Genomic DNA, 57,578 nt, shown 5'->3' with positions numbered 1-57,578 from the left:
CAGAAGTGAAACGCCGTAGCGCCGATGGTAGTGTGGGGTCTCCCCATGTGAGAGTAGGGAACTGCCAGGCATCAAACAAGTGAAGAGGCCATCCGGAAGGATGGCCTTTTTGCGTTTGTACGTCGAAAAACGGCAGGCCGGGCAAGGCGAAGCCGCCACCCGGCAGATCTCAGACTGCACACCACGCCAAAATAAACGCTGCAATCCCCTCCACATTATTCAAATCCAGAACCGGTACTTCCAGCGACAATGCAACGTCACTGGCCACGGCAATCACATGCTCATCCAGCATTAGTTCGCTAACATCATGCCCGGCGCCGTTTCTGAACAGCAAGATCTTAGGCACGGCCTCATGCTTAAATCCCTCAACCAGCACCAGATCCAGCGTGGAGTGATCCATCCGGCTGACAAGATAAGCGAGATCCAGCGGTGCTTCATCCGGTGTTTCTGTCATTAACGCCCAGCGCTGGTTACTCGCCACCATCGTTTGTGCAGCGCCAGCCTTACGCAGCTCGTAGCTATCTTTCCCCGGCTTATCGACATCCATGTTATGGTGCGTATGCTTAATCAATCCGGGACGAATGCCTTTGGCGCAAAGTGCAGGTATTAGTTTTTTTAGCAGCGTAGTCTTCCCGGTGCCACTCCAGGCAGAGATCGCTAATACGGGTATCATTTCTTCTCCTGCATTATCTGCAAATCTTCCGTCGTGTTTACATTCACAAACGCCGATTTCATGTCGCTGAAATCAACGGAATGCCCTCCGGACTGACGCATAAATACCATAACGCGTCGCTCTCCTGCGGCCAGGTAATCTTCCAGCGCGGATATTAACGAGCGATTAATCAATGCGATCGTTGGATGGTCGCGTTCACCGTCGTGTACCCAGACGACGGGAGCACCACCGCGCCGCTGCACCAGACGTTCAACCAGGCAGGACGGGATGAAGGGCGTATCACATGAACAAAAGAGAAACCACTCTCCATGCGACTGCTGCATAACGGAAAGCATTCCCGCCAGCGGACCGGGGTAGTCCACCAGGTTATCCTGATAAACCGGATACCCGCTGCGCTGATAAATATCAACATGTCGGTTAGCGCTGATCGCCATCGAGGACACCTGATCTGCAAGCGTATCAGCAACATGCTGCCATAATGGTGTGTTGTTCAGGAGCTGAAGCCCCTTATCCTTTCCGCCCATTCGCGTTGCCCTGCCCCCGGCCAGAACAACTCCGATGATTTCCTGGCATTGATTCACGAATATCGCCTCTTTTATTGTGGGATTGACCCTGCTAACGTGTCTCTCTAAATGAAAGGAGCACTACCATGAAATGTAAACGTCTTAATGAAGTCATTGAGCTTCTCCAGCCGGCCTGGCAAAAAGAGCCAGAGCTGAATCTGATGCAATTTTTACAGAAACTGGCGAAAGAGTCAGGTTTTGATGGTGAACTGGCAGACCTTTCTGACGACATCCTGATCTATCACCTGAAAATGCGTGACTCGGCTAAAGATGCTGTTATTCCTGGCATTCAGAAAGATTATGAAGAGGATTTTAAAACCGCATTACTGCGTGCCCGAGGCGTAATTAAAGAGTAAAAGCTTGTAAGCGGAGCCACCGAAATCTCCACAAGATGATATCCTGAATCATTCGTATAATTTCCGGATGATCGGATGAACGACCAGGCTTTTACTTTCCAGACATTACACCCGGATACCATTATGGATGCGCTGTTCGAACAGGGTATTCGGGTGGATTCCGGGTTAACCCCTTTAAACAGCTACGAAAACCGTGTCTACCAATTTCAGGACGAAGAGCGCCAGCGCTTTGTCGTAAAGTTTTACCGTCCACAGCGCTGGTCCGCAGAACAAATTCAGGAAGAGCATCAGTTTGCCCACGATCTGCTGGATGACGATGTTCCCGTTGCGGCACCCATTAAATTCAATAACCAAACGCTGCTGACCCATCAGGGCTTTTACTACGCGGTATTTCCGAGCCTGGGCGGAAGACAGTTTGAGGCAGATAATATCGATCAGATGGAATGGGTTGCCCGCTATCTGGGGCGCATTCATCAGACGGGACGTAAAAAACCGTTTGTTGCCCGTCCGACGATTGGTGTTCAGGAATATCTTATTGAGCCGCGACAGGTATTCGAAACATCGGCGCTGATCCCGAATGCGCTAAAGGATAATTTCCTCACGGCGACCGATAAGCTTATTGATGCTGTAAAAGCCTGCTGGCTGGATGATATTACTACTCTGCGCCTGCACGGTGACTGCCACGCCGGGAATATTCTCTGGCGCGATGGCCCACTATTTGTCGATCTTGATGACGCACGTATGGGACCCGCGGTGCAGGATCTGTGGATGCTGCTCAACGGTGATAAAGCCGAGCAGCGCATGCAGCTTGAGACCATAATTGAAGCTTATGAAGAATTTAGCCCCTTTAATTCAGACGAAATTGCCTTGATAGAACCTTTACGTGCGATGCGATTTGTTTATTATCTCGCGTGGTTAATCAGGCGTTGGGAAGACCCGGCTTTTCCCCGAAATTTCCCCTGGCTTACCGGGGAGGATTACTGGCGCAACCAGATATCCACATTTACCGCGCAGGTTAAGGTTCTACAGGAACCCCCTTTGCAATTAACGCCGATGTATTAATTGGACACACCCAGGAGAGAGTTAATCATGAAAAAAATTTGGCTGGCGCTGGCTGGTATGATTCTGGCATTTAGCGCAACTGCTGCGCAGTTTACCGACGGCAAGCAGTACATTACGCTGGACAAGCCTGTTGCTGGCGAGCCTCAGGTGTTGGAGTTCTTCTCCTTCTACTGCCCGCACTGCTACGAGTTTGAGCAGGTACTTCATGTTTCTGACAACGTGAAGAAAAAGCTGCCGGAAAGCACCAAAATGACGAAATACCACGTTGAGTTCCTTGGCCCACTGGGTAAAGATCTGACTCAGGCATGGGCGGTCGCGATTGCGCTGGGTGTGGAAGATAAGATCACCGCGCCTATGTTTGAAGCCGTACAGAAAACCCAGACCGTACAAACTACGGCAGATATCCGTAAAGTGTTCGTGGATGCCGGTGTTAAAGGTGAAGACTACGACGCTGCCTGGAACAGTTTCGTGGTGAAATCTCTCGTGGCACAGCAGGAAAAAGCTGCCGCTGACTTCCAGTTGCAGGGCGTGCCGGCGATGTATGTTAACGGCAAATACCAGGTGAATATGCGTGGTATGGACACGACCAGCATGGATATCTTCGTACAACAGTACGCTGATACCGTGAAATACCTGGTTGAGAAAAAGTAACAAACATAAAGAAAACCGCCGGTCACTGACCGGCGTTTTTGTATGAAGATTTAATCTTAGCTATCTGCTCGTCTTTCTCTTTCCAGAGTGTATTAAGCCAAAGCTGGAAACGACGTTTGAAGTTTTTATCGTTGACATAATCCCCGTGCAGTTCAGTGTTGACGGACATCAGATCAACGCGGACAACGATACGCGTCAGCCTGCCGCTGAGCATATCGTAGAACGGCGTCCTGTCATTTTCCGGATAGCAGAGCGTTACGTTCAACAATTTATCGAACTGCTCACCCAGTACGTTGAGCGCCATTGCGATGCCCGCAGCCTTTGGCGGCAACAGGTTCTGATAAGGAGAACGAGTCTGCTGGCGCTTCTCTTCGGTAAAGCGTGATCCTTCGACGAAGTTAACAATGGTGGTGGGATGCGCGCGAAACTTTTCGCAAGAACGGCGCGTGGTTTCCACGTCCTTACCGCGGCGTTCCGGATGACGAATTAAATAGCTGCGTGAATAGCGTTTCATAAACGGCATATCCAGCGCCCAGCAGGCCAGTCCAATGAAAGGCACCCAGGCCAGCTGCTGTTTCAGAAAGTATTTGTTCATCGGAATGTGTTTGCGAAACAGTACGCACAATACAACGATGTCGGCCCAGCTGTGGTGATTGCAGATCAGCAGATACCAGTTCTTTTTGTTCAGCTTCTCCAGCCCCTGAACATCCCACTTCAGCCAGGGGTTCAGATGCAGCAGGATCGCCAGCCCTTCACACCAGCAGTACATCATAAAATTACAAAAAGCAGACACCGCGCGCCATACCGGAGGGACAGGCAGCAGAAGTTTAATTATTCCGGCAACGATGATTGGCACAGAACAGGCGATGGTAACCAGAATAGTTAAAATGACGCTTAACCATAATGTTATCGCTGCGAGTATTCTCGACATAATGAATTTATTCAGATAGTTAGCTGTAATTGAGCAGCCGGCTATCCGGTGCTGGGCGCCGATCTTATCAGAAATTCGCTCAGACCAGGGCGGTTTCACACCAGGAGGCTGCGGCTTTTCCTGCCAGGCAGCGAATTTTTGCATATAGACAGAGTGCTTAAGTCTTATATCCACATAGACTAAATAAACATCAGTGAAGCGCGATCTTAAGTGATCTTATAGCAATGCTTTGATTTTATTATATAAATAAGTTTTCAGTATCACTTTTATAAAGCTGTTATTCACCTGTATTAAAAATATGCACAAACTTATCCACAGTTTTGTTTTGCGAGCGATCTTCCCGATCGCAAAATCTTTTTCTGTATAAAGCGCTAAAACCTGATGTTTTCATCCTTCTGTGGCATCCTTTACCCATAAATTCATAAAAGGCACGGACATTATGGTTCAGATCCCAGAAAACCCACTTATACTCGTCGATGGCTCTTCTTACCTGTATCGGGCGTATCATGCGTTTCCTCCTCTGACCAACAGCGCAGGGGAACCTACCGGCGCAATGTACGGCGTGCTGAATATGCTTCGCAGCCTGATTCTGCAATACCACCCAACCCATGCGGCCGTGGTGTTTGATGCGAAGGGTAAAACCTTCCGCGATGAATTATTTGAGCATTACAAATCTCACCGTCCCCCTATGCCTGACGATCTGCGTGCGCAAATTGAACCGTTGCACGCTATGGTGAAAGCGATGGGGCTGCCACTGCTGGCGGTCTCAGGCGTTGAAGCTGATGACGTAATTGGTACCCTGGCGCGCGAAGCGGAAAAAGCAGGCCGCCCGGTTCTGATCAGTACCGGTGATAAAGACATGGCGCAGCTGGTAACGCCCGGGATCACGCTGATCAACACCATGACAAACACCATTCTTGGCCCGGAAGAAGTGGTCGCCAAATATGGCGTGCCGCCAGAGCTCATTATTGATTTCCTCGCCCTGATGGGCGATTCCTCGGATAACATTCCTGGCGTACCGGGCGTAGGCGAAAAAACAGCTCAGGCGCTGCTGCAAGGGCTGGGCGGGCTGGATACGCTGTATGCAGAACCCGACAAAATTGCCGGTCTTACCTTCCGTGGCGCAAAAACCATGGCCGGAAAGCTCGCCGATAACAAAGAGGTGGCTTATCTCTCCTATCAGTTGGCCACCATCAAAACTGACGTAGAGCTGGAGCTTACCTGCGAGCAGCTGGAAGTGCAGGAACCCGCCGCCGACGAACTGCTTGGCCTGTTCAGAAAATACGAATTTAAACGCTGGACCGCGGATGTTGAAGCCGGGAAATGGCTTCAGGCGAAAGGGGCTAAACCTGCGGCGAAGCCGAAAGAGACCATCGTTGTCAATGCCGAAGAGCAGGCAGAAGAAGAGGCGGTAGCGCTCTCCTTCGACAACTATGAAACCATCCTTGAAGAGTCACGGCTCATCGCCTGGATTGAAAAGCTGAAAAAAGCGCCAGTATTTGCTTTCGATACCGAAACGGACAGCCTCGATAACATTACGGCCAATATGGTGGGCCTGTCATTCGCAACGGAGCCGGGTATTGCAGCCTATGTTCCGGTGGCTCACGACTATCTGGATGCGCCGGAGCAAATCTCCCGCGAGCGCGCCTTAGAACTGCTGAAGCCGATTCTGGAAGACGAGAAAGCGCTGAAGGTCGGGCAAAACCTGAAGTACGACCGCGGTATTCTGCGAAACTACGGCATTGAGCTGCGTGGTATCGCTTTTGACACCATGCTGGAATCTTACATTCTGGACAGCGTGGCGGGCCGCCATGATATGGATTCCTTATCCGATCGTTGGCTGAAACACAAAACCATCACCTTTGAAGAAATTGCCGGTAAGGGCAAAAATCAGCTGACCTTTAACCAGATCGCGCTGGAAGAAGCAGGCCGCTACGCCGCGGAAGACGCTGACGTCACGCTACAGCTGCATCTCAAAATGTGGCCGAAATTGCAGAAGCACGAAGGGCCGCTGAATGTGTTCCAGAACATTGAGATGCCGCTGGTGCCTGTGCTGTCCCGCATTGAGCGCAATGGCGTTAAAATCGACCCAACGGTGCTGCATAACCACTCTGGTGAGCTGGCGCAGCGCCTGACCGAGCTTGAACAGAAAGCGCATGAGCTTGCTGGCGAGGCATTTAACCTGTCTTCACCGAAACAGCTGCAAACCATCCTGTTTGAAAAACAGGGTATCAAGCCGCTGAAGAAAACCCCGGGTGGCGCCCCTTCAACGTCTGAAGAGGTGCTGGAAGAGCTGGCGCTGGACTATCCGCTGCCAAAAGTTATTCTGCAATACCGTGGTCTGGCTAAGCTGAAATCGACCTATACCGACAAACTGCCGTTGATGATCAACCCGAAAACGGGCCGCGTGCACACCTCCTATCACCAGGCTGTGGCGGCGACCGGGCGACTTTCGTCAACCGATCCTAACCTTCAGAACATTCCGGTGCGTAATGAAGAGGGCCGCCGTATTCGCCAGGCTTTCATTGCGCCAGAGGATTATCTGATTGTCTCCGCGGACTACTCGCAAATCGAACTGCGTATTATGGCGCACCTGTCACGCGACAAAGGCCTGCTGACGGCCTTTGCCGAAGGGAAGGACATCCACCGGGCAACCGCTGCCGAAGTGTTTGGGCTGCCGCTGGAGAGCGTGACAAACGAGCAGCGTCGTAGTGCAAAAGCGATCAACTTCGGTCTGATTTACGGCATGAGTGCCTTTGGTCTTTCACGCCAGCTCAATATCCCGCGTAAAGAGTCGCAGAAGTATATGGATCTCTACTTCGAGCGGTATCCGGGCGTGCTGGAATATATGGAACGTACCCGCGCACAGGCGAAAGAGAAAGGCTACGTTGAAACGCTGGATGGCCGTCGTCTCTACCTTCCGGATATCAAATCCAGCAACGCCGCGCGCCGGGCTGGTGCTGAACGTGCTGCGATCAACGCCCCTATGCAGGGCACTGCGGCGGACATCATTAAACGCGCAATGATTGCCGTCGATGCCTGGCTCGAAAAAGAGAAACCGCGTGTGAAAATGATCATGCAGGTACACGATGAACTGGTCTTTGAAGTTCATAAAGACGATCTGGAGACGGTCTCTAAGAAGATCCATGAACTGATGGAAAACAGCATGAAGCTGGACGTACCATTGCTGGTGGAAGTGGGTAGCGGCGAAAACTGGGATCAGGCTCACTAAGGGTTATCGGAATAACGCGCGTTTTATGTAAGTAAGCAACATAAGTACGCGCGTTTTGTGACGATCATTAGAATTCCCTATGTAAAGAATGAAAAAAAACTACAAAAAGTGCTTTGTCCAGCGATAAAAAAAGAGTAGAGTTAACGACGTAGGGTACAGAGGTAAGATGTTCTATCTTTCAGACCTTTTACTTCACGTAATCGGATTTGGCTGAATATTTTAGCCGCCCCAGTCAGTAATGACTGGGGCGTTTTTTATTGCGGCAAAGAAAGTTTCAGGCGAAAAAAAGCGCGGTCATCGCCGCGCCTGTTGTTACTCTGCTTCCGCTTCAGTCGCCGGTTCCAGATCGTTAAACCAGCTGTCGAGCTTCTGTCGCAGTTTATCCACGCCCTGCTTTTTCAGCGAGGAGAACGGTTCAACCTGTACATCACCGTTGAATGCCAGCACCGCTTCACGAACCTTGTTCACCTGCGCCTTGCGCGCGCCGCTTGCCAGCTTATCCGCTTTTGTCAGCAGCACCAGCACCGCAATATCGCTTGCCACCGCCCAGTCAATCATCTGCTGGTCGAGATCTTTTAGCGGATGACGAATATCCATTAGCACCACCAGACCTTTCAGACACATGCGTTTTTCCAGGTATTCGCCCAGCGCACGCTGCCATTTGATCTTCATCTCTTCCGGTACCTGCGCGTAACCGTAGCCCGGTAAATCGACCAGGCGTTTGCCTTCAGCCACTTCAAACAGGTTAATCAGCTGAGTACGGCCAGGTGTTTTCGAGGTACGCGCCAGGTTTTTCTGATTGGTGAGCGTATTCAGGGCACTGGATTTTCCCGCATTGGAGCGGCCAGCAAATGCCACTTCAATCCCTGTGTCTGAGGGCAGGTGGCGAATATCGGGCGCACTGGTGACAAAATGCGTCTGTTGGTAGTTCCAGGTAGTCACGTGGTCGTCTCCAAAAATCGTAATCTGCGGGGATTATACCTGAATGCGGGCAAAAGGCTTTTCCCTTCGTCATTGACATGTAAGTGAAAGCCCTACGGAATGTAAGAGATCTGCCCTTAAGCGTATGAGAAATTTAAGAGAAATCGCAGGCGCTAAAAAACTCAAAATATTAAAATTCAAAGAGTTATTAATGAGTAATTATCTGAAAATCCGGTTTTGTACCTTTTCATAGCTTGTTAGTTTAAGGGAACAAGGTAAAGTGTGTGCCAGGGCGAGGATGCCAACAGGATAACGACTTAAGGATAAGGGTCAGGAGCGCCAGGAGGCGAAGACTCAGGATTGTCAGGACGACCGGCGCCTGGAGGCGTTTTTAACAGGAAACGGAACCGTATCACGGACGGTAGTAGCCAAGGGATAAACAGGGTTTGTTGCAGGCAAACAGGGAATGTCTGACCCGTTAAGGGTTGTGAGTCAGGAAAAAAGGCGACAGATTGCTCTGTCGCCTTTTTTCTTTGCTTGCTTTCTGCTAGATTTCGCCGCAATTCTATACTGAAGAAAACGACTTAAAGATAAAACATCATGAAAAAACCGACCTCCGCTGCGGGCGTGAAACGCCCTGCAAAAGCACGCCGCAAAACGCGCGAAGAACTGAATCAGGAAGCGCGCGATCGCAAACGCGATAAAAAACATCGTGGCCATGCTGCGGGTAGCCGTGCTAACGGTGGCGGTGCCGCAGGCGCTTCTGCAAAAGGCAAACAGCAGAAAGATCCTCGTATCGGCAGTAAAACTCCCATTCCACTGGGCGTGACAGACACGCCGGTCACTAAGCAGCACAAACCAAAGAGCGAGAAACCTATGCTTTCACCGCAGGCTGAGCTGGATATGCTGGAGAACGATGAGCGCCTGGATGCGCTGCTGGAACGTCTTGAAGAGGGTGAAACCCTGACCGCTGAAGAGCAGTCCTGGGTGGACGCCAAACTGGACCGCATTGATGAACTGATGCAGAAGCTGGGTCTGTCCTACGATGATGAAGAAGACGAAGAGGAAGATGAAAAGCAGGAAGATATGATGCGTCTGCTGAAAGGTGGAAACTAACATTTGCACCCGGCAGGTACACTCGTCCTGCTTATAACCCTTCCGGTTATATGTTATCTGGTGTGGTTATTCGTTAAACTACGGCGGTTGTCGCGGCGACAGAAGTGGCTGCGCACCCGAATGATGTCCCGCAACGGGACCAGAACGGGCCGCCGTATACGAACGCGACACCAACGGAAGGAGTGAGCATGTCTGTACCATCTATCGACTGGGATTTGGCCCTGATCCAGAAATATAACTATTCCGGGCCGCGTTATACCTCATACCCCACCGCGCTGGAGTTTTCTGACGCTTTCGGCGAGGCGGATTTTCAGCAAGCTGTGGCGCGCTATCCCGAGCGCCCGCTGTCGCTCTACGTCCATATTCCGTTCTGCCATAAGCTCTGCTACTTCTGCGGCTGCAATAAAATCGTTACCCGCCAGCAGCACAAAGCCGATCAATACCTCGATGCGCTCGAACAGGAAATTCTGCACCGCGCACCGCTGTTTAAAGGGCGTCACGTCAGCCAACTTCACTGGGGCGGTGGTACGCCAACTTATCTGAATAAAGCGCAGATCAGCCGCCTGATGGCGCTGCTGCGCGGCAATTTTAGTTTTAACGACGACGCCGAAATTTCGATCGAGGTCGATCCGCGTGAAATCGAGCTGGATGTGCTGGATCATTTACGCGCCGAAGGTTTCAACCGCCTGAGTATGGGCGTACAGGACTTCAACAAAGAAGTACAGCGCCTGGTAAACCGCGAGCAGGACGAAGCGTTTATCTTTGCCTTACTCAACCATGCGCGTGAAATCGGCTTTACCTCAACGAATATAGACCTGATTTACGGCCTGCCGAAGCAGACGCCGGAGAGCTTCGCCTACACGCTTAAACGCGTGGCTGAGCTTAACCCGGACCGTCTGAGCGTCTTTAACTATGCGCACCTGCCGACGCTGTTCGCCGCTCAGCGCAAAATCAAAGATGCGGATCTGCCTTCCGCCCAGCAGAAGCTGGACATTTTGCAGGAGACCATCGCCTCGCTGACCGAAACCGGCTATCAGTTTATCGGCATGGATCACTTTGCCCGCCCTGACGATGAGCTGGCGATTGCCCAGCGCGAAGGTGTTCTCCACCGTAACTTCCAGGGCTACACCACCCAGGGCGATACCGATCTGCTCGGAATGGGCGTCTCCGCCATCAGCATGATTGGCGACTGCTACGCCCAGAATCAGAAAGAGCTGAAGCTGTACTATCAGCAGATAGACGAAACCGGCAACGCGCTGTGGCGCGGCATTGCGCTAACGCGCGACGACTGCATCCGTCGGGACGTGATTAAGGCGCTTATCTGCAACTTCCGTCTCGAATTTCGCGAGGTGGAGTCGCAATGGGATCTGCAATTCAGCGATTACTTTGCCGAAGACCTGAAGCTTCTGGCGCCGCTGGCGAAAGACGGGCTGGTGGATGTGTCGGAGAGTGCGGTTGTCGTCACGCCGAAAGGACGTCTGTTGATTCGTAATATCTGCATGTGCTTCGATGCCTATCTGCGTCAGAAGGCGCGTTTACAGCAGTTCTCGCGGGTGATTTGAGCTGTAATGCCGGGTGGCGGCTTTGCCTTACCCGGCCTACTTAAGTGCGAGATGTAGGCCGGGTAAGCGAAGCGCCACCCGGCTTTTCATCGACAGCTCGTTAGCTAAACAGCCCAACCAGTGCCGCACACAGCACCGCCGCAACGGCAGTTTGTGGCGTGTGGCTTTCTGCTGCTCCGCTCGAAAGTAAAGTCACTAATGATTCCAGCATGATGCTCCCCCCTGTTTCCGGGCACGATCATACAAAACTCATCGGAACAGTAAAGCGCAAAATAACGGCACTTTGCGCTCAATTAGTAACCTTTACACAGCGGAGTAAGATCACTCCATTCCCAGCTCTTTCAGCTTGCGCGTCAGGGTGTTTCGACCCCATCCCAACAGGCGAGCCGCTTCCTGTTTGTGGCCCTGGGTATGACGAAGCGCGGTAGTCAACAGCGTGCGCTCCATCTCAGGCTGCGCTTCGGAGAGCAGATTTTGATGACCGGAACGCAGCGCGCGATCTGCCCACTGCGCCAGCAGCGTCGCCCAGCTGTCCGGCAGCGCATGTCCGGCGGTGCTTTCGGGCACAGTGGCTTCAAACAGCTCGGCGGGGAGATCCTGAATCAACACTTCCTGTCCGGCGGCCATTACGGTCAGCCAGCGACAGGTGTTTTCCAGCTGACGCACGTTGCCCGGCCACGCCAGACGGGTGAGGGCGGCATCCGTTTCCGGATGAAGCTGCTTGGCTTCCACGCCCAGCTCGCGGGCCGCCACTTGCAGGAAATGGCGCGCCAGACGCGGGATATCTTCCCGACGCTCGCGCAGCGGCGGGAGGTGGACGCGGATCACGTTCAGACGATGGAATAAATCCTCACGGAATTTCCCCTCCTGCACGCGCAGCTCCAGGTTCTGGTGCGTCGCGGCAATAATACGCACGTCCACCTTCACCGGCGCATAGCCGCCCACGCGGTAAAACTGGCCATCTGCCAGCACGCGCAGCAGTCGGGTCTGAACATCCAGCGGCATATCGCCGATTTCATCCAGGAATAGCGTTCCGCCGTCAGCCTGTTCAAAGCGTCCCTGACGAATGGTATTTGCCCCGGTAAACGCCCCTTTTTCGTGGCCGAACAGCTCAGATTCAATCAAATCTTTAGGGATCGCCGCCATGTTCAGGGCGATGAAAGGCGCTTTCGCCCGCGGGCTGTGGCGATGCAGGGCGTGTGCGACCAGCTCTTTACCGGTCCCTGATTCACCGTTAATCAAGACGCTGATAGACGAGCGCGACAGACGCCCGATGATGCGAAACACGTCCTGCATGGCTGGCGCTTCACCGATGATGTCCGTCGTAGGCCCGAAATCCGGCGCGTGGCGGGGCTGCTGTTGCTCCTGATAGTGGCTGATGGCGCGTTCGACCAGGGCAACGGCTTCGTCGATATCAAACGGTTTTGGCAGGTAATCAAACGCCCCCTGCTGGTAGGCGCTAACGGCGGCATCCAGGTCGGAGTGGGCGGTCATTATGATGACCGGAAGCATGGGGTGGCGCTGTTTGATCTGCTTTAAGAGCGCCAGTCCGTCCATGCCCGGCATGCGAATATCCGAGAGCAGAACGTCCGGCGTTTTGGTGGTGAGTGCGTCGAGCACCTCGCTGCCGCTCTCAAACGTCGTGCAGCTTAATCCCGCTCCTGTGAGCGCGCGTTCAAGCACCCAACGGATGGAGCTATCGTCATCGACTACCCAGACTATCCCTCGTTGCATAAACGTCACCTTTATTTTTTAATCGGCAGGAAAACCGAAAACTCGGTATGTCCCGGCCAACTGGTAAATTCAATTTTGCCGGAGTGTTGGTCAATCAAATTACGGGCTATGGATAACCCCAGCCCGGTGCCGCCTTCGCGACCGCTGACCATCGGGTAGAACAGGGTGTCCTGGAGATGCGGCGGGATCCCCGGCCCGTTATCTTCCACATCAATACGTGCCGCCAGACGATAACGCACGCCGTGCAGCGTCAGCTGGAACGCGGTGCGGGTACGCAGAATAATTTCGCCACCCTCCGGGCCCAGCGCCTGCAACGCGTTACGCACAATGTTCAACAGCACCTGTTCAATCTGGTCCGGATCGTGCGCCAGCTCCGGCAGGCTTGGGTCGTAATCACGCACCAGCGTGACGTTATCCGGCAGCTCCATAGAGACGAGTTTCACCACCCGCTCCGCGACCTTGTGAATGCTTTCTGAAACATGCATCCCCGGCTGCTGCGGCCCGAGCAGGCGATCGACCAGATTACGCAGACGGTCCGCCTGCTCGATAATGACGTTGGTATACTCCGCCAGGGCAGGGTCAGGCAGCGCTTTGGTCAAAAGCTGTGCCGCACCGCGTAAGCCACCCAGCGGGTTTTTAATTTCATGAGCCAGCCCGCGTACCAGGTCGCGCGCCGCAATCTGCTGAGCATGCTGTAGCTGCTCCTGGCTGAGACGACGCTGGTTATCCATCGGCGCCATTTCCAGCAGAATCATGCCATCTGGCAGGCGCTGTGCGGTGAGGGACAAAATATGCGAGCGTCCGTCAATCACCAGCGTCACTTCGTTATCGGTGAAGCCCTGACCCGCCTGCAAACTCTCCTGCATCAGACCAATATTCAGCGAGAAATAGCTCAGCAGTTCAGGCAGCGGCGTGCCAAACAGTTTACGGGCGCTTTGAGCGAGCAGCTGCTGCGCCGCCGGGTTGGCGTAATGCACCGCCAGCTCGTCGTCGACCAGCAAGATACTGTTAATCAAAGAATTGAGGATCTGCCCAGCATCGGGCAGCGTGCCAGTTGCCATTCAGCAGTCTCCTGGAGTCGTTGCACTATTTTAGTGCAGTATAGCGTTTTAGAGGTAAAAAGCGCGTGAGATCAGGTTGTTGGTGGAGAAAAAAGCCCATCCGAAGATGGGCTAAAGTTTCCACGGCAACTACTCCCGACGCGTATGCGCCGGGTAAAACAAATCAATTAAACGCTGTAGTACAGTTCGAACTCAACCGGGTGCGGCGTCATGCGAACGCGGTCGTTTTCTTCGGTACGCAGCGCGATGTAAGCGTCGATCGCTTCATCGGTGAACACGCCGCCAGCGGTCAGGAACTCACGGTCTGCGTCCAGCGCTTGCAGGGCTTCTTCCAGAGAGCCGGCAACCTGTGGGATCTCTTTCGCTTCTTCTGGCGGCAGGTCGTACAGGTTTTTGTCCATGGCTTCGCCCGGGTGGATCTTGTTCTTGATACCGTCCAGACCGGCCATCAGCAGTGCTGCGAAGCACAGGTATGGGTTAGCCGCCGGGTCCGGGAAGCGCACTTCGATACGACGCGCTTTCGGAGACGCCACCACCGGGATACGGATAGAAGCAGAACGGTTACGGGCAGAGTACGCCAGCATCACGGGTGCTTCGTAGCCTGGGACCAGACGCTTGTAGGAGTTGGTGGTCGGGTTCGCCAGGGCGTTGATCGCTTTAGCGTGTTTGATAACACCGCCGATGTAGTGCAGCGCCTGCTCAGACAGACCCGCGTATTTGTCGCCAGAGAACAGGTTGGTGCCGTTCTTGGACAGGGACATGTGGCAGTGCATGCCGGAACCGTTGTCGCCGAACATGGGTTTTGGCATGAAGGTCGCGGTTTTACCGAAACGGTGCGCAACGTTGTGCACAACGTATTTGTAGATCTGAATCTCATCCGCTTTCTTAGTCATGGTGTTGAAGCGGGTTGCGATTTCGTTCTGGCCAGCCGTTGCCACTTCGTGGTGGTGCGCTTCAACAACCAGGCCCATCTCTTCCATGATCAGACACATGGTAGAACGGATGTCCTGTGAAGAATCGACCGGAGGAACCGGGAAGTAACCGCCTTTCACGCCCGGACGGTGACCTTTGTTACCACCTTCGTATTTGGTGGAAGAGTTCCATGCGCCTTCGATGTCATCGATAGCGACGTGGGAACCAGAAATGGAAGCACCAAAACGGATGTCATCGAACAGGAAGAACTCTGGCTCTGGCCCGAACAGAACGGTGTCTGCGATACCGGTAGAACGCAGGTACTCTTCAGCGCGTTTTGCGATGGAGCGTGGGTCACGGTCATAGCCTTGCAGCGTGCCAGGTTCCAGGATATCGCAGCGGATGATCAGCGTAGGTTCTTCGTAGAACGGGTCAATGAGCGCAGTGGTTGCATCTGGCATCAGAACCATGTCGGATTCGTTAATGCCTTTCCAGCCGCCAATGGAGGAGCCGTCAAACATTTTGCCTTCTTCAAAGAATTCGGCGTTCACCTGATGAGCAGGGATCGTGACGTGCTGTTCTTTACCTTTGGTATCGGTGAAGCGCAGATCAACAAACTTCACTTCATGTTCGTTCAGCATCGTCAAAACGTGTTCAGCGGACATACTTAACTCTCCAGATTGGTCATTGTCGTCGTGGTAACGAGGTCTTCAAATCGGCTGGGCTGCCATATTTTTACTGTATTTCTGTAAAGCGAAATCTGTGCCAACTTTTAAAACACCCCAAAAAGGCGTTATCATGCGCACCATAGTGCAGAAGGGCTGCACCACATTGGATTTGTTGCACCATTATAGTGCTTCTGTGTGAACATCGAGCACCATATTGGTGCAATTTACGTTAAAGTGCCCTTTTACCGCTCCGTGAAAGCGATCACAAAGCATCTCTGCAATACTTGTTTGCGGGGGATGTTTGTGATCCTGTTTTGTAGTGCGATTAATCCGTGTACAATAACGCGCTATTTCTAAATGCCTGAGGCAAAGTTGTGATCGAAAAATTGCGTAATATCGCCATCATCGCGCACGTCGACCATGGTAAAACTACCCTGGTTGATAAGCTGCTACAGCAGTCCGGTACGTTTGATGCTCGTGCCGAAACTCAAGAGCGTGTGATGGACTCCAACGATTTGGAGAAAGAGCGTGGGATTACCATCCTCGCCAAAAACACCGCTATCAAATGGAATGACTACCGTATCAACATCGTTGATACCCCAGGGCACGCCGACTTCGGTGGTGAAGTTGAGCGCGTGATGTCCATGGTGGATTCCGTGCTGCTGGTGGTTGACGCATTTGATGGCCCTATGCCGCAAACGCGCTTCGTGACCAAAAAAGCATTTGCCCACGGCCTGAAACCTATCGTTGTGATCAACAAGGTTGACCGTCCTGGCGCGCGTCCTGACTGGGTTGTTGACCAGGTATTCGACCTGTTCGTTAACCTCGACGCGACCGACGAACAGCTGGACTTCCCTATCGTTTATGCGTCTGCGCTGAACGGTATCGCCGGTCTGGATCACGAAGACATGGCGGAAGACATGACTCCGCTGTACCAGACGATTGTTGACCGCGTTCCTGCGCCAAACGTTGACCTGGAAGGCACCCTGCAAATGCAGATCTCTCAGCTCGACTACAACAACTACGTTGGCGTAATCGGCATTGGTCGTATCAAGCGCGGTAAAGTGAAGCCTAACCAGCAGGTCACTATCATCGATAGCGAAGGCAAAACCCGTAACGGTAAAGTCGGTAAAGTTCTGACTCACCTGGGTCTTGAGCGTATCGAGAGCGACATCGCTGAAGCGGGCGACATCATCGCCATCACCGGTCTGGGTGAACTGAACATCTCCGACACCATCTGCGATCCGCAGAACGTCGAAGCGCTGCCAGCCCTGTCCGTTGATGAACCAACCGTATCCATGTTCTTCAACGTCAACACCTCTCCGTTCTGTGGTAAAGAGGGTAAGTTTGTTACCTCTCGTCAGATCCTTGACCGCCTGAACAAAGAGCTGGTGCACAACGTTGCGCTGCGCGTTGAAGAAACCGAAGACGCTGATGCATTCCGCGTTTCGGGTCGTGGTGAGCTCCACCTGTCTGTTCTGATCGAGAACATGCGTCGTGAAGGTTTCGAGATGGCGGTTTCCCGTCCGAAAGTTATCTTCCGCGAAATCGATGGCCGTAAACAAGAGCCATTCGAAAACGTAACGCTGGACGTTGAAGAGCAGCACCAGGGTTCTGTGATGCAGGCACTGGGTGAGCGTAAAGGCGACCTGAAAAACATGAATCCAGATGGCAAAGGCCGCGTACGTCTCGACTACGTGATCCCAAGCCGTGGCCTGATCGGCTTCCGTTCTGAGTTCATGACCATGACTTCCGGTACTGGTCTGCTGTACTCCACCTTCAGCCACTACGACGACGTTCGTCCGGGCGAAGTGGGCCAGCGTAACAACGGCGTGCTGATCTCCAACGGTCAGGGTAAAGCGGTTGCGTTTGCGCTGTTCGGTTTGCAGGATCGCGGTAAGCTGTTCCTGGGCCACGGTGCTGAAGTTTACGAAGGCCAGATCATCGGTATTCACAGCCGTTCTAACGACCTGACGGTAAACTGCCTGACCGGTAAGAAACTGACCAACATGCGTGCGTCCGGTACTGACGAAGCAACGGTTCTGGTTCCACCGATCAAGATGACGCTGGAGCAGGCTCTGGAATTCATCGATGATGACGAACTGGTCGAAGTGACGCCTCAGTCAATTCGTATCCGTAAACGTCACCTGACCGAGAACGATCGTAAACGTGCAATGCGCGGTGCGAAAGAAGAGTAATTCGGTTATGCCGTAGGCCGGGTAAGCGCATGCGCCACCCGGCAACGAAAAAGCCGCTGAGCGATCAGCGGCTTTTTTTATTAGAACGAATACCGCAACCCTAAACGGATCCGGTACTGCTCGCGGTTGTAATCATTCCATCGGTCCAGCCACTGTAGCTCAAGATACGGCAGCCAGTTTCTGTCGATCTTATAGCTGAATTTATTGGTAATTTCCCAGTGATGATCTTTGCCATTTTTGCTGTGGTAATCATTCACCCGCTGGAAAAAGTGCGGCTCAAAGGTGTAGAAAAACGCATCCGTCACTTTAAAATTCCAGTAGTTGGCCAATTCCTGTGTGTCGTTCTTATCCATCTGCCCGTTATAGTCCGGCGTATCGTAATTGTTATGGTTATAGCGATAGCGGAACGTCAGATTAAACCAGTCCGTAAATTTATAGTTAGTATCTAAATAAACCGCGCCACCTGATCCTGCGCTGCTGTCATTAATCAAGCCGCCGGGCTGGAAGGTCAGTTTGTCGGTCGGTTTGAAGAGTGGATACCACCCCTCAATTTCGTTATAGCTGTGCTTCAGTTCGTCCCATTTCCCCACGTTATAAGCGTTGGTGAACATCAGTCCCGCGCCCATATCGAAGTTATAGCCCGCACGCAGGATCACTTCGTGCAGCTCAGAGGCGGTGTTGTAGGCTTCGCGCGTTTCGACATAGGCCCCGGCAAAAACCGGGCAGGACACAGACGACACGATCAGTACGGTGATGATTCTTTTCATAATTTGTCCATGTATCAGGTACAGAAAGGCCTCCCTCCTGATAAACAGGAAGGACATACTGGCCGGATTTATTGTTATAAAGTGACTGCTGACGCTTTATTGTTGGTGGTTATCTCAGGGGTATTTGCTGTCTGTTTTTTCCGTTTTCCAATCTCCTCGATAATAAAGGCGAAGCGCGCTTCGTTGAGTTTATAAAACAGCCCCATGGTCACGGCGGCAACGATCGCCAGGCCGCACGGCCAGAGGAAAATAAGCTGGCGCAACCCCAGCAGCGTGCCCGCGCTCTGCACGGCATGCGGGATGTAGCCAATCTGGGTCAGCATGATACCGGGCAGAAAACCGGCCAGCGCCGCGGAGATTTTGCGCGAGAAGGTATAGCCGGTATACACCGACCCTTCGGCGCGGATCCCGGTTTTCCACTCGCCGTAATCAACCGTATCCGGCACCAGCGCCCAGTTCAGGCTGTTCACAAACGCGGTGCCGAAAAAGGCCATGCAGGAAAAGAGCACGAACAGCAGGGAACTGGTTCCCCAGACGAAGTTCAGCACGTCGCCCACCGCCCACAGCGTCAGCCCGCCCAGATAGACCGGCTTCTTGCCAAAGCGCTTCACCGCGCCAGGCACCAGAAACACGCCAATCAGAATGCAACCCATGCTGAAAAAGCCCATCCACGACAGGAGATGCAGATCGTTCAGCACGTACTGGGTGTAATAGACCTGAATCGCCAGCTTGATGTTAAACGCGGCGAGGGTACACAGGTTGGCGATGCACAGCACCAGCAGCGGCGGATTGCGGAAAATCGCGCAGAACGATTTCAGAATGCCGGGCTTATGGTGATCGGGCGTAAGCTCGACGTAGCGCTCTTTCACCCCGCTGTAGCACCACCACATGCAGAACAGTCCCCCGGTGACGAACACCAGCGCGGCCACCAGATAGCCGAGTGAGGGCTGGCTGACGAACAGCGCCTGAATCGGCATAAAGCCGACAGTACAGAGCAACAGTCCTACCGTTGCGCCGCCCTGACGCCACGCCGCAAGCTGCGCGCGCTCGTTCGGGTTTTTGGTGATGGCCGGAACCATTGCACCGTAGGCGCAGTTCATCAGGCTGTAGCAGAGGCCAAACATCATGAAGAGCACGGTGGCGAGGGCCGTTTTCACCGTCAGGCTAAAGTCGTTGGCCATAAACTGCGCCGTGGCCACCAGCGCCACCGGAACGGAGGCGTAGAGAATGAATGGCCGGAATTTGCCCCGCGCGCCGATATTACGCCGGGAGTCCAGCAGCACCCCGGTCAGCATGTCGGTAAACGCGGTAAAGAACTTGGCGACCAGAAAAATGATGCCGCCGTAGAACGCGGGCATGCCCAGCTCGTCCGTGTAAAACTTCAGCAGATACAGCGTGCCAATACACAGCATCAGGTTCGAGCCAAAATCACCCATCCCGTAGGCGCACTTCTCTCGCAGGCTCAATTTCAGGGTTAACGGATCAGTATTATGTGTCATGGTCGATCCTCAAAGCGCCCCGCAGGGCGCTCAATCACGTCATTTATGCCGTACGTTTGCGCAGCTCAATTTCTTCCACGATGCGCACATACATCTTCTCGTTAAGGTTGTAGAAGCAGCCCATCGCCACGATGGTGATGACTGCCAGCAGACTCGGATAGATAAATATCAGCTGCCGTAGCCCTTCAACCGTGCCGGCGGATTGCACCACGTTGGGCACATAGCCGATCTGCGTGAGCATGATCCCCGGGAAGAAGCCCGCCAGCGCCTGCGATACCTTACGGAAGAAGGTAAAGCCGGTGTAGACCGTCCCCTCGGAGCGTACGCCGGTGCGCCACTCGCCGTATTCCACGGTATCGGACACCAGCGCCCAGTTCAGGCTGTTCACGAACGCGGAGCCGAAGAACGCCAGGCAGGAGAACGCCACGAAGCTCACCGAGCCGCCGCCGAAGAAGTAGTTAAGCAGATCGCCCGCCACCCAAATCATCAGCCCGCTGATGTAGACCTTTTTCTTACCGAAGCGCCGCACCGCGCCGGGCATCATAAAGACGCCGATAAAAATACAGCCCATGCTGAAGAAGCCCATGTACGACAGCAGGATCGGGTCGTTCAGTACGTACTGCGTGTAGTAGACCTGAATGGCGAGCTTAACGTTAAAGGCGCCCAGCGTGCACAGGTTAGCGATGCACAGGATAAACAGCGGACGGTTCCCGGCGATGGCGCGAAACGACTGCAACAGCCCCGGTTTCTGCGCCGGGTTAGCAGGCTGCGTCTCGACGTAACGCTCGGTTACGCCCTTATAGCACCACCACATAAAGAACAACCCGAACAGCGAGAAGAGGGTGGCGGCAAAGATGTAGCCAAGCTGGTCGTTGCCCTCAATCAGGTTCATCACCGGGACAAAGCCCACCGTACAGAGCAGCAGACCCAGCGTGGCGCCGCCCTGGCGCCAGGCGGCCAGCGAAGCACGCTCGTCCGGGTTTTTGGTAATGGCGGGCACCATCGCGCCGTAGGAGCAGTTCATCATGCTGAAGAACAGGCCGTACAGCATGAACAGCACCGTCGCCATCACCGTTTTACCGGTAATTTCAAACGGTGTGCCGACGAAGTTAGCTATCGCCAGCAACGTTACCGGGAAGGCTGCATACAGCACGAACGGGCGGAATTTCCCTTTCGGGCCGATCTTGCGCCGGGAATCGAGCATGATCCCGGTGCCCATGTCGGTGAAGGCGGTAAAAAACTTCGCAATCAGGAAGATAATCCCGCCGTAGGTGCCAGGCAGCCCCAGGACGTCGGTGTAGAACTTCAGCAGATACAGCGTGCCGATATCAAGCAGGATGTTAGAGCCGAGATCGCCCATCCCGTAGGCGAGTTTTTCTTTAAACGGCAGGCGCAGGGTTGCCGGATCAGAAGTATGTTGACTCATTATTGTTCTCCGTCTGCCCGCAGGTTTCCCCGCGGGCGAGCCTTATCAGATATGACGTAAGGTGCTAAACAGATCTGCCCATTCGCTGTGCTGGCGATAGAAGACCGGCGGTTTGCCGAGCGGGGCATCAACGGTGATGTCACCGCCCTGGCAGGTTTCCCCGGTCCACGCATTGACCCAGATGTCCTGCGGCAGATAGAGCGACCAGTCGCGGCGTCCCTCTTCATGAACCGGCGCCACCAGCAGATCGCGGCCAAACAGGTACTGGTATTTCAGCGTGTAGGCGCGCGCGTCGTCCTCGTAGTGCAGGAACAGCGGACGCATCACCGGCAGGCCGCTCTTCGCGTTCTGCGCTACCGCAGCTTTGATGTACGGCTTCAGGGTGGTGAAGACGGTGGTCATGCGCGCGAAGTGGGCGATAGTTTCCGCGTCGCCGTCGAACTGCCAGTTATCGCCAGGGCGGTTGCCCTCGTGGGTACGCATCATCGGCGTAAAGGCGCTGAAGTCGCACCAGCGCAGCAGCAGCTCTTTGCTGCGCTTCATCTCGAAGAGGGTCGTATAGCCGCCAATGTCGCTGTGGTGCAGCCCGTGCCCGGTCATCGCCAGCGACAGCGCCGCCGGTACGACGGACGCCAGACCATCGTCCAGGCTCCAGTCGACGTTCTGATCCCCCGCCCACATCATCACAGAGTGCTTCTGGCTGCCGGTGTAGCCCGCGCGCATGAAGAACAGGATCTCCCCGAGCTTGCCGGTCTCCTCCAGCGCTTCGTAGTTACATTTCGCCCACAGGGCAGGCCAGGCGTTATGCATGATCTCCGCGCTCACGCCGTTGTGCAGGAAGGTATCGGTCGGCAGATATTCCCCGAAATCGGCCATCCAGCCGCCGCAGCCCAGTTCGATCAGGTTCTTTTTGATCACCTCTTTGTACCAGCTGTAGGCTTCCGGGTTAGTCAGGTCGATAACGCCCGCGTAGAACTCGCCGAACTCAACGTGGTAATCCTTGCCGTCGGCATCTTTGGTCAGATAGCCGCGCTTCGACGCCTCTTCGCAGAGATCTTTATCGCTGGCGACGTACGGGTTGATATAGGAGAGGAACTGCACGCCTTCCTCTTTCCACTGCGCAATCCGCTCATCAAGCTGCGGATAGAGCGCGCTGTTCCACTTCCAGTTCCACATTACGCGTTTGCCAAAGGAGGTCATCCGGATGCCGGACCAGTCCTGCGCCCAGATGCCGTTTACCTTCACGCCGCCCTCGCGCATGGCGTCGAGCTTCTGCTGACACACCTCGGTGCCGCCCTGAATACCCAGCGTCACGCCGTCGTAAACCCAGTCCGGCAGTTCAGGCTGACGCCCCAGCAGGCCGGTCAGTTTTTCCAGCAGATCGACGTAGGTTTCTGCGCATTCGAAGCGCAGCGTGGCGTTATCTTCCCAGAATGCCAGCTCGTGGAAGTCCGGCGCGCTGAAGTCGAAGTTCATATAACAGCTGTTATCCACGTGGCAGTAGTACTTCTGGGTGCTCACGAAGGTCGGCTGTGGGAAGAAGGTCCAGTAGTAATCGCCGCCCGCGTTCTCTTTGCAGTCGGCCTGCCAGGTGACGTAGGTCTGCTTGTTGCGGCCCACGCCCTGCTCGCTGGTCCACAGCGGGAACGGCTTGCCGCGCAGATCGAAATACGAGAACTGCTCGCCGCAGCCGTAGATATGATCGTCAGGCTGAGCCGCCAGCCGCAGCCAGATGCGGTTATGGCTGGCGGCGTCATTTTTCAGCTTCAGCTCCAGACGGCCTTCGCCATCCACGCCCACCAGCAGCGTCGCGCTCACCGCGTCGCCGCGGGTAAAGCGGATTGCCCAGCCCGCGCTTTGCTGTGTGACGGTCGCGTTCGTCAGGGCAATCTTTTCGTTAAGCTTGTCTTTGATGCTGAAATTGCCGCGAAACATCTCGATATCCGCTTCGCCTGCACCGATCCACAGGCAGGGGGCATCCGCAGAGTGGGATAAAATCAGACGGTCCTGCCAGCGCAGGGTGAAACCACTTTCGTTATTTTTCAGGTCAATATTGTGTAGGGTACGCATAGAAACTCCGTCTTTATTATTTGGCCAGGCTATCCAGTAATCCGGCGGCTACGGCAGGGGCTAAGCCCGGCGCCAGCGGCAGGCGGGGGATCACCAGGCAGTGCAGCAGGTGGTAAATATCCTGCTTGCCGTCCCAGACTTTGGTGGTCACTTCGTTATTGGTGTCCAGCTCCTGCCACCATGAACCGTTTTCGTAATCCATCAGGTACTTGATGCAGTAATCCCACCATTTCTGATACCAGGCTTCGTACTGCGCCTCGCCGGTCACGGTATAGAGGGCATAGGCCGTGCCCATCGCCTCGACGATTGGCCAGCGCACGCGTTCGCGCACGATAGGCTTGCCGTCCCAGCCCACGGAGTAGACAAAGCCGTCCGCCCCGTCGGGTGCCCAGGCGTCGCGAATAGTGGCGTGAAACAGGCCTTTCGCATCTTCCAGCAGCCACTCCGGCGGGGTTTCAAAGCGGGCTTCCAGCGCGGCGCGCAGGTGCAGCATCAGGCGGCCCCACTCGATCCAGTGCCCCGGCGTGCCGCCGTAGGCGCGGAAGCGGTGGGCAGGGTTATCGATGTTGTAATCGCGGATTGGGTTCCAGCTGGTGTCGAAATGCTCGTTAACGCGGTACTCCCCTTTGCGCGCCACGTCGTGAATAATCACCGAGGCGATGCGCAGGGCGCGGTCGAGCCATTTCCGGTCGTGGGTCACGTCATAGACGATGAGGAAGGCTTCCACGGCGTGCATATTGGCGTTACCGCCGCGGTAATCTTCCGTTTTGCTGAAGGCTTCGTCCCAGGACTCCAGGCACATCTGCTCCTGTTCGCTCCAGAAGTAGCGCTCAATCACCTCGATGGCATCGTCCAGCAGCTTGCGTGCCTCGGGGTGGCCGGTGGTCACGGCGCTCGCCGCGCCCAGCAGGACGAAGAAGTGCTGATAGCCCTGCTTGGACGCATCAATCACGCCTTCATCGTTTACGCAGGCGTACCAGCCGCCGTGCTGTTTATCGCGCAGCGGACCGTTCAGGGCATTAATGCCGTGCTCAACCAGGGCGTACGCGCCGGGGCGCCCCATGTTCGCCGCCACCGCGTAAACGTGCAGCATGCGGGCGGTGATCCACAGATGGGTGCCCATATCGCTGCGCACCTGCCCGTTATTGCCCAGCCAGCCAAAGCCGGTCGGTACGGCGGCGTTTTTACCGAAATCGAGAATGCGGTCGGTCTCTTGTTCGAGCCAGCGGTTATGGCTCAGGGTGTTAAACCATTTCATGTTCGGGTCCTTTCTTAACGGCGAGCCATCATTTCGTCGACGATCTCACCCAGACGCTGAAGTTTTGGCACGGAAATATCACGCAGCATCATCTCGGTGTCCGGCAGGCCAATCACCGATGACCAGACGGCGCGACCGGCTAAAAAGCCCGATGCCCCCGCCTGCATGGCGACGCTTACGGCACGCGGGAATAACTTATCGTCCACGCCGGAGGAGAGGATCACCCACGGCATGGCGATGTTCTCGTTCAGCTTCTGCGAGGCCGTCAGTAGCTCGTGCTGCGTGCCCTTACCAAACAGCGGCATTTCCACTTTGTAGAGGTCGGCACCGCTGTCGCCCAGCTCTTTGGCCGCATCGATAATCGCCTGCTCGCGGTCAAACGCGGCGGCGCGGCGCGGGGGACGCACCACCGGCTCGATAATGCTCAACAGCCCGTTGTCGTGGCACAGCGTATTGAACGCTTTCACCATTTCCAGGCGCTGCTGCGGATCTTCATCGCTGCGCCACAGCACCAGCAGCTTCAGCGCCTTACCGCCATCGCGTTTGACCGCCTGCGCGTCGACGTTCTTGTCGATCACCACGCTGTCGACCGGAATGCCGTTCCCCGGAATAAACTCGTCGGCGGCGACAATCATTGCGCAGCTTTTGGCCACGGCCTGCTGCTCGACAATCTGGCGGTAGCAGAACTGCTGGTCGACGAGGATCGCAGAGGCGTACGGCGACAGAATTTTCGCCGCATTGACCTTGAAATCCGTCAGGTGCTGGTCGGTTACCGGCACCGGCGCGCCTGCGGCAGCAAACATCAGGCGCATCGCTTCGCGCTGATCCACGGCCAGCATCGCAAAACCGCCGGAAGGTCGGGTGATATCTTTCAGGGTGTACATCGTCATTCCTCAGTCCTTTCGTATCAGTGTGTTTTCTTCAGCCCGGCAGATGCGCGAACCTGTTCAAGAATGGCTGTCCAGTCTTCGCGCCCGCGCCCGGCGGCGCGTGCCTGGTTGTAAACTTCGCGGGAAGCCGCGCCCAGCGGCATCGGAACGTGGAGCTGGTTGGCTACGTCCAGGGCGATCCCCAGATCTTTATGTGCAAGGTCGATCATGAAGGCGGGAGAAAGATCCCCTTTCAGCACCTTGTTCGGCCATGACGTGGTGAAGTGGCCTTTACCCGCCGGCGTGCCGCTCATCACCTTGAGCGCCACGTCAAAGGAGAGGCCAAGCGCTTCGCACAGTACGGCGGCTTCGGCGGAAAGGGCGTTCAGGGCGATGCTCATGTAGTTATTGATGAGCTTCACGCGGATGCCCATTCCCGGCCCGCCGGCGTTAATCAGTTCATTGCCCATCGCCATTAAAACGGGGGTGGCGCGCTCAACCTGCTGCGCCGTACCACCCGCCAGCAGAAGCAGCGTACCGGCGATGGCATGATCAGAGGTGCGTCCGACGGGCACGTCCATCAGGCTGAAGCCTTGCTCAGCCATGTCGCGGATCAGTGCGTCGGTTTGCAGCGGGTGAATGGTGGACATATCAATGACCAGCGCGTCGCGGGATAACCCTTCGCACACGCCGTGCTCGCCGAAAAGAACGCTGCGCACCAGGTCGCCGTTTGGCAGCATAGTGATCACGAATTCGGCATCCGTTGCTGCCTGTGCGGGCGTAGCCGCCGCCCGGGCGCCGCTCTCTACCAGCGCCTGAACCGCCTGCGGGTTCACATCAAAAACGTTAAGCTGGTGGCCCTGTTTCAACAGATTCTTCGCCATGGGCGCGCCCATCTGTCCTAAGCCAATAAATGCGATTGCTGACATGCCTCTCTCCTGTCACATCGTGTCAATTTTTGCGCGTTTGTGGTGTCTGTTTTTGATCGTATTTGTAATTTATAGTCAAAAAATTGACACGGGTCACTTTTTAAACATTTGGTGAAATTAAAATGAAGGCATCAGAAATCGCAGAAGGAATCACCATGACTCGCATCGTTTGTGTCGGCATTACCGTGCTGGATCGCATCTGGTATCTCGATGATTTACCGAAAGAAGGTGGGAAATATGTCGCAAAAGACTATACGGAAGTGGGCGGCGGCCCGGCGGCAACGGCGGCAGTGGCAGCCGCGAAACTGGGGGCGGAAGTGGATTTTATTGGTCGGGTGGGAGACGACGATACCGGCAGACGGCTGCTCGCGGAGCTGGAATCCCTGGGGGTGAACACCCGCTATACGCGCATAGTTAAGGGAGCCCGATCGTCGCAATCGGCGGTGCTGGTGGACGCAAGCGGAGAGCGCGTTATTGCCAACTACCCCAGCCCCGATCTCCCTGCGGCGGCAGACTGGCTGCATGAAATCGACTTCTCTCAGTGGGACATTGTCTTAGCCGACGTGCGCTGGCATGACGGGGCAAAACAGGCATTTACCCTGGCCCGCCAGCAGGGCGTACCGACGCTGCTGGATGCGGATGTCACCCCGCAGGACATCGCGGATCTGATTGCCTTAAGCGACCACGCGGCCTTCTCCGCGCCAGGACTGCGGCGTTTAACGCAGCTGGATGAAACCGAAAACGCGCTGAAGAAAGCACAAACGCTCACAAATGGACATGTGTATGTTACGCAGGGGCGAGACGGCTGTTTCTGGCTGGAAAACGACACGCTATGTCATCAGCCTGGTTTTGAAGTGAACGTCATTGATACCACCGGGGCGGGCGACGTGTTCCACGGTGCGCTGGCGGTCAGCCTGGGGCAGAAATTACCCGCCGCAGACGCCGTGCGTTTTGCCAGCGCCGTCGCAGCACTGAAATGTACAAAGCCCGGCGGGCGCGCGGGTATACCCGACTGTGATCAAACCCGCTCTTTTTTGTCACTTTTTGTATAAAATGCGGGGCGTGATGGTTTTCAGAGGACAGCCCATGAGCCTTACCGAACTGACCGGCAACCCGCGTCACGATCAGCTGCTGACGCTGATTGCCGATCGCGGCTATATGAACATTGATGAACTGGCGCAGCTGCTGGATGTCTCCACGCAAACCGTGCGCCGGGATATCCGTAAGCTCAGCGAGCAGGGGCTGATCACCCGTCATCACGGCGGCGCGGGCAGGGCATCCAGCGTGGTCAACACGGCGTTCGAACAGCGTGAAGTCTCGCTTACCGAAGAGAAACGGGCGATTGCCGAAGCGATTGCGGACTATATTCCCGACGGTTCGACCATTTTTATCACCATCGGGACGACCGTGGAGCACGTTGCCCGGGCACTGCTTAACCATAATCATCTGCGCATTATCACTAACAGCCTGAGGGTGGCACACATTCTTTATAAGAATCCGCGCTTTGAGGTGATGGTGCCCGGCGGTACGCTGCGCCCGCATAACGGCGGCATTATCGGTCCTGCGGCAACGGCGTTCGTGTCAGGATTTCGCGCAGATTACCTGGTCACCAGCGTCGGGGCGATAGAGCACGATGGCGCGATGATGGAATTTGACGTTAACGAAGCCAGCGTGGTGAAAACCATGATCGCTCACTCCCGTCACATTTTACTGGCGGCCGATCATACGAAATACCACGCCTCCGCGGCGGTTGAAATTGGCAACGTGGCGCAGGCGACGGCGCTGTTCACCGATGAGCTGCCCGGCCCGGCGCTGCAAAATCACCTCAAATCCAGCAAGGTTGAGGTTGTCGAAGTCAATTCCGGAGAAGAGCAGCAGGCTGGCTGAAAATCCTATGGCCCGATATTGCGATTCGGGCCTTTCCTTTCTCTAAGCTGAATCTGGCGCATAGCTAAAGTTTCTCTTTCCCGCTACAGTTACTTTTCCACGGCGAAAGGAGATAAACATGCTTTATATCTTTGACTTAGGAAATGTAATCGTCGATATCGATTTTAACCGGGTGCTGGGCGCATGGAGCGATTTTAGCCGTGTTCCGCTGGCGACGTTAAAGCAGAATTTCGCGATGGGTGAGACTTTCCATCTGCACGAGCGCGGTGAGATCAGCGATGAAGCGTTCGCAGAGCGTTTCTGTCAGGAAATGGGTCTCTCGTTAAGCTACGAGCAGTTTTCCCACGGCTGGCAGGCCATATTTGTCGCGATCCGCCCCGAAGTGATCGACATCATGCACAAGCTGCGCGAGCAGGGGCATCGTGTCGTCGTCCTGTCGAATACCAACCGCCTGCATACCACCTTCTGGCCGGATGAATACCCGGAAATCCACGCGGCGGCAGATAAGGTGTATCTCTCCCAGGAGATGGGGATGCGTAAACCTGAGGCGCGCATCTATCAGGCGGTATTGCAGGAAGAAGGATTCACGGCGGCGGATGCGGTCTTTTTTGACGACAACGCCGATAATATAGAAGGGGCTAATCAGTTAGGTATCACCTCCATTCTGGTGACCGGAAAAGAGACGATACCGAACTACTTTGCGAAGCAGTTATGCTAAAAACCGTTCATCAAAAAGCCAATCACCACACGCGCCCGCTGAGGGCGTGGCTGAAACTCCTCTGGCATCGCATTGACGAGGACAACATGACCACGCTGGCGGGCAATCTCGCTTACGTGTCCTTGCTCTCGCTGGTGCCGCTGGTGGCGGTGATTTTTGCGCTTTTTTCGGCGTTTCCGATGTTTGCCGATGTGAGCATGCAGCTACGCCATTTTGTTTTCGCGAACTTTATTCCTGCCACCGGCGATGTGATCCAGAACTACATTGAACAGTTTGTCGCTAACTCCAGCAAGATGACGGCGGTGGGGGCATGTGGGCTTATTGTTACCGCGCTGCTGCTGATGTACTCCATCGACAGTGCGCTCAACACCATCTGGCGGAGCAAAAAAGTCCGCCCGAAGGTTTACTCCTTTGCCGTCTACTGGATGATTTTAACCCTTGGCCCATTGCTGGCGGGGGCAAGCCTGGCGATCAGTTCCTACCTTCTTTCGCTGCGCTGGGCGACCGACTTAAACAGCGTGATCGATAACGTGCTGCGTATCTTCCCGCTGATTTTATCGTGGCTTTCGTTCTGGCTGCTCTACAGCGTGGTACCAACCACGCGCGTACCCAACCGGGATGCCGTGGTGGGTGCGCTGGTCGCGGCGTTGCTCTTTGAGCTGGGCAAGAAAGGATTCGCGCTTTATATCACCATGTTCCCCTCTTATCAGCTGATTTACGGCGTGCTGGCGGTGATCCCCATTTTGTTTGTCTGGGTCTACTGGACGTGGTGTATCGTCTTGCTTGGCGCCGAAATAACTGTCACTCTCGGGGTCTACCGCGAACTCAAAAAAGCAGCAGAAGCTGAAAAACAACAAGAAGCAGACCAACCATGATTGCATTGATTCAGCGCGTAACCCGTGCCAGCGTCACCGTGGCGGATGAGGTGACGGGTGAAATTGGCCCAGGACTTTTGGTGCTCCTGGGTGTCGAAAAGGATGACGACGAACAAAAAGCCAACCGCTTGTGTGAGCGCGTACTGGGCTACCGCATTTTCAGCGATGCAGAAGGCAAGATGAACCTGAACGTTCAGCAGGCGGGCGGCAGCGTGCTGGTGGTCTCCCAGTTTACGCTGGCCGCGGATACCGAACGCGGCATGCGCCCGAGTTTTTCGAAGGGCGCGGCACCGGATCGCGCAGAAGCCCTTTACGAGTACTTTGTTGAGCGCTGTCGCCAACAGGACATGAATACACAAACCGGACGATTCGCTGCGGATATGCAGGTTTCGCTGGTGAACGATGGCCCCGTCACATTCTGGCTCCAGGTATGAGCCAACTGGCGGCATGGCCGCGGGTAACAAGAGAGAGTACAGCTATGTATCACCTTCGAGTACCGCAAACGGAAGAAGAATTAGACGCTTATTACCATTTCCGCTGGGAAATGCTGCGCAAGCCACTGCATCAACCTAAAGGCTCTGAACGCGACGCCTGGGACGCGATGGCGCACCACCAGATGGTGGTTGATGAAGAGGGCAACCTCGTTGCCGTGGGACGTCTGTATATCAATGCCGACAACGAAGCTTCAATCCGCTTTATGGCCGTTCATCCCTCCGTGCAGGACAAAGGCCTTGGAACGCTGATGGCTATGACGCTGGAATCCGTTGCCCGTCAGGAAGGGGTCAAGCGTGTCACCTGTAGCGCCCGCGAAGATGCCGTTGAGTTCTTTGCCAAGCTTGGTTTCGTGAATCAGGGGGAAATCACCGCCCCGCAAACTACGCCGATTCGTCACTTTTTGATGATCAAACCCATCGCCACGCTGGACGATATTCTCCATCGCGCCGACTGGTGCGGGCAGCTCCAGCAGGCGTGGTATCAGCACATTCCGCTCAGTGAAAAAATGGGTGTGCGTATTCAGCAATATACCGGGCAAAAATTTATTACCACCATGCCGGAAACCGGCAACCAGAACCCGCACCATACCCTGTTTGCCGGCAGCCTGTTTTCACTCGCCACGCTCACCGGCTGGGGACTGATCTGGCTGATGCTGCGCGAACGTCATCTCGGCGGCACCATTATTCTGGCCGATGCCCATATCCGCTACAGCGCCCCGATCAGCGGCAAGCCGAGCGCGGTTGCTGACCTGGGCGCACTGGGCGGCGATCTCGACCGTCTGGCGCGTGGACGTAAAGCACGCGTACAGATGCAGGTGGAGCTGTTCGGCGATGAAACGCCAGGCGCGGTGTTTGAAGGCACCTATATCGTTCTGCCTGCGAAGCCGTATGGCGCGTATGAAGAGGGCGGGAACGAGGAGGAGTAGTCTCCTTTTCACTCTCGCCCGGCATGGTTAATGCGCCAGGCAATATCTCGCATAACGTCTCGCGCTGACTGGCTAATTCCACCCAACTGGAAGAAGCCGTGTATTACACCCCGCCATCGTTGAGCGGTACACTTCACGCCTTGCTCCGTGAGGCGCTGATAAAGCGCCTCGCCTTCGTCGCGTAACGGATCATACTCCGCGGTAACAATATGGACCTTCGGCAGACCGCTAAAGTCGTTGCGCCACAGTGGGCTGACTTCAGGATGTTGACGGTCGGCTCCAGCCAGATACATTTCATAGCCGCTCAAAAGGGTATCGCGAGTAATCACGTAATCCATGCCATTGAGGGTATAGCTTTCAAAACTGGCCGTAGCGTCGAGCATGGGGTAGATAAGAATGAGCTGCGCGGGATCCCAGAGACCTTTGGCCTTAAGCCGCAATGACGTTACCAGCGCAAGATGACCTCCTGCGCTGTCTCCACAAAGTGTAATCCGGTTTTTATCCACACCTAATTGTTCTGCATTTTGCCAGACAAGATCTGCCGCTCTCTCTGCATCGTCATGCGCAGCGGGGAAAGTATGCTCGGGTGCGAGTCTGTACTGAACCGCAATGACCCGGCAGTTACCGTAAAACGCCAGTTGGCGAAGCTGATTATCATGGGTTTCAAACCCACCGCTGACAAAACAACCGCCATGATAGTAGAGGGCACAAGATAACGTTTCAGGGGCATTGAAAGGCGAAAATACCCGAAAGGTCATATCCTCAAGAACAAGCGTTTCAACCTGGACACGCGTTTCTGTTTCCCCGGCTAGCGCTGTGCTGGCGACATATCCGCTTCTCCGGTCATCAATACTTTGCTTTCGCGAGGAAGGTCGTCCTGCGGCAATAAACTCCTGTACCAGCTTATCAATACCCTTTTCCAGTGCCATGATTACGTCCTTTTACTGTGTTTTTATACAGTTTATAGCCTGGTTTACAGCAGATGAAAACAGAGAAATGTTGAGAGGTGCATATTGTGGAAAGCGGCTCGCAAAATCGATCATTCCCTAAAAAACGTCCTTTCACCCTAAATTGATAAAGAGTATTTTGCCTGAAAATTAACCAAAGATGATATACTAAGGTGATATATGAGCGTTTTGGCGGAACTTGATATGGGCAGAATACTTATCGATTTGTCTGATGACGTGATTCAACGTTTGGATAATCTCAAGCAATTGCGAAATCAACCACGTGCTGAACTGCTTCGGGAAGCGATAGAACTGTATCTCGACCAGCAGAGTTCTTCTGTTATCCGAAATGCGCTTGGTCTGTGGGGAGACAGAAAAGAGGACGGGCTTGAGTATGAACGCAAGCTGCGTGAGGAGTGGTAATCATGGAGCACATGGCAGTGTTTGATACCAATATTCTCATTGATCTCTTCAACAACCGTGTTGAAGCTGCGGATGCGATTGAGCATACCGCGTCGCATCGTGCCATCAGCTTAATTACCTGGATGGAAGTAATGGTGGGCGCTCGCAGGCATGGTCATGAAGCGAAAACGGCAGCCGTTATGGGCGCTTTTGAAATTATTGATGTGTCTCGGGATATTGCGGAAAGAAGCGTTTTACTACGTGAGAAGCATGGAATGAAACTGCCTGATGCTATCATTCTGGCCACAGCGCAGAGCAGAAAATGTCCGTTGATTTCTCGCAACACGAAAGATTTTGCGGGTATTGACGAGGTCCTTACGCCTTACCAGGTGTAGGCCGGGCAAGCTCGCGCCGCCCGGCACTCTCACAGGAGATTACTCCCCTTCACCCGGGAACAGGAACGGGTTGATCGAGCTGCGGGCAAAGCCCTCCTGCTCCATCTTCGCGTCCAGAATCAGCGAGGCGAGATCGTCGGCCACGGCTTCGACTTTCGGGTCTTTTTCCTGATACAGAATCTTCAGGTAGGTCCCGCAGTCGCCGCAGCTCTCCGCTTTCACCGCCGCGTCTTCATTTTCCAGCGACCAGTAGTTCAGATCGCGGGTCTGTTCGCAGTTGCTGCACTTGATGCGCACCACGTGCCACTCGGTTTCACACAGGTTGCAGTGCAGGTAGCGCAGCCCCTGAGTGGTGCCGATTTGCACCATGCTGGAGACCGGCATTGAACCACACACCGGGCAGAACTGGCGCGCTTCGCCGTATTCGGCGCGGGCTTTACCTGGAATCAGGCTCGCCATTTGCGCCCAGTAGAGCGACAGCGCAGCCCAGATGAACGGCGCTTTATCGCTGCTCACCAGTGAGAAGTCGGAAGCAAACAGCGCGCTCGCCATCTCTTCCAGCTCCTGATCGGAGGCTTTTTCCAGGTTCTCAATGACTGCCAGCGCCGTGCCGCTCATCTCGGGCTTCAGCTCGGCGATCAGGGAATGCAGCAGCTTATGCCAGTGCTTGTCGCGCGGCAGGACGTGAATATCCAGCGGCGGTTTGCCCTGCTCATTGGCTTCCTTGATGCGTGCGGTCAGGTCCATTTGCAGCGGATGGTCGTACAGCACCACTTCCTGCGCATGGGCGACCAGCGCGGCAAAACGCAGAAAATCGCCCAGCGGGTTGTTCTCTGCCAGCTCGCGCAGACGCTCTGCGCGGCGGTTGTAGAGGTTCTTGAGTCTGGGGAATAACAACGGCGGAATATACTCCGCCGTACGTTTCTCGCTCGACCCCAGCTCATCTTGCGGGATTATGCGAATACTCATTCAGATGACTTTTCCTGTTTCTGGCGGACTTCTCGGTACCAGCGCGGGTGATGTTTCTTCGCCCACGTTTTGGTGACCCAGCCTTCCACCATCGCGGTAATGGTGCCTTTCACCCAGAGGGCGGCGTAAATATGCACCATGATAACCACAATTAACGCCACTGCGGCAAATGAATGCAGCATCAGCGCGAATCGGATCACCGGGATTGAGAAAGCAGGCGCAAAGTACGGACGCCAGATGATCACGCCGCTCACCAGCAACAGGACCAGGAAGATAATCGCCGCCCAGAATACGCATTTCTGGCCGAAGTTATAACGCCCGGTATCACCCACTTCCTCGTTGACGACGATCTTACGAATATTCTTCGCCCAAAAGATATCATCCCGATTGATTAGGTTATGGTGCCAGTAACGGAAAAACATGATGATGAACGACGCGAACATGATGACGCCCACAAACGGGTGCAGTATACGCGCCAGCTGTGGTGTCCCCATGATCTGCATCAGCCAGTTGAAGGACGGGAAGAAGAACCCCAGCCCGCTTATCGCCGCCAGCATGAAGCAGAAGGCGGTGACCCAGTGGTTGATGCGTTCCGGCGCGGTGTAGCGCACGATGGTGTCACGTTTTCTCATTTGCGCACCTCGTCTTTCTCTTCATGCAGGTTGTCGTCTTCCTCTTCCGCACGGTTCGGACCAACGCCGACGTAGTGGAAGATGCTCGCTGCGAAGGTGGCCGCAAAACCGACCGCGGCCAGCGGTTTCCAGATGCCTTTCCAGAACTTCACGGTCGCGCTGATTTCCGGGTTCTCCGGCAGGCCGTGATACAGGTTCGGCTTGTCGGCGTGGTGCAGCACGTACATCACGTGCGTACCGCCAACCCCGGCCGGATCGTACAGGCCCGCGTTATCGTAACCACGAGTTTTCAGCTCGCCCACGCGCTCTGCCGCCAGCGTTTTCATATCCTCTTTGGAGCCAAAGTGGATAGCGCCAGTTGGACAGGTCTTCACGCACGCTGGCTCCTGGCCGACATTTACGCGGTCAACGCACAGCGTACATTTGTAGACGCGGTTGTCTTCCGGGTTCAGGCGCGGCACGTCAAACGGACAACCCGCGATGCAATAGCCGCAGCCAATACACTGCTCGGACTGGAAGTCGACGATGCCGTTGGCATACTGAATGATAGCCCCTTCTGACGGACACGCCTTCAGGCAGCCCGGATCCGCACAGTGCATACAGCCATCTTTGCGGATAAGCCATTCCAGTTTGTCGTTCTGCTCCACTTCCGAGAAACGCATTACCGTCCAGGACTTGGCGGTCAGGTCCGCCGGGTTGTCGTACACCCCGACGTTGTGACCCACTTCGTCACGGATGTCGTTCCACTCTGAACAGGCCACCTGACAGGCTTTACAGCCGATACAGGTGGTCACGTCGATAAGCTTCGCCACTTCCTGCTGGTGGTCCCGCGCCTGAGGCGCGGGCGTGAAACCGTTAGTCGCGGAACGACGGATAATGTCTTGAGATTGATAAGCCATAAGTCGTCTCCGTTACACCTTTTCCACGTTCACGAGGAAGGCCTTAAACTCCGGCGTCTGCGTGTTCGCATCACCGACGAACGGCGTCAGGGTGTTCGCAATGAACCCTTTCTTCGCCACGCCCTCATAACCCCAGTGAATTGGGATGCCGATGGTATCCACCTGCTGACCGTGAACGTTCAGCGTGCGAATACGCTTGGTCACCACCGCCTTGGCTTTGATGTAGCCGCGGTTAGAGGAGACCTTCACGGTATCGCCATGGGCAATGCCGAGTTTGTTCGCCAGCTTCTCGCCGATCTCCACAAACTGCTCCGGCTGCGCGATGGCATTCAGCAGCGCGTGCTTGGTCCAGTAGTGGAAGTGCTCGGTCAGACGGTAAGTGGTGCCGACATAAGGGAACTTGTCCTTTTTACCCAGCGCTTCAAAATCGCCTTTGAAGATGCGGGCTGCCGGGTTAGAGACCACGTTCGGGTGCAGCGGGTTAGTACCCAGCGGCGTCTCAAACGGCTCGTAGTGTTCCGGGAACGGACCTTCCGCCATCTTATCGATAGCAAACAGGCGCCCCATCCCTTCAGGCTGCATGATAAACGGCCCGACATCGCTGCCCGGTGCGGCAGTGCTGTAGTCCGGAATATCCACGCCGCCCCATTTCGCGCCGTCCCACTTCAGTAGCTGACGCTTCGGATCCCACGGGTTGCCTTGCGGGTCAGCAGAGGCGCGGTTATAGAGGATGCGGCGGTTAAGCGGCCACGCCCATGCCCAGCCCAGCGTATTGCCGAGGCCCGACGGGTCGGCGTTATCGCGGTTGGCCATCTGGTTGCCTTTCGGCGTCCAGCTACCGGCAAAGATCCAGCAGCCGCTGGAGGTCGTACCGTCATCGCGCAGGTGCGCAAAGGTACTGAGCTGATCGCCTTTCTTCGCCAGCACCGCACCGGTCGCCGGGTCGATAACGTCCGCCAGCGCCTTACCGTTGCTCTCCATCGCCACTTCTTCCGGAGACGGATTCTCTGGCGTCGAGTAGTTCCAGGTCATGTTCAGCACCGGCTCAGGCGTTGCGCCGCCTTCAGCCGCGTACATTTTACGCAGACGTAAGAAGATACCGGCCAGGATCTCGCCGTCGTTCAAGGCGATGCCCGGGGCATCCGCGCCTTTCCAGTGCCACTGCAACCAGCGGCCGGAGTTGACGATAGACCCGTTCTCTTCCGCGAAGCAGGTAGACGGCAGACGGAACACTTCGGTCTGAATCTTCGACGGATCGACATCGTTCGACTCACCGTGGTTCTGCCAGAACGTCGACGTTTCGGTATTGAGCGGGTCAATCGTCACCAGGAACTTCAGCTTCGACAGAGACTCGACAACCTTGTTCTTGTTCGGGAACGACGCCACCGGGTTAAAGCCCTGGCAGATATAGCCGTTGACCTGGCCCTGGTGCATCATTTCGAAGTACTGAAGTACGTCGTAACCTTTGTCCCACTTCGGCAGCCAGTCAAAGCCCCAGCTGTTTTCCGCCGTCGCCTTGTCGCCGTAGAAGGCTTTCATCAGCGAGACGAAGAACTTCGGATAGTTGCCCCAGTAGTTCACCTGGCCTTCGAGCAGCGGTTTTGGCGTGCTGGCCGTCAGGTAGGTTTGCAGATCGGTCTGTTTCTCGCTCGGCAGGTTCATGTAACCCGTCAGGCTCTGAGACAGCAGGCCGAGGTCGGTCAGACCCTGAATGTTGGAGTGACCGCGCAGGGCGTTCACGCCGCCGCCTGCCATCCCCATGTTGCCGAGGAGCAGCTGAACCATCGCCATGGTGCGGATGTTCTGCGCGCCGATGGAGTGCTGCGTCCAGCCGAGCGCATACAGGAACGACGCGGTTTTATCTTTCGCGCTGGTTTCCGCTATCAGCTCGCACACCTTCAGGAAGTCCGCCTTCGGCGTCCCACAGATGTTTTCGACAACCTCCGGCGTATAGCGGGACACGTGCTCTTTCAGCAGGTTCCACACGCAGCGCGGGTGTTGCAGGGTGGTGTCGCGCTTCGCAAAGCCGTTTTCGTCCAGCTCGTAGTTCCAGCTGGTTTTGTCATATTTACGTTTTTCGGCGTCATAACCGCTGAACAGGCCATCTTCGAAGTGGTAATCCTCACGCACGATCAGGCTGGCGTTGGTATAGGCTTCGGTGTACTCGCGGTTATATTTTTCGTTGGTCATCAGGTACAGCAATACGCCTGACAGGAAAGTGATGTCAGTACCTGAACGAATAGGGGTGTAGAAATCCGCCACTGACGCTGTACGCGTAAAGCGGGGATCGATCACAATCAGCTTCGCGCCGTTGTGGATTTTGGCTTCCATCGCCCAGCGGAACCCGACAGGGTGCGCTTCAGCGGCGTTACCGCCCATCACCACAATGAGGTTGGCGTTTTTGATGTCGACCCAGTGGTTGGTCATCGCACCGCGACCAAATGTTGGAGCAAGACTTGCTACCGTTGGTCCGTGTCAGACACGCGCCTGGTTGTCGACCGCGAGCATACCGAGTGCGCGCGTAAATTTCTGGGTTAAATAGCCGGTTTCGTTACTGGACGCTGAAGCACACAGCATGCCGGTGGAGAGCCAGCGGTTAACGGTGGTGCCTTCGGCATTCTTCGCGATAAAGTTGGCATCGCGGTCTTCTTTCATCAGCTTAGCGATGCGATCGAACGCTTCCTCCCAGCTGATTTGCTGCCATTTGTCAGAGCCGGGAGCGCGATACTCAGGAAACTTCAGGCGGCTTTCGGAGTGGATAAAATCTACCAGACCGGCCCCTTTCGGACACAGCGCACCACGGTTGACCGGGTGGTCCGGATCGCCTTCGATGTGGAAAATGGATGCTTTGGCGTTTTTCGCACCGTCGCCGAGGCTATACATTAACAGCCCACAGCCGACGGAGCAGTACGTACAGGTGTTACGGGTTTCGCGGGTGCGCAGCAGTTTATACTGCCGTGTTTCCGCCAGCGCTACACCGGGCGCAAAGCCCAGTGCCGCCGCCGTGGTGCCTGCCATACCGCCAGCGCAGATCTTAAAGAACTGCCTTCTGCTGACCTGCATGGGTCACTCCTTGGTTCATTACGACATTGCTATGTAGTTTTACTTTGCGGTTGAGAATTAACCGCAAAGGAGAAAAATTTGCATTAATCCCTCATTTCTCCGAGGGATAAGCCCAGAATACCACAATGTCGGTACGCCTGTTCTAACGGGGTTAAAACAAAGTGAACGTATTATCACGGCATTGATTATAAAATGTGATATCAATCACATTTTATCCTGTGCATGTTAAAGAGGTGTAGCAGCTGATCGGTTGCACCCCTCCGTATTGAGTAGGAGAATGGTTGCTGAAAAGTTGATCCATACTATGCGTAAGGCCTGCCGTTTGTGTTGCAATAGCAGGCTCACTTCCGTGGTTGTTCAGGAATACCGTTGTGTCTAAACAAAACCGTGCTGCCCACGTGTCGCCACTGCCTGCGGGCATTGTGGAACTGTCGGTACACAGACCGCCTCACATTTCACATGCCACGCCGGATTTTCTGGCGGAAGAGGTCCCCGTTGCCCTGGTTTACAACGGGATTTCGCATGTGGTGATGATGGCTTCGCCGAAAGATCTGGAACTGTTCGCCATAGGTTTTTCCCTCTCGGAAGGCATCATTGCGCATCCGCAGGAGATCTACGGTATGGATGTGGTTCAGGCCTGTAATGGCCTTGAAGTACAAATCGAACTCTCCAGTCGTCGCTTTATGGGGCTGAAAGAGCGCCGCCGGGCGCTGGCCGGACGCACCGGCTGCGGCGTGTGTGGCGTTGAACAGCTTAACGATATCGGTAAGCCCGTCGCGCCGCTGCCGTTTACCCAGACTTTCAACCTCGGTAACCTCGACAAAGCCCTGGAGCACCTCAATGATGTCCAGCCCATAGGTCAGCTGAGCGGCTGTACACATGCTGCGGCGTGGTTGCTCCCGTCGGGCGAGATCGTCGGAGGTCATGAAGATGTGGGCCGCCATGTGGCGCTGGATAAGCTGCTGGGCCGTCGCGCGCGTGAAGATGCCGTCTGGCAGCAAGGGGCCGCGCTCGTTTCCAGCCGCGCCAGCTATGAAATGGTGCAGAAAGCGGCCATGTGCGGCGTGGAGATCCTGTTTGCGGTGTCGGCTGCGACAACGCTGGCGGTCGAAGTGGCAGAACGCTGCAACCTGACGCTGGTGGGGTTCTGCAAGCCGGGCAGGGCGACAATTTACACCCATCCGCAGCGATTAATTGTTAATCAGTAATTTTGAATGAGTATCGCAAAACCTTCCGCTTTTAGTTGTTCATGATGAGGGCTAGTATTTGTCTCATCAAGGCACGGTGCCTTATCTAAACAACTTAACGAAAAGGTTTATCTCATGAAAAGCATCAAAACTTTTGTCGCTTTAATCGCTCTGGCTACTTCTTTCGGTTCTTTCGCTGCGCAGACTGTGACTGCATCCGCCTCTACGCTGGATGGTGCAGAAGCTAAAATCGCCGCACAGGCTCAGGAAGCGGGCGCGTCATCCTACAAAATTACCCAGGCATTCACCGGTAACCGCGTACACATGACCGCTGAACTGAACAAATAAGTCATATAGCCGCTGTCCCTTGCTTTTCGGAGCAGGGACAGGTTTCATTCTTCTTCCTTCTGCTTAATTTTCTTTTGACTCCTCCCAAAACAGTCATATCCTCCTGGATAAACCTTATTAACTAAATAAAATAAGTAAGAATCCGCTTTTTAATGTGACTTTTGTTTAAAAAACAACAATCCCATAAGTATATTAAATAAATGGTCTGGCCAGTTGATTCCTTGTATTTATTCAATGAATGTTTTTGGCGGTTGCATTCGGTTATTTTAAGTTTCATATATAAAATATTTATTATTGATCTTGAGATTTAAGGAATTCCTCAGGCTCTAATCCTAAAACGTTTTGGGGTTATTGATCTGAGCTATCTGTAATGCTACTTTCTAAAACAATGTTTAGTAGTACCCCCTTAGGCCAAATATTAATTATTTGGCATATTTTGTATTTCACTTTTATAAGGAAATTAAATGAACGCGATGTTTAAAAAAGGAATGCTGGCGTCCGCGCTGGCTGTCGTGGCGTCCTCTGCTCTGGCAGCTTCCAGTGTTGATATTCAGGTGACGGGTAAAATCGTCCCCTCTTCCTGTACGCCTACATTTATTAGCGGTGGTGGTATTGCCGATTATGGCACGATAAGTGCGTCTTCACTGAATTCCACTTCGGCTACACCATTGGCGGATGTTAAAATTATTCCTGTTTCCATTACCTGTGAAGAGGCCACCCGCATTGCAGTAACGTTTAATGATGCCCATGCAGACTCAGGACCAACTCAAGTTTTGCCGACCAGTTTTATTGATACGGAATTTGGGAGAGAGGCGTACCAAACCGCCGGGCTGGGTATGTACAATGGTAAGAAAATTGGTGCCTACTCATTAGGGATTCAGCTTACGAAAGGCGCTGTCACGAACGACGCAGGCGATGAACTGTATCCTACTGCATCGCGCGATAACGGAACAACGTGGGCAACAACAGGCGGACAGCGCTATTTAAAAGTAAACACAGACAAAAGCGAATTATATTCCTTCAGTGACACATTGGGCGGCACGCCTGTCGCACAAACCAAGGTTAACTTTAATGTGGGTGTCGCCGCGATGATTAACCCAACCGATGATTTAAATATCACGGATGAAGCCACCCTGGACGGCTTAACCAACGTTGAGCTGGTTTATCTGTAATCGCACCCGCGCATCATGAAATACCTGACACCCCACTCCGGCGGGGTGTCATTACCAATATTAATGGACTAATATTATGCTGCTTTTAAAGAGAACGCTGATCTGTGCCTGCCTGCTGGCCTCATTCAACGGTATGGCTGCCGGGATGGTGCCGGATACCTCGCTGCTTATTGTCAATGAAGACAAGCAGGGGGCCAGCATGGATGTTAAAAACACGGATGCTGAAGCACAGCTGCTGTACACCAAAATTATTGATCTCCCGGACGACCCCAAGCCGGGCCTGTTTGCCACGCAGCCGGTTGTGCGCGTAGATGCGGGTAAAACCCAGCGCGTACGTTTTGTGCTGAAAAGCAGCGCTGAGCCGCTGAAGGTGGAACATTTCAAGCGTGTCATTTTTACCGCTATCCCTCAGCGTGAAAAAAATAAAGTTAAAGTGGTGTTTAGCCAGAACCTTCCCGTCATTATTCACCCGGCTGGCCTGGCGGTAAATATTGAACCCTGGAAGGCACTCACCTGGCAGATAAAAAATGGCAATGTCACGGTTGAGAATAATACGCCTTATGTCGTCCGACTGGAGCAAAAGGTGAAATTAATGGCCTCGGGTACGATCGCGACATTAGCTAAGACTTACATTCTTCCTGGCGAAAAAATGATGGCCAGCGCCCCAGCCAAAATATCAGCATCCGAAAAACAAATCGAAATCTATCCGGCAACGCGTTATGGCTACAAGGCAGGGAATTATATCGCCGACCTTCAGCAATAAAATCACTTAACAAACATGGAGTAGTTATGTTAAACGGTTCCTGTAAAAAGGGAATGCTCGTGTTTTGCCTTAGCGTGCTGGCATTTAATATTCGGGCTGAGATTTCCTCTAATGCGAATGAATCTCTGGAACTGGCGCGAGCCATATTTGACAGCGATGCTTTAAAAAATAACGGGCTTGATCCGGCCATTGCGGATTACTATTCCCTCACTCCCCGTTTTACCCCTGGCTACCATAATGTGACGGTTAATATTAATGGTAAGCAGCGCAATATTATGCCCGTGAAATTTGATGAGGAAGGAACGCCCTGTATTGATAAAGCGTTTCTGGAAAACGCGGGCCTGATTAAACAGACGAAAAGAGGCACCTGCCCGAAGATTTATCACTACTGGTCCGGATCAACGATTCAGACTTCGCCGGATATTGATGAAATATCGGTTGTTGTACCGCCTGAAGCGATCGACCCTGATTATGGCCGACAGTTCGCCGAGGTGCGTGGCGGACGTGCAGCCATGCTGAATTACTCCATGTTTGGCACCCATAATCACTATGATGATGAGAACGCTGACCGTTTCCAGTCGACCTTTGAAATGGGCTTTAATGCCGGAGACTGGATTGTGCGCAGCACGCAGTTCATTAGCGACGGCAGCGATCAGGATTTTGAGGTTGACTCCCTCTACACCTATGCCCAGCGTACCTTTACCGATTATGGCGTGATGGTGCAGGGTGGCCAGATTAACATCGCCAACAGCCGCTTCAGTATTCCGGGAATTTACGGGGTCCAGATGATGCCGGATACCGCACTCACTCCTCAGGTGGGGACGGGCGTCGAAGTCAGCGGTATTGCCCGTAATCCGCAGGCGCGCGTCGATATCCGCCAGGGCGGACAGCTTATTTACTCAACGCTGGTTCCTGCCGGTCCGTTCAACCTGGATGACGTGCCGCTGGCGAACCTCAACACCGACCTGAACGTAACGGTCACCGAGACTGACGGCAGCGAAAACCGATTCACTGTCTCGGCAAGTACGTTCCGCAGCAATCATATAGGCCGTGCCCCGGGCTTTACGCTGGCTATGGGCCGCGTTGAAGACATGGACTCACGCTTTGAAAATCCGTGGGTGGTGTCCGCCAACAACGGCTGGTCTGTCAATAAGCGTGTCAATTTCCTGGCCGGTATGGTGATGGCGGATAACCACTATTATGGCTTCTCCGGCAACCTCGATACCATACCGATGCAGAACCTGTATGCCTCGTTGGGTTTTCTGGCGTCAATAGACAACCAGACGCAAACTGACGGCAACAAAACGACGCTGGATCTGGGTTACTCCCTGCCGTGGGGCATTGGGCTTTCGCTGGGCGGTAGCTATGGCACACCGGACTATCGCGAGATGGCGGAACTTTACGGCGACGATGACGATATGTCGCAAACCAAATACGACACCAGCGTCGGTATCAACTGGTCGAGTACCACGCTGGGCCGCTTTTCCCTCAGCTATTATCGCAACGAAAGCTGGAACAGCGACTATGACAGTCGCCGGTTTATCTCGTCGTGGTCACAGACCTTTAAATACTTCAACGTGAGCGTGAACTGGGAGTCGGATGTCAGCCGGCACGACAGCAGCGACAACGATCAGTTTTACGTAAACGTGTCGATCCCGCTGGGACGCTCAGGCGTGACAACCAGCTCCTGGTATCGCGAGAGCGAAGGTAAGCGTTCTTACGGCACGCGGGCGATGGGCTCGCTCAACGCTGAGAACCAGTACACGGTGGGGGTCACTCAGGACCAGGAAGAGAACACCACCAGCAGGGACAGCTCGCTGAACAGTAATCTGCATTACACCAACCTGGCGCTGGCGGCAGGAGGAGATAACGACAGCAATACCAATTACTCAGCAGCATTAAGCGGCGGGATTGTCGCCCACAGCGACGGGGTGACCTTCTCGCCTTACCGCGTGACCGATACGTACGCCATTGCCAGACTGGATAAACCGGTGGCTGGCATCGAGATAGGTACCCCGCGCGGCGCGGTATGGACCGATAAATGGGGCCAGGCGATTATTCCTGCGCTGTCGCCGTTCCGTGAAAGCACGATTGAGATCAACACGGAAAGCCTGCCAGGCAATCTGGACGTAAGAAATGGCAGAACAGCGATCAAAGCGTCTCACGGCGCTGTGGCGAAGTGGGAGTTTGCGACGTTAAGCCAGCGCCGCGTGCTGCTCAGTATACGCCGTGCGGACGGTACGCCGCTGCCGGAAGGTGTCTCGATTGTGGACGCGGCAGGGGAGTATGTGACGAGTGCGCCAGAAGACGGCGTGATCTTCCTGAACGATATCTCTGCCAGCCAGCAGCTGTATGCGAAGCTGGATGAAGGGCGTTGCAGGCTGACGTACACCCTGCCGGAGGCAGAACCGAATAAATTCTATGAAGAGGTGACAGGGAAATGTCTCTGAATAACGTTCGTCAATACGCGCTGATGCTTATGCTGCTCTGCGGCGCAGCGGGACTTTCGGGAATGGCGCAGGCCGATGACGGCGCCTGTGAAATGATGTCGGCGGTGAAGAAAGTCGATTACGGGCGCTACCGTAAAGAGGATATGCGGCAAACGTCCGCTGAACATATTGGCAAAGTGTACAACGGTTATGCTTCTGTGATGCGTGAAGTTCAGGTTTCGGTGCTGTGTCCGGATGTGCGCAAAATGCGCATCTCCGTATACGGGATTGCTCGACAGAACCTGGCGTATCGTTTTACGGACAGCGGCGCGATGAAAATCGAATTCAAAGATGGGCGGGTGGACGGGAACCCCGTGCAGCTGGCCGCGGTCGATATTGGCGCGGTAGCCGTTCAGGGAGGCGCTTCTCAGGTGACGCTGAAGCCGGAAAAAGCGCTGGCGGCGGTAAACGGTACAGAAGTGGCGGGCGAGCAGTTTGTCGCCACCATGATGATCACGACCTATCTCTCTGACAAGGCGTTTAGCGTTACTAACACCACGGATTTTGAAGAAACGCTGACGCTTAACGTCGATACGCTTCCTGCGCATTAACCCCTCAGATGCCCGGCAGCGCTGTTCTGTCGGGCATTTTTCTTAGTGGATCCCCGCCAGACGCAGCAGCGCCGTCACCACCGCCGCCGCGACGATCACCACAATTAACGGCATTTTGCGCCAGGCCAGAAACACCGCGAACCCCACCCCCAGTACGCGCGCCATCCCGGCAAAATGGTCCCCTTCATAAAACGTTGTTGCCAGCGCGACGGAGAACAACAAAACGGTTGCCGCGTCTGAAAGCAGCGCCTGCGACCGTTCAGAAAGCGCCAGCCGGCTACCGAGTTTCGCCCCGCCGAGACGCATCAGATAGGTTCCGGCAGAAAGAATGGCGATGCCGAGAATAAAGACCGTCATGTTTTCCATTATTTTTTCCTCGCGGCAAGGCCGAGCAAAGAGAGCAGCACCGGCAGGCCAACCGGCGCAAACGGTACGGCGGCCAGCGACAACACTGCGCCGCTACAGGCGCGGATCAGCGTGGTACGGTTTTTAAATGCCGGCACCACTAACGCCAGCAGGATCGCCGGGAACACCGCGTCCAGCCCGATGGTTTCCGGGTCTGGCAGCAGCTTGCCGACCATCGCGCCCAGCACCGCCCCCAGCGGCCAGATGATTGCCACGCCCAGGCCGCACAGCCAGTAGGCCGCTTTACGCTGCTCGGCGGTTTTTTGCGACAGGCCGAACACCACACTTTCATCATTCATGATATGACAGCCCAGAAAGCTCAGGCCGCGCTTGCCCACCAGTTCACGCACCGTAACGCCGAACGGCACATGGCGCGCGTTAACCAGTAAACCGGCCGCTGCCGCTGCCAGCGGATTGCCGCCGCTCGCCACGATGCCGATAAACATAAACTCGGATGCGCCTGCCAGCACCGTGAGGGAGAGGACAAACGGCACCCACAGCGGGAAACCGTAGGCCATCGCCAGTGAGCCATAAGACATGCCGACCACGCCCACCGCGAGGCAGACCAGGACGATCGCTTTTATCGTGTCGCCTTTCAGGCAAGAGAGGTGATTCTTCATACCATTTTAGCCATATCGAACGTATTTCCATTATAATGAACGCATCAGAAACGTTTTACAAGACGAACGATTCGTTCGTTATAGAGAGAAAGAGGCCGTTATTATGACGCAGCCAATCAGCGTGATCGCCAAAAGCCTGGTGCGAGAACGCTTGCGAACCGGGCTCTCACTGGCGGAAATTGCCCGCCGTGCCGGGATCGCCAAATCCACGCTTTCTCAACTGGAGTCTGGCAACGGCAATCCTAGCCTGGAAACGCTGTGGTCGCTTTGCGTGGCGCTGGATATTCCTTTTGCCCGGTTACTGGAGCCGCAGCAACCCGTCACGCAGGTGATCCGCCGCGGCGAGGGCACAAAAGTCGTCGCCGGGCAGGCGAACTACGAGGCGATTTTGCTCGCGGCGTGTCCGCCTGGCGCGCGTCGTGATATCTATCTGCTGCTGACTCAGCCGGGGGCAGACCGTATTTCCCAGCCCCATCCGCCTGGTTCGGTTGAGCATATTATCGTGACCCAGGGGCGGGCGATGGTCGGTCTGATCGACGCGGCGGAAGAGCTCGGCCCGGGAGATTACATTTGCTACCCCGCTGACCAGCCGCATATCTTTAAGGCGCTGGAGCCAGATACGCACGCGCTACTGGTGGCGGAACAAAACTAACAAAGATACGGAAAATCATGTCGCTCAAAACCATTGCCAAAGAACTGGGGCTGTCTGTTACCACCGTCAGCCGCGCCCTCAACGGGTATGACGACGTTTCTGCTGAGACGCGCGCCCGCGTGGAAGCGGAGGCCCAGCGCCGTGGCTACCGACCAAATACCTTTGCCCGTCGCCTGAAGATGGGCAAAATCGACGCCGTCGGGCTGGTGTTTCCGGTGCATCCTGTTCCGCTCAATAACAGCGTTTTTATGGACATGGTCGGCGAAATTAGCCACGAACTGGCGCGACATGAGATTGACCTGCTGCTCATCGCTGACGACGATCTGGCGGACAAACACAGCTATATGCGCATGGTGCAGAGCCGACGCGTGGATGCGCTGATTGTGGCGCATACGCTGGATCACGATCCGCGTCTTGAGCAGCTACAGGCCGCCGGGTTCCCGTTCCTGGCGCTCGGCCGCAGCCAGCTCCCGCAGCCGTACGCGTGGTTCGATTTCGACAACTATGCCGGCACATATCAGGCCACCCGCTGGCTGATCGAGAAAGGCCATCAGCGCATTGCGCTGCTGGGAGAAAGCAACAACCAGGCATTCATCACCCAGCGCCGCCAGGGCTACCTGGACGCGCTGCGGGAAGCCGGACTTTCCAGCGAATGGCTGCGCGCCATGCCCCCTTCGCGTCGCGTGGGGTATGCCACCACGCAAGAACTTCTCTCCCTGCCGCAGCCGCCCACGGCCATCATTACCGACTGCAACACCCACGGCGATGGCGCAGCGATGGCCCTGGCGCAGATGGGGCGCTTAACCGGTGAAAATGCCGTTTCGCTGGTGGTCTATGACGGCTTACCGCAGGACAGCATTGTCGATATAGACGTCGCGGCGGTGATCCAGTCTACCCGTCAGGGTGTAGGGAAACAGATTGCCGATATGGTGCGCCAGCTGATTAATGGCGACGACATTGACACCCTTCAGGTGCTCTGGCAGCCAGAATTCTCCCCAGGCCAGACGGCCTGATTAACCAAAAATTTCCAAACCCGATCACAGATCCGAAACGTTTTGGTTTGTATCCGAAACGTTTCGGATCAACACTCAGGACATCCCGATGACAGGAGATGTCTGATGCAAGATTCCATTTTTCGACTTGAAAGCAATACGGTTGACGTGGTGGTAAAAACCCACCCGTTCGCCGAAATTCTCTACTGGGGGCCACACCTTCAGCACTTTTCGCCGCAGGATGTGCTGAGTATTGCGCGCCCGGTTGCTAATGGCAGGCTGGACGTCGACTCCCCCGTCACGCTGATGGCAGAGCTGGGGCATGGGCTGTTTGGCTCGCCGGGCATCGAGGGGCACCGCCAGGGGCTGGACGGATCGCCGGTATTTAAAACCACGCAGGTGCAGCAGGCGTTAAACGCCCTGACAATCACTGCTGAAGACGAGCATGCAGGCCTGCGTCTGACCAGTGAAATAACGCTGGATGCCAGCGGCGTACTGGTGGTGCGTCATGGGTTAACCAACCTGAAAATGCAGGCGTGGCAGGTGGATCGATTTGCCGTGACGCTGCCGGTGGCCGAACGCGCGCAGGAGGTGATGGCCTTCCACGGACGCTGGATCAGGGAGTTTCAGCCGCACCGCGTGATGCTTGAACATGACAGCTTTGTGATTGAAAACCGTCGGGGTAAAACCTCCCATGAACATTTCCCGGCGCTGATTTCAGGTACGCCGTCATTCAGTGAAATGCACGGCAACGTCTGGGGTATACATCTGGGCTGGAGTGGTAACCACCGCTTGCGCGCAGAGGCGAAAACCGATGGCCGCCGCTATATGCAGGCCGAAGCGCTCTACCTGCCGGGTGAAATGGCGATTGAAGAGGGGGAAACGCTCTGGACGCCGCGCCTGTATGCCAGCCACTCCCCGCACGGGCTGAACGGCATGAGCCAGCAGTTCCACCGCTACCTGCGCGACAATGTTATCCGCTTCCCGGAAGATAAACCGCGCCCGGTGCACCTCAACACCTGGGAGGGGATCTACTTCAACCACGATCCGGACTACATCATGCGCATGGCCGACGAGGCCGCTGCGCTGGGCGTGGAGCGCTTTATTATCGACGACGGCTGGTTTATAGGCCGCAACGACGACCACGCCGCGCTGGGCGACTGGTATCTGGACAAGAAAAAATACCCGAACGGCCTAAAGCCGGTAATCGATCACGTTAAACAGCTCAGCATGGAGTTTGGTATCTGGGTTGAGCCGGAGATGATTAACCCCGATTCCGATCTGTATCGCGCGCACCCTGACTGGGTGCTAGCGCTGCCGGGCTACGCCCAGGCGACCGGGCGACACCAGCTGGTCCTCAATCTCAATATTCCGCAGGCCTTTGAATATCTGGTCGAACGCATGAGCTGGCTGCTGGGCGAACACGCGGTCGACTACGTGAAATGGGATATGAACCGCGAGCTGGTGCAGCCAGGGCACAAGGGCAAAGCCGCCGCCGACGCCCAGACGCGCCAGTTTTACCGCCTGCTGGACGTGCTGGGCGAGCGCTTCCCGCACATTGAGTTTGAATCCTGCTCGTCGGGTGGCGGGCGTATTGATTACGAAGTGCTGACCCGCAGCCACCGCTTCTGGGCGTCCGATAACAACGACGCGCTGGAGCGCAACACTATCCAGCGCGGCATGAGCTACTTCTTCCCGCCGGAGGTGATGGGGGCGCATATCGGTCATCATAAATGTCACGCCACCTTCCGCCAGCACAGCATTCAGTTCCGCGGGCTAACAGCGCTGTTTGGTCACATGGGGCTGGAGCTGGATCCGCTCACCGTCGATGCGCAGGAGCGTGAAGGCTATCGCCATTACGCCGCGCTGCACAAGCGGTGGCGAGAGGTCATTCATCACGGCACCCAGTGGCGCGTGGATATGCCGGACGCCACCACTCTGGCGCAGGGTATAGTGAGCGAAGATAAGACGCAGGGGCTGTTTTTGGTCAGCCAGCTCGCGATGCCGGATTACACCCTGATGATGCCGCTGCGCATGCCGGGGTTAGACGCCAGCGCGCTGTACCGCATCACGCTGCTCGATCACCCGAACATCCAGATTACGGGCGAGGGCGGGCACACCATGCGTAAGCTGCCGGCGTGGATGAACGCGCCGCAAACGGTAAGCGGTGAGTGGCTGATGCAGGCGGGTATTGCACTGCCGATTCTGGATCCGGAAACCGCCATTCTGATTGGTGTGGAACGCGTGTAAGGGTGACGGGCCGGGCAACCGGCCCTCCGTTGAGGATAAAAATAATGAACACAACAACCTGTACCCACAAAGACAACCCTAATTTCTGGATCTTCGGGCTGTTCTTCTTTCTCTACTTCTTCATCATGGCCACCTGCTTTCCGTTCCTGCCGATCTGGCTGTCGGACATCATCGGCCTGAACAAAACCCATACCGGGATTGTTTTCTCCTGCATCTCGCTGTCGGCCATTGCCTTCCAGCCGGTGCTGGGGGTCATTTCGGACAAGCTGGGGCTGAAAAAACACCTGCTTTGGATCATCTCGGTGCTGCTGTTCCTGTTCGCGCCGTTCTTCCTGTACGTCTTCGCCCCGCTGCTGAAAACCAATATCTGGCTGGGGGCGCTGAGCGGTGGGTTGTATATCGGCTTTGTCTTCTCAGCGGGGTCGGGGGCGATTGAGGCCTATATTGAGCGCGTAAGCCGCAACAGCTTTTTTGAGTACGGCAAGGCGCGTATGTTCGGCTGTCTCGGCTGGGGGCTGTGCGCCTCAACGGGCGGCATCCTGTTCGGCATCGATCCGTCGTACGTCTTCTGGATGGGGTCGGCCGCGGCGCTGTTGCTGATGCTGCTGCTGGTGGTCGCGAAACCGAAGCCTAACCAGACGGCGCAGGTGATGAACGCCCTGGGCGCGAATCAGCCGCAGATCACCGCTAAAACCGTTTTTACCTTGTTCCGCCAGCGCAGAATGTGGATGTTCATCCTGTACGTGATTGGCGTGGCCTGCGTGTATGACGTCTTCGACCAGCAGTTTGCCACCTTCTTCAAAACCTTCTTCGCCACGCCGCAGGAGGGGACCCGTGCCTTTGGTTTCGCCACCACGGCGGGGGAAATCTGTAACGCGATCATTATGTTCTGCTCGCCGTGGATCATTAACCGCATCGGCGCGAAAAACACGCTGCTGATTGCCGGGGTGATCATGGCGACGCGCATTATCGGCTCGTCGTTTGCCACCACTGCCGTGGAGGTGATTGCCCTGAAGATGCTGCACGCGCTGGAAGTCCCGTTCCTGCTGGTGGGGGCATTCAAGTACATCACCGGGGTGTTTGATACGCGCCTGTCGGCCACCATCTACCTGATTGGCTTCCAGTTTGCCAAACAGTCGGCGGCGATCTTCCTCTCCGCCTTTGCCGGAAATATGTATGACCGGGTCGGCTTCCAGGAGACGTATCTGATACTGGGCTGCTTCGTGCTGGCGATCACGGTGGTGTCGGCGTTTACGCTGAGTGGCAGGCGGGAGATTGCTGCCGCCTCGGGGGCAGCAGCGTTAACACATCAGTCCAGGTAAAACACCTCTTTCAGCGCCGAACTCACCGGGCTGTTATCCGGGTTCGACGGCATAACGTCACCCATATATTTCCACCAGCGCTGGCAGACATCGGTGTTTGCCACCGCGTTCCAGCGCTCTTCCGATTCAATCTCCACCGTCGCAAACAGCAGGTTGCGAGCTTTGTCGAGATAGATGGCGTAGTGGTGCGCGCCGTGGGCTTTCAGTACCGTCTCCAGCTCAGGCCAGATCGGGTTGTGGCGACGTGCGTACTCCTCGTGCGCGTCCGGGTTTACCTGCATCACAAACGCTTTGCGGATCATAAAGCCTCCAGGTACAGCTCGCGGACCTCATCGCGGCTGGCGGTGCGCGGGTTGCACGGCGCGCACGGGTCGGCGAGGGCTTTATCCAGCCAGCCTTCAATATCGGCTTTGGTGACGCCGAGCTGGCTAAATCCGGACGGAATGCCGACCCGGGCGCTCAGGTCACGAATCGCCTGAATAGCTGACATGCTGGCCGCTTCATCGCTCATGCCGCGCGTGTCAACGCCCATCGCCTGCGCCACGCGGGCGAAACGTGCGACCGCGTTCGGGCGGTTAAAGTTTTCGATGATCGGCAGCAGAATGGCGTTGCACACGCCGTGTGGCAGGTTGTGCGTCGCGCCCGGCTGGTGCGCCAGGGCGTGCACCAGCCCCAGACCGGCGCTGTTAAACGCCATGCCCGCCAGATACTGACCAAAGGCCATCTGCTCGCGCGCTTCCAGATTGTGACCGTCGTCGACCGCTTTCGGCAGCCAGAGGTTGATCAGGCGAATCGCTTCCAGCGCGTTGGCATCAGTGAGCGGGTGCGCGCCGACGGACACGTAGGCTTCAATCGCATGAGTCAACGCATCCATGCCGGTTGCGGCGGTCACGGAGGCCGGAATATCAAGCATCACGCTGGCATCGTCCACGGCGATATCCGGGATGATGTTCGGGTCGATAATCACCTCTTTCACCTGCCGCGCGGCGTCAATGATCACCGCGTTGCTGGTCATCTCTGCTGCCGTGCCTGCGGTGGTGTTGATCGCCACCAGCGGCACGCCCGCGTTTTTCACCTTGCCGACGCCGGAGTAATCGGTTGACGGACCGGGATTGGCGGTGAGGATTTTGATTGCCTTGGCGGTATCAATCGGGCTGCCGCCGCCAAAGGCAATCAGGTAATCACACTCCGCATCCTGATATGCCGCATAGCCTTTTTGCACCAGCGCTTCCGTCGGATTCGGGAATACCTCATCGAACAGGTGATACGACATCTGATGGGCGTCGAGCGCGGAAAACAAACTGTCGAGCAGGCCAAGTTTCACCAGCTGGCCGTCGGTGACAATCAGCGCTTTTCCCCACTGTTTGTTTGCCACCAGATTGACCATATCGCCGATCGCGCCCGCGCCGTGCAGGCTGATTTTGGGGAGTGCCAACATAAAGCTCATGATAATTCTCCTTAATTACTTTGATTTTTATGCCCGGCGGCGCTGCGCTTGCGCGGGCCTACGGTTAAGTAGGCCGGGTAAACGCAGTGCCACCCGGCTATGAGATCCGTCTTCGCTGCATCACCCGGCGGGTAATAATCGGCAGCGAAATCACCACGATCAGCATCGCGCCGATAATCACTGACATCACAATGCCGGGCACGTTGAGCAGGCTCAGGCCGAAGGTCACCAGCCCCATCAGGAAGGCGGCGATAATCACGCCCACCATGCTGCCGGACCCACCGAGAATATTGACGCCGCCGAGCACCGCCATCGTCACCACCGCCAGCTCCCATCCCATCGCGATGGTCGGGCGGGTACTGCCCAGACGCGAGGTGAGCAGCACCGACGCCAGGCCGGACATCAGTCCTACCAGCGCAAACAGGATCAGGTTGTGGCGCTTCACGTTGATGCCTGAGTACCACGCGCCGGTCGGGTTGTTGCCGATGGCGTAGGTGCGGCGGCCAAAATTGGTGCGGTGCAGCACAAAGGCAAACAGAGCGGCCAGCACGATAAACAGCGCGAACTCAAACGACAGCGCACCCCAGACGTAGCCCTGGCCGAACCAGGCGAAGCTCTCCGGGTAGCTGTTCAGCGCCTGGTCCCCGAGCAGGATGTAGGTGATCCCGCGGTACAGGCTCATGGTGCCGATGGTGATGACGATGGACGACAGGTTAAAGCGCGTCACCAGAATACCGTTGAACAGCCCGCACAGTAGCCCGACGCCTAATCCCACGCACACCAGCAGCGGCGTATCGACGCCCGCTGCCGCGCAAAAGCCCATCACCGTGGAGCTGAGCGCGATGGTGGAGGCCACAGACAGGTCAATTTCCCGGGCGATAATCAGCATCGCCATCGGCAACACAATGATCGCTTTTTCCGTGAAGTTGAACGTCGCGTCGGAGAGGTTCCAGATATTGAGGAAGTAGGGCGAGGCGAGCGCGTTCACCACAAACACCGCCAGCGTCACCGCCAGCAGGAAGCCCTCCCAGCACAGCAGGCGCTGGAAGATGCCCGGCGCAGAAGTGGGTTTGAACTCTTCAGATGTCATCATTTTGCTCATGGTTTCACCGCCAGTTTCTGACGTGCCAGCGCCGCGTCGCGCAGGATCAGCCTGCCTTTGCGCTTGTTGCCGCGCTCGTTCAGCAGCACAGCGATGACAATGACCGAGCCGGAAATCGCCATCTGCCAGAACGGGGAGACGCCGATCACCGGCAGGGCGTTGTTGATGACGCCAAGGAACAGCGCCCCGAACAGACAGCCGAGCACGCGGCCGGTGCCGCCCATGGTGCTGATCCCGCCAATCACACAGGCTGCCACCACCTGCAATTCAAAACCGTTAGCGACGTCAACATACGCAACGGCAAAGCGTGATATCCACAGGTAGCCGCAGAACCCGGCCAGCAGACCGGAAAGGCAGAAGCTGATGAACTGCATTTTCCCGGCGTTGATCCCGGTGTAGTACGCTGCCGTGGCGTTCCCGCCTGCGGTGTAGAGCGCCCGTCCGGTGCGACTGTAGCGCAGGAAGTAGCCCACCAGCAGCAGTACGGCGATGGCGCACCAGCTCAGCACCGGCAGGCCCAGCACTGACGCACGCGGCAGGCCGAGGAAGTTTGCACCCATCTGGTTGGAGTTCACCCAGCCGCCGCCGGAGAGCAAAAAGATCATTCCGCGGTAGATGCTCATGGTGCCGAGCGTCACCACAATCGCCGGAATGCCCAGTTTCCACACCAGCAGGCCGTTTATTGCGCCCATCAGCAGCCCAAGCGCGCTGGCAAGGATCAGCAGCGCCCAGACGGGCACGTCCGGGTAATGGAAATTAATCAGGGCGACAATCATCCCGGTCAGGGCCAGATTAGCCGCCATCGACAGGTCGATGCCTTTAGTGAGCAGCACCATCATCTGCCCGAGCGCGAGGACGATCAGAATGGCGGTGTCGTTAAACATCTCCACCAGATTGCCCGGTGCGATAAACGATGGCACGCGGCTGCCAATGGCGACGACCATCAGGACAATCACCGCGCCAAGCAGCGCCTCGCGGTGTTTTAAGAGTGAGCTAAGCATTTATGCCGCCTCCTGTTTTGCACCGCTGGCGGCGCTGACGATGGTTTCCGCCGTCGCGTCTCCCGCCTGGTATTCGGCCACCATCAGCCCCTCGTGCATGACGATAATGCGATCCGCCATGCCCATCACTTCCGGCAGTTCGGACGAGACCATAATCACCGCCAGCCCCTGACTGACCAGCTCGGACATAAACTGATGCACGGCTGCCTTTGAGCCGATATCGATGCCTTTTGTTGGCTCATCGAGGATGATCACGTCAGGGTGCGTCGCCAGCCATTTGCCGATCACCACCTTTTGCTGGTTGCCGCCAGAGAGGGTCTCCACCGCCTGCTTCCAGCTGAAGGCTTTCACTTGCAGGCGTCTGGCGTATTCGTCTGCCAGCTTCCATTCGCGGTCGTCGTGCAGTACGCCGTTCGGATTGAGCCTGCTGAGCTGAGGCAGGCTGATGTTCTGGGCAATCGGCAGGGCGATAATCGCCCCCTGTTTCTGCCTTTCTTCCGGCACACAGACGATACCGGCCTTGATCGCATCCGCAGGCTGGCGGAAGCGCCGGGGCTGGCCATTGAGGATAATTTCCCCGGACGATGGCCGCGTGACGCCGGAAAGCGCCTGCATCAATTCGGTACGCCCGGCACCCACCAGCCCGTAAAAGCCGAGGATTTCCCCTTTACGCAGGGAGAACGAGATATGCGCAAACTCGGTTGGATGGCAGAGGTTTTTCACCTCCAGCACCGTCTCGCCTTTTTCGCAGTCGATTTTCGGGAAGGTTTGGGTAATGGCGCGCCCGACCATCATCGACACCATCCGCTCCTCGGTGATCTCATTTATTGCCCCTGCACCGACGAACACGCCGTCGCGCAAAATGGTGTAGTGATCGGCCAGCTCAAAAATCTCGTCGAACTTGTGGGAGATAAACAGGATGGCTTTGCCCTCCTGCTTTAAGCGCTCCACAATCTGGTAAAACTCGAGGATTTCATGCTGTGACAGCGCCGCCGTGGGTTCATCGAGGATCACCACCTGCGCCTCAAACGACAGCGCGCGGGCAATCGCCACCATGTGACGCTGGGCGATGCTCAGGGTTTTCAGCGTTGCGCGCGGGTCGATTTGCACCTCAAGGCGGGCGAGAATAGCCTGCGCCCGGCGGTGCATTTCCGGCCAGTCGAGCTTTTTCAGGAAGCCTTTGTGAAGGTACTGACCGACAAAGATATTTTCGGTGACCGAGAGTTCATCGAACAGGACGGTTTCCTGGTGAATGGCGGTGATGCCCATTTTATGCGCCGACTCCGGCGTCGGAAGGTGAACGGGGATCGCCTTGTAGAGAATTTCGCCCTCGTCGGGCTGATATATGCCGGTCATCACTTTGACCAGCGTCGACTTGCCCGCGCCGTTTTCGCCGATAAGCGCCGTCACTTTGCCGGGCCACAGTGCAAGCTGCACGTTCTCAAGAGCACGCACGCCGGGGAACACCTTCGTGATGCCAGAAAGCTGTAGCAATGGGGTCATGATAGTTCTCCTGGACAGGGGAATTTGTAGGGCGGGTAAGCGGCAGCGCCACCCGCCTTTTGCCGGATGGCGCTACGCTTATCCGGCCTACAAATCGCATCAAAAGATTTTTGAGAACTTATCAATATTGCTGGCATCGTAGACGAACGGCTCGGCCATCGCGCCGTTGCCGTCGGCATCCAGCTTCACTTTGCCCAGTTTACCCATGCTGGCTTCGTCTTTGGTGGCCGTGCCTTTTACCAGGTCATCCGCCAGGTAGGTTGCGGCATAGCCCAGGTCAATCGGGTTCCAGATGGCAAAGCTCTTGCTTGCGCCGGACTTCACCGCGCCCGCCATCTCAGACGGCAGGCCTAAACCGGTGACGTACACTTTGCCAATCTTGCCCTGGTCCTTCACCGCCTGCGCGGCAGCCACAATGCCCACGGAAGAAGGCGAAACAATCACTTTCAGCTCCGGGTAGGTTTTCAGCAGGCCGACCGCTTCGCGGTAGCTCTTGTCAGAGAGATCGTCCCCGTAGGCCACGGTCACCAGATTGACGGACGGGTACTTCGGCAGCACCTTTTTCATCTCCGCAATCCAGGTGTTCTGGTTGGTGGAGGTTGGCGTGGCGCTCAGCACCGCCACATCGCCTTTCTCCACGTTCAGCGCTTTCAGGGCATCGGCGGCGAGCTTGACGTTAGTTTCGCCAATCAGGGCGTTATTGGACGGGTTGAGATGGATCTGACGCCCGGCTTTCGCCACGCCGGAATCCCACGACACAACCTTGATGCCGCGCTGCATCGCTTTTTTCAGCACCGGCACGACGGCGTCCGGATCGTTCGCGGAAATCGCGATCGCATCCACGCCCTGGGCGATCAGCCCGTTCAGCACCTCGATCTGCGCTTCCGCCGTGGTGGTGGTCGGGCCGGTATAAATCACTTTTACATCGCCTAACTCTTTGGCCGCCTCCTGCGCGCCGACGTTCGCTGCCTCGAAGAATCCATTCCCTAAGGACTTCGCCACCAGGGCGATTTTCACTTCTGCTAAAGCGGAACCGGACAACGCCAGAGCGGCAACGGTGAGGATCAAGCTTGCTTTTATTTTCATTGCTTTTACTCCACTGACTTGAG

At 55.6% G+C, this 57,578-nt stretch carries 53 protein-coding genes; 25 read left to right on the top strand and 28 right to left on the bottom strand.

The features are described from left to right. Window positions 1–169 precede the first annotated feature (169 nt). Window positions 170–673 (bottom strand): molybdopterin-guanine dinucleotide biosynthesis protein MobB, encoded by a 504-nt coding sequence (gene mobB / locus ACOTX5_RS16245; protein ID WP_017694039.1) that lies wholly within the window; start codon window positions 671–673, stop codon window positions 170–172. After that, window positions 670–1,254 (bottom strand): molybdenum cofactor guanylyltransferase MobA, encoded by a 585-nt coding sequence (gene mobA, locus ACOTX5_RS16240; protein WP_017694040.1) that lies wholly within the window; start codon window positions 1,252–1,254, stop codon window positions 670–672. The genes mobB and mobA overlap by 4 nt, the downstream gene beginning before the upstream one ends. 68 nt (window positions 1,255–1,322) lie before the next feature. Between mobA and ACOTX5_RS16235 the strand changes: the two genes are divergently transcribed. The 3 genes from ACOTX5_RS16235 to dsbA all read left to right on the top strand — a co-directional run bounded on the left by ACOTX5_RS16235 (window position 1,323) and on the right by dsbA (window position 3,305). Then, the gene (locus tag ACOTX5_RS16235) at window positions 1,323–1,592 is read left to right on the top strand and encodes a YihD family protein (RefSeq protein ID WP_003861904.1); all 270 of its coding nucleotides are present in this window, start codon (window positions 1,323–1,325) and stop codon (window positions 1,590–1,592) included. 75 nt (window positions 1,593–1,667) lie between these two features. After that, window positions 1,668–2,654, top strand: a complete 987-nt coding sequence (locus ACOTX5_RS16230; protein ID WP_023304658.1) for a serine/threonine protein kinase — start codon at window positions 1,668–1,670, stop codon at window positions 2,652–2,654. 27 nt (window positions 2,655–2,681) lie between these two features. Beyond that, on the top strand, window positions 2,682–3,305 hold the full coding sequence (gene dsbA / locus ACOTX5_RS16225; RefSeq protein ID WP_023304657.1) for a thiol:disulfide interchange protein DsbA: 624 nt from the start codon (window positions 2,682–2,684) through the stop codon (window positions 3,303–3,305). 22 nt (window positions 3,306–3,327) lie between these two features. On the opposite strand, the gene ACOTX5_RS16220 is transcribed toward dsbA, so the two are convergent. Further along, on the bottom strand, window positions 3,328–4,236 hold the full coding sequence (locus ACOTX5_RS16220; RefSeq protein WP_045911407.1) for an acyltransferase: 909 nt from the start codon (window positions 4,234–4,236) through the stop codon (window positions 3,328–3,330). Between the two features lie 439 nt (window positions 4,237–4,675). Here ACOTX5_RS16220 and polA point away from each other — a divergent pair, with 439 nt between their 5' ends. Next, window positions 4,676–7,468 carry a DNA polymerase I gene (gene polA / locus ACOTX5_RS16215; protein WP_045911387.1) on the top strand — a complete coding sequence of 931 codons (2,793 nt, stop codon included), beginning with the start codon at window positions 4,676–4,678 and terminating at the stop codon, window positions 7,466–7,468. Window positions 7,469–7,780: 312 nt separating this feature from the next. Here the strand turns inward: polA and yihA are convergent, their stop codons facing one another. Next, complete coding sequence (gene yihA, locus ACOTX5_RS16210; RefSeq protein WP_003861913.1) at window positions 7,781–8,410, bottom strand: ribosome biogenesis GTP-binding protein YihA/YsxC; 630 nt, start codon at window positions 8,408–8,410, stop codon at window positions 7,781–7,783. A gap of 579 nt (window positions 8,411–8,989) precedes the next feature. On the opposite strand from yihA, the gene yihI reads away from it, so the two are divergent. Together yihI and hemN are read left to right on the top strand one after the other, a co-directional pair. Then, complete coding sequence (gene yihI, locus ACOTX5_RS16205) at window positions 8,990–9,505, top strand: Der GTPase-activating protein YihI (RefSeq protein ID WP_015569898.1); 516 nt, start codon at window positions 8,990–8,992, stop codon at window positions 9,503–9,505. Window positions 9,506–9,693: 188 nt separating this feature from the next. Then, the gene (gene hemN, locus ACOTX5_RS16200; RefSeq protein ID WP_015569899.1) at window positions 9,694–11,067 is read left to right on the top strand and encodes an oxygen-independent coproporphyrinogen III oxidase; all 1,374 of its coding nucleotides are present in this window, start codon (window positions 9,694–9,696) and stop codon (window positions 11,065–11,067) included. 100 nt (window positions 11,068–11,167) lie between these two features. Here the strand turns inward: hemN and ACOTX5_RS16195 are convergent, their stop codons facing one another. The 4 genes from ACOTX5_RS16195 to glnA form a co-directional block, all read right to left on the bottom strand. Next, entirely contained in the window at window positions 11,168–11,278 is a 111-nt protein-coding gene (locus tag ACOTX5_RS16195; RefSeq protein WP_017382667.1) for a YshB family small membrane protein, read from the bottom strand. A gap of 110 nt (window positions 11,279–11,388) precedes the next feature. Further along, window positions 11,389–12,801, bottom strand: a complete 1,413-nt coding sequence (gene glnG / locus ACOTX5_RS16190; protein ID WP_003861919.1) for a nitrogen regulation protein NR(I) — start codon at window positions 12,799–12,801, stop codon at window positions 11,389–11,391. An 11-nt stretch (window positions 12,802–12,812) separates the two neighbouring features. After that, the gene (glnL, locus tag ACOTX5_RS16185) at window positions 12,813–13,862 is read right to left on the bottom strand and encodes a nitrogen regulation protein NR(II) (RefSeq protein WP_003861923.1); all 1,050 of its coding nucleotides are present in this window, start codon (window positions 13,860–13,862) and stop codon (window positions 12,813–12,815) included. 167 nt (window positions 13,863–14,029) lie between these two features. Continuing rightward, the gene (glnA, locus tag ACOTX5_RS16180; protein WP_003861925.1) at window positions 14,030–15,439 is read right to left on the bottom strand and encodes a glutamate--ammonia ligase; all 1,410 of its coding nucleotides are present in this window, start codon (window positions 15,437–15,439) and stop codon (window positions 14,030–14,032) included. A gap of 377 nt (window positions 15,440–15,816) precedes the next feature. Between glnA and typA the strand changes: the two genes are divergently transcribed. Beyond that, a complete protein-coding gene (typA, locus tag ACOTX5_RS16175; RefSeq protein ID WP_006808726.1) occupies window positions 15,817–17,640 on the top strand; it encodes a ribosome-dependent GTPase TypA in 1,824 nt (607 codons plus the stop codon). 80 nt (window positions 17,641–17,720) lie between these two features. Here typA and ompL read toward each other — a convergent pair whose 3' ends face one another. The 7 genes from ompL to yihU form a co-directional block, all read right to left on the bottom strand. Next, the gene (ompL, locus tag ACOTX5_RS16170; RefSeq protein WP_017694043.1) at window positions 17,721–18,407 is read right to left on the bottom strand and encodes a porin OmpL; all 687 of its coding nucleotides are present in this window, start codon (window positions 18,405–18,407) and stop codon (window positions 17,721–17,723) included. Window positions 18,408–18,481: 74 nt separating this feature from the next. Beyond that, window positions 18,482–19,906: an MFS transporter gene (locus ACOTX5_RS16165; protein WP_017694044.1), complete on the bottom strand. Its 1,425-nt coding sequence runs from the start codon at window positions 19,904–19,906 to the stop codon at window positions 18,482–18,484. 43 nt (window positions 19,907–19,949) lie between these two features. After that, window positions 19,950–21,332, bottom strand: coding sequence for an MFS transporter (locus ACOTX5_RS16160; protein WP_003861932.1), 1,383 nt, complete (start codon window positions 21,330–21,332; stop codon window positions 19,950–19,952). Window positions 21,333–21,377: 45 nt separating this feature from the next. Continuing rightward, the gene (locus tag ACOTX5_RS16155) at window positions 21,378–23,402 is read right to left on the bottom strand and encodes an alpha-glucosidase (RefSeq protein WP_045911389.1); all 2,025 of its coding nucleotides are present in this window, start codon (window positions 23,400–23,402) and stop codon (window positions 21,378–21,380) included. Window positions 23,403–23,418: 16 nt separating this feature from the next. Beyond that, on the bottom strand, window positions 23,419–24,660 hold the full coding sequence (gene yihS, locus ACOTX5_RS16150) for a sulfoquinovose isomerase (protein ID WP_023304653.1): 1,242 nt from the start codon (window positions 24,658–24,660) through the stop codon (window positions 23,419–23,421). Window positions 24,661–24,674: 14 nt separating this feature from the next. After that, complete coding sequence (gene yihT, locus ACOTX5_RS16145; protein ID WP_045911390.1) at window positions 24,675–25,550, bottom strand: sulfofructosephosphate aldolase; 876 nt, start codon at window positions 25,548–25,550, stop codon at window positions 24,675–24,677. Window positions 25,551–25,567: 17 nt separating this feature from the next. Beyond that, entirely contained in the window at window positions 25,568–26,458 is an 891-nt protein-coding gene (gene yihU, locus ACOTX5_RS16140; protein WP_003861941.1) for a sulfolactaldehyde 3-reductase, read from the bottom strand. 155 nt (window positions 26,459–26,613) lie between these two features. Here yihU and ACOTX5_RS16135 point away from each other — a divergent pair, with 155 nt between their 5' ends. The 6 genes from ACOTX5_RS16135 (at window position 26,614) to fabY (ending at window position 31,358) form a co-directional block, all read left to right on the top strand. After that, complete coding sequence (locus ACOTX5_RS16135; RefSeq protein WP_026080563.1) at window positions 26,614–27,510, top strand: sugar kinase; 897 nt, start codon at window positions 26,614–26,616, stop codon at window positions 27,508–27,510. A gap of 34 nt (window positions 27,511–27,544) precedes the next feature. Then, window positions 27,545–28,345 carry a DeoR/GlpR family DNA-binding transcription regulator gene (locus ACOTX5_RS16130; RefSeq protein WP_003861944.1) on the top strand — a complete coding sequence of 267 codons (801 nt, stop codon included), beginning with the start codon at window positions 27,545–27,547 and terminating at the stop codon, window positions 28,343–28,345. A 118-nt stretch (window positions 28,346–28,463) separates the two neighbouring features. Continuing rightward, window positions 28,464–29,063 (top strand): glucose-1-phosphatase, encoded by a 600-nt coding sequence (gene yihX, locus ACOTX5_RS16125; protein WP_003861947.1) that lies wholly within the window; start codon window positions 28,464–28,466, stop codon window positions 29,061–29,063. Further along, the gene (locus ACOTX5_RS16120) at window positions 29,057–29,938 is read left to right on the top strand and encodes a virulence factor BrkB family protein (RefSeq protein ID WP_003861949.1); all 882 of its coding nucleotides are present in this window, start codon (window positions 29,057–29,059) and stop codon (window positions 29,936–29,938) included. Before yihX ends, ACOTX5_RS16120 begins: the two co-directional genes overlap by 7 nt. Then, complete coding sequence (gene dtd, locus ACOTX5_RS16115; RefSeq protein ID WP_015569909.1) at window positions 29,935–30,372, top strand: D-aminoacyl-tRNA deacylase; 438 nt, start codon at window positions 29,935–29,937, stop codon at window positions 30,370–30,372. The genes ACOTX5_RS16120 and dtd overlap by 4 nt, the downstream gene beginning before the upstream one ends. A 44-nt stretch (window positions 30,373–30,416) precedes the next feature. Then, on the top strand, window positions 30,417–31,358 hold the full coding sequence (gene fabY, locus ACOTX5_RS16110) for a fatty acid biosynthesis protein FabY (protein ID WP_015569910.1): 942 nt from the start codon (window positions 30,417–30,419) through the stop codon (window positions 31,356–31,358). Between the two features lie 8 nt (window positions 31,359–31,366). On the opposite strand, the gene ACOTX5_RS16105 is transcribed toward fabY, so the two are convergent. Next, complete coding sequence (locus ACOTX5_RS16105) at window positions 31,367–32,287, bottom strand: alpha/beta hydrolase (RefSeq protein ID WP_017382675.1); 921 nt, start codon at window positions 32,285–32,287, stop codon at window positions 31,367–31,369. Between the two features lie 198 nt (window positions 32,288–32,485). Here ACOTX5_RS16105 and ACOTX5_RS16100 point away from each other — a divergent pair, with 198 nt between their 5' ends. Beyond that, window positions 32,486–32,728: a ribbon-helix-helix domain-containing protein gene (locus tag ACOTX5_RS16100; RefSeq protein ID WP_015569912.1), complete on the top strand. Its 243-nt coding sequence runs from the start codon at window positions 32,486–32,488 to the stop codon at window positions 32,726–32,728. Between the two features lie 2 nt (window positions 32,729–32,730). Then, complete coding sequence (locus tag ACOTX5_RS16095) at window positions 32,731–33,102, top strand: type II toxin-antitoxin system VapC family toxin (protein WP_077266491.1); 372 nt, start codon at window positions 32,731–32,733, stop codon at window positions 33,100–33,102. A gap of 39 nt (window positions 33,103–33,141) precedes the next feature. On the opposite strand, the gene fdhE is transcribed toward ACOTX5_RS16095, so the two are convergent. The 4 genes from fdhE to fdnG are packed head-to-tail and all read right to left on the bottom strand — an operon-like array spanning window position 33,142 to window position 38,665. Beyond that, window positions 33,142–34,071, bottom strand: coding sequence for a formate dehydrogenase accessory protein FdhE (fdhE, locus tag ACOTX5_RS16090; protein WP_003861956.1), 930 nt, complete (start codon window positions 34,069–34,071; stop codon window positions 33,142–33,144). Continuing rightward, entirely contained in the window at window positions 34,068–34,703 is a 636-nt protein-coding gene (fdoI, locus tag ACOTX5_RS16085) for a formate dehydrogenase cytochrome b556 subunit (protein WP_003861958.1), read from the bottom strand. The genes fdhE and fdoI overlap by 4 nt, the downstream gene beginning before the upstream one ends. After that, complete coding sequence (gene fdxH / locus ACOTX5_RS16080) at window positions 34,700–35,602, bottom strand: formate dehydrogenase subunit beta (protein WP_014072386.1); 903 nt, start codon at window positions 35,600–35,602, stop codon at window positions 34,700–34,702. The genes fdoI and fdxH overlap by 4 nt, the downstream gene beginning before the upstream one ends. A 12-nt stretch (window positions 35,603–35,614) precedes the next feature. After that, window positions 35,615–38,665: a formate dehydrogenase-N subunit alpha gene (fdnG, locus tag ACOTX5_RS16075; protein WP_085929672.1), complete on the bottom strand. Its 3,051-nt coding sequence runs from the start codon at window positions 38,663–38,665 to the stop codon at window positions 35,615–35,617. A 371-nt stretch (window positions 38,666–39,036) separates the two neighbouring features. Between fdnG and fdhD the strand changes: the two genes are divergently transcribed. From fdhD to ACOTX5_RS16045, 6 genes are all read left to right on the top strand, one after another. Further along, window positions 39,037–39,873 carry a formate dehydrogenase accessory sulfurtransferase FdhD gene (gene fdhD / locus ACOTX5_RS16070; protein WP_023295636.1) on the top strand — a complete coding sequence of 279 codons (837 nt, stop codon included), beginning with the start codon at window positions 39,037–39,039 and terminating at the stop codon, window positions 39,871–39,873. A 114-nt stretch (window positions 39,874–39,987) separates the two neighbouring features. Then, entirely contained in the window at window positions 39,988–40,200 is a 213-nt protein-coding gene (locus ACOTX5_RS16065; RefSeq protein WP_032651998.1) for a DUF1471 domain-containing protein, read from the top strand. 464 nt (window positions 40,201–40,664) lie between these two features. Next, window positions 40,665–41,372 carry a DUF1120 domain-containing protein gene (locus tag ACOTX5_RS16060; RefSeq protein ID WP_032651996.1) on the top strand — a complete coding sequence of 236 codons (708 nt, stop codon included), beginning with the start codon at window positions 40,665–40,667 and terminating at the stop codon, window positions 41,370–41,372. 76 nt (window positions 41,373–41,448) lie between these two features. Further along, window positions 41,449–42,135 carry a fimbria/pilus chaperone family protein gene (locus ACOTX5_RS16055; RefSeq protein ID WP_032668945.1) on the top strand — a complete coding sequence of 229 codons (687 nt, stop codon included), beginning with the start codon at window positions 41,449–41,451 and terminating at the stop codon, window positions 42,133–42,135. Between the two features lie 26 nt (window positions 42,136–42,161). After that, entirely contained in the window at window positions 42,162–44,585 is a 2,424-nt protein-coding gene (locus tag ACOTX5_RS16050; RefSeq protein ID WP_045911392.1) for a fimbrial biogenesis usher protein, read from the top strand. Further along, complete coding sequence (locus ACOTX5_RS16045) at window positions 44,576–45,175, top strand: hypothetical protein (protein WP_045911393.1); 600 nt, start codon at window positions 44,576–44,578, stop codon at window positions 45,173–45,175. Before ACOTX5_RS16050 ends, ACOTX5_RS16045 begins: the two co-directional genes overlap by 10 nt. A gap of 42 nt (window positions 45,176–45,217) precedes the next feature. Here ACOTX5_RS16045 and ACOTX5_RS16040 read toward each other — a convergent pair whose 3' ends face one another. Then, the gene (locus ACOTX5_RS16040) at window positions 45,218–45,541 is read right to left on the bottom strand and encodes an AzlD domain-containing protein (RefSeq protein ID WP_015569921.1); all 324 of its coding nucleotides are present in this window, start codon (window positions 45,539–45,541) and stop codon (window positions 45,218–45,220) included. Further along, window positions 45,541–46,200 carry an AzlC family ABC transporter permease gene (locus tag ACOTX5_RS16035; RefSeq protein ID WP_015569922.1) on the bottom strand — a complete coding sequence of 220 codons (660 nt, stop codon included), beginning with the start codon at window positions 46,198–46,200 and terminating at the stop codon, window positions 45,541–45,543. Before ACOTX5_RS16035 ends, ACOTX5_RS16040 begins: the two co-directional genes overlap by 1 nt. A gap of 103 nt (window positions 46,201–46,303) precedes the next feature. Between ACOTX5_RS16035 and ACOTX5_RS16030 the strand changes: the two genes are divergently transcribed. From ACOTX5_RS16030 to ACOTX5_RS16015, 4 genes are all read left to right on the top strand, one after another. Further along, window positions 46,304–46,852: a helix-turn-helix domain-containing protein gene (locus ACOTX5_RS16030; RefSeq protein WP_003861973.1), complete on the top strand. Its 549-nt coding sequence runs from the start codon at window positions 46,304–46,306 to the stop codon at window positions 46,850–46,852. A 17-nt stretch (window positions 46,853–46,869) separates the two neighbouring features. Further along, the gene (locus tag ACOTX5_RS16025; protein WP_045911394.1) at window positions 46,870–47,865 is read left to right on the top strand and encodes a LacI family DNA-binding transcriptional regulator; all 996 of its coding nucleotides are present in this window, start codon (window positions 46,870–46,872) and stop codon (window positions 47,863–47,865) included. A gap of 105 nt (window positions 47,866–47,970) precedes the next feature. Beyond that, window positions 47,971–50,094: an alpha-galactosidase gene (locus ACOTX5_RS16020; RefSeq protein WP_045911395.1), complete on the top strand. Its 2,124-nt coding sequence runs from the start codon at window positions 47,971–47,973 to the stop codon at window positions 50,092–50,094. Between the two features lie 44 nt (window positions 50,095–50,138). Further along, the gene (locus ACOTX5_RS16015) at window positions 50,139–51,416 is read left to right on the top strand and encodes an MFS transporter (RefSeq protein WP_015569924.1); all 1,278 of its coding nucleotides are present in this window, start codon (window positions 50,139–50,141) and stop codon (window positions 51,414–51,416) included. Here ACOTX5_RS16015 and rhaM read toward each other — a convergent pair. The 6 genes from rhaM to rhaS form a co-directional block, all read right to left on the bottom strand. Continuing rightward, on the bottom strand, window positions 51,404–51,718 hold the full coding sequence (gene rhaM / locus ACOTX5_RS16010; protein ID WP_045907093.1) for an L-rhamnose mutarotase: 315 nt from the start codon (window positions 51,716–51,718) through the stop codon (window positions 51,404–51,406). The two genes, ACOTX5_RS16015 and rhaM, sit on opposite strands and share 13 nt — an antisense overlap. Beyond that, on the bottom strand, window positions 51,715–52,863 hold the full coding sequence (gene fucO, locus ACOTX5_RS16005; RefSeq protein WP_003861980.1) for a lactaldehyde reductase: 1,149 nt from the start codon (window positions 52,861–52,863) through the stop codon (window positions 51,715–51,717). Before fucO ends, rhaM begins: the two co-directional genes overlap by 4 nt. A gap of 97 nt (window positions 52,864–52,960) precedes the next feature. Beyond that, on the bottom strand, window positions 52,961–53,965 hold the full coding sequence (locus tag ACOTX5_RS16000) for an ABC transporter permease (protein ID WP_015569926.1): 1,005 nt from the start codon (window positions 53,963–53,965) through the stop codon (window positions 52,961–52,963). Continuing rightward, complete coding sequence (locus ACOTX5_RS15995; RefSeq protein WP_032651980.1) at window positions 53,962–54,966, bottom strand: ABC transporter permease; 1,005 nt, start codon at window positions 54,964–54,966, stop codon at window positions 53,962–53,964. Before ACOTX5_RS15995 ends, ACOTX5_RS16000 begins: the two co-directional genes overlap by 4 nt. Next, window positions 54,967–56,469: a sugar ABC transporter ATP-binding protein gene (locus ACOTX5_RS15990; RefSeq protein WP_015569928.1), complete on the bottom strand. Its 1,503-nt coding sequence runs from the start codon at window positions 56,467–56,469 to the stop codon at window positions 54,967–54,969. A gap of 99 nt (window positions 56,470–56,568) precedes the next feature. Beyond that, window positions 56,569–57,555 carry a rhamnose ABC transporter substrate-binding protein gene (gene rhaS / locus ACOTX5_RS15985; protein WP_045327164.1) on the bottom strand — a complete coding sequence of 329 codons (987 nt, stop codon included), beginning with the start codon at window positions 57,553–57,555 and terminating at the stop codon, window positions 56,569–56,571. Window positions 57,556–57,578: the final 23 nt, after the last annotated feature.

Source organism: Enterobacter cloacae complex sp. IR5441, from assembly GCF_049238215.1.
In the GTDB taxonomy this organism is placed as follows: Bacteria; Pseudomonadota; Gammaproteobacteria; order Enterobacterales; family Enterobacteriaceae; genus Enterobacter; species Enterobacter hormaechei_C.
The sequence above is the reverse complement of the archived record's forward strand: the minus strand, read 5'-3'. Positions and strand labels throughout refer to the sequence as shown.

Coding starts and splice junctions, on each gene's coding strand:
- mobB (WP_017694039.1), bottom strand. CDS start 673: ATGATACCCGTATTAGCGATCTCTGCCTGGAGTGGCACCGGGAAGACT.
- ACOTX5_RS16235 (WP_003861904.1), top strand. CDS start 1,323: ATGAAATGTAAACGTCTTAATGAAGTCATTGAGCTTCTCCAGCCGGCC.
- ACOTX5_RS16230 (WP_023304658.1), top strand. CDS start 1,668: ATGAACGACCAGGCTTTTACTTTCCAGACATTACACCCGGATACCATT.
- dsbA (WP_023304657.1), top strand. CDS start 2,682: ATGAAAAAAATTTGGCTGGCGCTGGCTGGTATGATTCTGGCATTTAGC.
- ACOTX5_RS16220 (WP_045911407.1), bottom strand. CDS start 4,236: ATGTCGAGAATACTCGCAGCGATAACATTATGGTTAAGCGTCATTTTA.
- polA (WP_045911387.1), top strand. CDS start 4,676: ATGGTTCAGATCCCAGAAAACCCACTTATACTCGTCGATGGCTCTTCT.
- yihI (WP_015569898.1), top strand. CDS start 8,990: ATGAAAAAACCGACCTCCGCTGCGGGCGTGAAACGCCCTGCAAAAGCA.
- hemN (WP_015569899.1), top strand. CDS start 9,694: ATGTCTGTACCATCTATCGACTGGGATTTGGCCCTGATCCAGAAATAT.
- ACOTX5_RS16195 (WP_017382667.1), bottom strand. CDS start 11,278: ATGCTGGAATCATTAGTGACTTTACTTTCGAGCGGAGCAGCAGAAAGC.
- glnG (WP_003861919.1), bottom strand. CDS start 12,801: ATGCAACGAGGGATAGTCTGGGTAGTCGATGACGATAGCTCCATCCGT.
- glnL (WP_003861923.1), bottom strand. CDS start 13,862: ATGGCAACTGGCACGCTGCCCGATGCTGGGCAGATCCTCAATTCTTTG.
- glnA (WP_003861925.1), bottom strand. CDS start 15,439: ATGTCCGCTGAACACGTTTTGACGATGCTGAACGAACATGAAGTGAAG.
- ompL (WP_017694043.1), bottom strand. CDS start 18,407: ATGAAAAGAATCATCACCGTACTGATCGTGTCGTCTGTGTCCTGCCCG.
- ACOTX5_RS16165 (WP_017694044.1), bottom strand. CDS start 19,906: ATGACACATAATACTGATCCGTTAACCCTGAAATTGAGCCTGCGAGAG.
- ACOTX5_RS16160 (WP_003861932.1), bottom strand. CDS start 21,332: ATGAGTCAACATACTTCTGATCCGGCAACCCTGCGCCTGCCGTTTAAA.
- ACOTX5_RS16155 (WP_045911389.1), bottom strand. CDS start 23,402: ATGCGTACCCTACACAATATTGACCTGAAAAATAACGAAAGTGGTTTC.
- yihS (WP_023304653.1), bottom strand. CDS start 24,660: ATGAAATGGTTTAACACCCTGAGCCATAACCGCTGGCTCGAACAAGAG.
- yihT (WP_045911390.1), bottom strand. CDS start 25,550: ATGACGATGTACACCCTGAAAGATATCACCCGACCTTCCGGCGGTTTT.
- yihU (WP_003861941.1), bottom strand. CDS start 26,458: ATGTCAGCAATCGCATTTATTGGCTTAGGACAGATGGGCGCGCCCATG.
- ACOTX5_RS16135 (WP_026080563.1), top strand. CDS start 26,614: ATGACTCGCATCGTTTGTGTCGGCATTACCGTGCTGGATCGCATCTGG.
- ACOTX5_RS16130 (WP_003861944.1), top strand. CDS start 27,545: ATGAGCCTTACCGAACTGACCGGCAACCCGCGTCACGATCAGCTGCTG.
- yihX (WP_003861947.1), top strand. CDS start 28,464: ATGCTTTATATCTTTGACTTAGGAAATGTAATCGTCGATATCGATTTT.
- ACOTX5_RS16120 (WP_003861949.1), top strand. CDS start 29,057: ATGCTAAAAACCGTTCATCAAAAAGCCAATCACCACACGCGCCCGCTG.
- dtd (WP_015569909.1), top strand. CDS start 29,935: ATGATTGCATTGATTCAGCGCGTAACCCGTGCCAGCGTCACCGTGGCG.
- fabY (WP_015569910.1), top strand. CDS start 30,417: ATGTATCACCTTCGAGTACCGCAAACGGAAGAAGAATTAGACGCTTAT.
- ACOTX5_RS16105 (WP_017382675.1), bottom strand. CDS start 32,287: ATGGCACTGGAAAAGGGTATTGATAAGCTGGTACAGGAGTTTATTGCC.
- ACOTX5_RS16100 (WP_015569912.1), top strand. CDS start 32,486: ATGAGCGTTTTGGCGGAACTTGATATGGGCAGAATACTTATCGATTTG.
- ACOTX5_RS16095 (WP_077266491.1), top strand. CDS start 32,731: ATGGAGCACATGGCAGTGTTTGATACCAATATTCTCATTGATCTCTTC.
- fdhE (WP_003861956.1), bottom strand. CDS start 34,071: ATGAGTATTCGCATAATCCCGCAAGATGAGCTGGGGTCGAGCGAGAAA.
- fdoI (WP_003861958.1), bottom strand. CDS start 34,703: ATGAGAAAACGTGACACCATCGTGCGCTACACCGCGCCGGAACGCATC.
- fdxH (WP_014072386.1), bottom strand. CDS start 35,602: ATGGCTTATCAATCTCAAGACATTATCCGTCGTTCCGCGACTAACGGT.
- ACOTX5_RS16065 (WP_032651998.1), top strand. CDS start 39,988: ATGAAAAGCATCAAAACTTTTGTCGCTTTAATCGCTCTGGCTACTTCT.
- ACOTX5_RS16060 (WP_032651996.1), top strand. CDS start 40,665: ATGAACGCGATGTTTAAAAAAGGAATGCTGGCGTCCGCGCTGGCTGTC.
- ACOTX5_RS16055 (WP_032668945.1), top strand. CDS start 41,449: ATGCTGCTTTTAAAGAGAACGCTGATCTGTGCCTGCCTGCTGGCCTCA.
- ACOTX5_RS16050 (WP_045911392.1), top strand. CDS start 42,162: ATGTTAAACGGTTCCTGTAAAAAGGGAATGCTCGTGTTTTGCCTTAGC.
- ACOTX5_RS16045 (WP_045911393.1), top strand. CDS start 44,576: ATGTCTCTGAATAACGTTCGTCAATACGCGCTGATGCTTATGCTGCTC.
- ACOTX5_RS16040 (WP_015569921.1), bottom strand. CDS start 45,541: ATGGAAAACATGACGGTCTTTATTCTCGGCATCGCCATTCTTTCTGCC.
- ACOTX5_RS16035 (WP_015569922.1), bottom strand. CDS start 46,200: ATGAAGAATCACCTCTCTTGCCTGAAAGGCGACACGATAAAAGCGATC.
- ACOTX5_RS16030 (WP_003861973.1), top strand. CDS start 46,304: ATGACGCAGCCAATCAGCGTGATCGCCAAAAGCCTGGTGCGAGAACGC.
- ACOTX5_RS16025 (WP_045911394.1), top strand. CDS start 46,870: ATGTCGCTCAAAACCATTGCCAAAGAACTGGGGCTGTCTGTTACCACC.
- ACOTX5_RS16020 (WP_045911395.1), top strand. CDS start 47,971: ATGCAAGATTCCATTTTTCGACTTGAAAGCAATACGGTTGACGTGGTG.
- ACOTX5_RS16015 (WP_015569924.1), top strand. CDS start 50,139: ATGAACACAACAACCTGTACCCACAAAGACAACCCTAATTTCTGGATC.
- rhaM (WP_045907093.1), bottom strand. CDS start 51,718: ATGATCCGCAAAGCGTTTGTGATGCAGGTAAACCCGGACGCGCACGAG.
- fucO (WP_003861980.1), bottom strand. CDS start 52,863: ATGAGCTTTATGTTGGCACTCCCCAAAATCAGCCTGCACGGCGCGGGC.
- ACOTX5_RS16000 (WP_015569926.1), bottom strand. CDS start 53,965: ATGAGCAAAATGATGACATCTGAAGAGTTCAAACCCACTTCTGCGCCG.
- ACOTX5_RS15995 (WP_032651980.1), bottom strand. CDS start 54,966: ATGCTTAGCTCACTCTTAAAACACCGCGAGGCGCTGCTTGGCGCGGTG.
- ACOTX5_RS15990 (WP_015569928.1), bottom strand. CDS start 56,469: ATGACCCCATTGCTACAGCTTTCTGGCATCACGAAGGTGTTCCCCGGC.
- rhaS (WP_045327164.1), bottom strand. CDS start 57,555: ATGAAAATAAAAGCAAGCTTGATCCTCACCGTTGCCGCTCTGGCGTTG.